At 44.0% G+C, this 57671-nt stretch carries 53 protein-coding genes, 1 tRNA gene and 1 pseudogene (1 of these 55 running past the window's edge); 39 read left to right on the top strand and 16 right to left on the bottom strand.

Going from position 1 to position 57671, the window contains the following annotated elements:
- The 9 genes from EAE89_RS12005 to EAE89_RS11965 form a co-directional block, all read left to right on the top strand.
- Positions 1 to 471 carry the 3' portion of an ATP-binding protein gene (locus EAE89_RS12005; RefSeq protein WP_214085910.1) on the top strand. The gene continues 186 nt to the left of window position 1, outside the view, so 471 of the gene's 657 nt are visible here — the last part of the coding sequence; the start codon falls outside the window, past its left edge; its stop codon occupies positions 469 to 471.
- Positions 472 to 482: 11 nt separating this feature from the next.
- Positions 483 to 1085, top strand: a complete 603-nt coding sequence (locus EAE89_RS12000; RefSeq protein WP_214085909.1) for a DUF669 domain-containing protein — start codon at positions 483 to 485, stop codon at positions 1083 to 1085.
- Positions 1086 to 1105: 20 nt separating this feature from the next.
- The gene (locus EAE89_RS11995; protein ID WP_214085908.1) at positions 1106 to 1654 is read left to right on the top strand and encodes a 3'-5' exonuclease; all 549 of its coding nucleotides are present in this window, start codon (positions 1106 to 1108) and stop codon (positions 1652 to 1654) included.
- Positions 1655 to 1929: 275 nt separating this feature from the next.
- Positions 1930 to 2253, top strand: a complete 324-nt coding sequence (locus tag EAE89_RS11990) for a phiTE_072 family protein (protein WP_214085907.1) — start codon at positions 1930 to 1932, stop codon at positions 2251 to 2253.
- Positions 2231 to 2665: a zinc-finger-containing protein gene (locus EAE89_RS11985; protein ID WP_214085906.1), complete on the top strand. Its 435-nt coding sequence runs from the start codon at positions 2231 to 2233 to the stop codon at positions 2663 to 2665. Before EAE89_RS11990 ends, EAE89_RS11985 begins: the two co-directional genes overlap by 23 nt.
- A 5-nt stretch (positions 2666 to 2670) precedes the next feature.
- Positions 2671 to 3135, top strand: coding sequence for a class I SAM-dependent methyltransferase (locus tag EAE89_RS11980; protein WP_214085905.1), 465 nt, complete (start codon positions 2671 to 2673; stop codon positions 3133 to 3135).
- Positions 3136 to 3154: 19 nt separating this feature from the next.
- Positions 3155 to 3787 (top strand): hypothetical protein, encoded by a 633-nt coding sequence (locus EAE89_RS11975; RefSeq protein WP_214085904.1) that lies wholly within the window; start codon positions 3155 to 3157, stop codon positions 3785 to 3787.
- 212 nt (positions 3788 to 3999) lie between these two features.
- Positions 4000 to 4551, top strand: coding sequence for a phage N-6-adenine-methyltransferase (locus EAE89_RS11970; RefSeq protein ID WP_214085903.1), 552 nt, complete (start codon positions 4000 to 4002; stop codon positions 4549 to 4551).
- Complete coding sequence (locus tag EAE89_RS11965; protein WP_214085902.1) at positions 4538 to 4783, top strand: hypothetical protein; 246 nt, start codon at positions 4538 to 4540, stop codon at positions 4781 to 4783. Before EAE89_RS11970 ends, EAE89_RS11965 begins: the two co-directional genes overlap by 14 nt.
- A 135-nt stretch (positions 4784 to 4918) precedes the next feature.
- Here EAE89_RS11965 and EAE89_RS11960 read toward each other — a convergent pair whose 3' ends face one another.
- On the bottom strand, positions 4919 to 5200 hold the full coding sequence (locus EAE89_RS11960) for a hypothetical protein (RefSeq protein ID WP_214085901.1): 282 nt from the start codon (positions 5198 to 5200) through the stop codon (positions 4919 to 4921).
- 57 nt (positions 5201 to 5257) lie between these two features.
- Between EAE89_RS11960 and EAE89_RS11955 the strand changes: the two genes are divergently transcribed.
- The gene (locus tag EAE89_RS11955; protein WP_214085900.1) at positions 5258 to 6415 is read left to right on the top strand and encodes a tyrosine-type recombinase/integrase; all 1158 of its coding nucleotides are present in this window, start codon (positions 5258 to 5260) and stop codon (positions 6413 to 6415) included.
- Positions 6416 to 6436: 21 nt separating this feature from the next.
- Here the strand turns inward: EAE89_RS11955 and EAE89_RS11950 are convergent.
- A tRNA-Arg gene (locus EAE89_RS11950) sits at positions 6437 to 6513 on the bottom strand.
- Positions 6514 to 6709: 196 nt separating this feature from the next.
- Between EAE89_RS11950 and folD the strand changes: the two genes are divergently transcribed.
- Both folD and ybcJ read left to right on the top strand, forming a co-directional pair.
- Positions 6710 to 7576 (top strand): bifunctional methylenetetrahydrofolate dehydrogenase/methenyltetrahydrofolate cyclohydrolase FolD, encoded by an 867-nt coding sequence (folD, locus tag EAE89_RS11945; protein ID WP_149617109.1) that lies wholly within the window; start codon positions 6710 to 6712, stop codon positions 7574 to 7576.
- Positions 7577 to 7585: 9 nt separating this feature from the next.
- Entirely contained in the window at positions 7586 to 7798 is a 213-nt protein-coding gene (gene ybcJ / locus EAE89_RS11940) for a ribosome-associated protein YbcJ (RefSeq protein WP_054477473.1), read from the top strand.
- Positions 7799 to 7859: 61 nt separating this feature from the next.
- On the opposite strand, the gene cysS is transcribed toward ybcJ, so the two are convergent.
- Positions 7860 to 9245, bottom strand: a complete 1386-nt coding sequence (gene cysS / locus EAE89_RS11935) for a cysteine--tRNA ligase (RefSeq protein ID WP_054477475.1) — start codon at positions 9243 to 9245, stop codon at positions 7860 to 7862.
- A gap of 269 nt (positions 9246 to 9514) precedes the next feature.
- On the opposite strand from cysS, the gene ppiB reads away from it, so the two are divergent.
- From ppiB to purK, 4 genes are all read left to right on the top strand, one after another.
- Positions 9515 to 10009 carry a peptidylprolyl isomerase B gene (gene ppiB, locus EAE89_RS11930; RefSeq protein ID WP_054477477.1) on the top strand — a complete coding sequence of 165 codons (495 nt, stop codon included), beginning with the start codon at positions 9515 to 9517 and terminating at the stop codon, positions 10007 to 10009.
- A 10-nt stretch (positions 10010 to 10019) separates the two neighbouring features.
- Positions 10020 to 10742: a UDP-2,3-diacylglucosamine diphosphatase gene (gene lpxH / locus EAE89_RS11925; RefSeq protein WP_054477479.1), complete on the top strand. Its 723-nt coding sequence runs from the start codon at positions 10020 to 10022 to the stop codon at positions 10740 to 10742.
- Positions 10743 to 10880: 138 nt separating this feature from the next.
- Entirely contained in the window at positions 10881 to 11411 is a 531-nt protein-coding gene (purE, locus tag EAE89_RS11920) for a 5-(carboxyamino)imidazole ribonucleotide mutase (protein WP_054477482.1), read from the top strand.
- Entirely contained in the window at positions 11408 to 12475 is a 1068-nt protein-coding gene (gene purK / locus EAE89_RS11915) for a 5-(carboxyamino)imidazole ribonucleotide synthase (RefSeq protein WP_149617111.1), read from the top strand. Before purE ends, purK begins: the two co-directional genes overlap by 4 nt.
- A gap of 279 nt (positions 12476 to 12754) precedes the next feature.
- On the opposite strand, the pseudogene EAE89_RS11910 reads toward purK, so the two are convergent.
- Both EAE89_RS11910 and EAE89_RS11905 read right to left on the bottom strand, forming a co-directional pair.
- A pseudogene (locus EAE89_RS11910) lies at positions 12755 to 12919 on the bottom strand (riboflavin synthase); the annotation flags it as partial.
- Positions 12920 to 13119: 200 nt separating this feature from the next.
- Positions 13120 to 14151 carry a fucose-binding lectin II gene (locus tag EAE89_RS11905; protein ID WP_149617112.1) on the bottom strand — a complete coding sequence of 344 codons (1032 nt, stop codon included), beginning with the start codon at positions 14149 to 14151 and terminating at the stop codon, positions 13120 to 13122.
- 938 nt (positions 14152 to 15089) lie between these two features.
- Between EAE89_RS11905 and EAE89_RS11900 the strand changes: the two genes are divergently transcribed.
- From EAE89_RS11900 to EAE89_RS11890, 3 genes are all read left to right on the top strand, one after another.
- On the top strand, positions 15090 to 15977 hold the full coding sequence (locus tag EAE89_RS11900) for an outer membrane protein OmpK (protein ID WP_235525410.1): 888 nt from the start codon (positions 15090 to 15092) through the stop codon (positions 15975 to 15977).
- A 56-nt stretch (positions 15978 to 16033) separates the two neighbouring features.
- The gene (locus tag EAE89_RS11895; protein ID WP_214085899.1) at positions 16034 to 17308 is read left to right on the top strand and encodes an MFS transporter; all 1275 of its coding nucleotides are present in this window, start codon (positions 16034 to 16036) and stop codon (positions 17306 to 17308) included.
- A gap of 129 nt (positions 17309 to 17437) precedes the next feature.
- Positions 17438 to 18502 carry an LLM class flavin-dependent oxidoreductase gene (locus EAE89_RS11890; protein ID WP_149617125.1) on the top strand — a complete coding sequence of 355 codons (1065 nt, stop codon included), beginning with the start codon at positions 17438 to 17440 and terminating at the stop codon, positions 18500 to 18502.
- A 207-nt stretch (positions 18503 to 18709) separates the two neighbouring features.
- On the opposite strand, the gene ybbP is transcribed toward EAE89_RS11890, so the two are convergent.
- Both ybbP and ybbA read right to left on the bottom strand, forming a co-directional pair.
- Positions 18710 to 21145, bottom strand: a complete 2436-nt coding sequence (ybbP, locus tag EAE89_RS11885; protein WP_214085898.1) for a putative ABC transporter permease subunit YbbP — start codon at positions 21143 to 21145, stop codon at positions 18710 to 18712.
- Positions 21142 to 21828, bottom strand: a complete 687-nt coding sequence (gene ybbA / locus EAE89_RS11880; RefSeq protein WP_054477494.1) for a putative ABC transporter ATP-binding protein YbbA — start codon at positions 21826 to 21828, stop codon at positions 21142 to 21144. The genes ybbP and ybbA overlap by 4 nt, the downstream gene beginning before the upstream one ends.
- Here ybbA and tesA point away from each other — a divergent pair.
- The 5 genes from tesA to EAE89_RS11855 all read left to right on the top strand — a co-directional run bounded on the left by tesA (position 21796) and on the right by EAE89_RS11855 (position 25592).
- Positions 21796 to 22431 carry a multifunctional acyl-CoA thioesterase I/protease I/lysophospholipase L1 gene (tesA, locus tag EAE89_RS11875; protein ID WP_054477544.1) on the top strand — a complete coding sequence of 212 codons (636 nt, stop codon included), beginning with the start codon at positions 21796 to 21798 and terminating at the stop codon, positions 22429 to 22431. The two genes, ybbA and tesA, sit on opposite strands and share 33 nt — an antisense overlap.
- A 50-nt stretch (positions 22432 to 22481) precedes the next feature.
- Entirely contained in the window at positions 22482 to 23267 is a 786-nt protein-coding gene (locus EAE89_RS11870; RefSeq protein WP_054477496.1) for an SDR family oxidoreductase, read from the top strand.
- 66 nt (positions 23268 to 23333) lie between these two features.
- Entirely contained in the window at positions 23334 to 24191 is an 858-nt protein-coding gene (locus tag EAE89_RS11865) for a co-chaperone YbbN (RefSeq protein ID WP_149617114.1), read from the top strand.
- 22 nt (positions 24192 to 24213) lie between these two features.
- Positions 24214 to 25134 carry an SPFH domain-containing protein gene (locus EAE89_RS11860; protein WP_054477501.1) on the top strand — a complete coding sequence of 307 codons (921 nt, stop codon included), beginning with the start codon at positions 24214 to 24216 and terminating at the stop codon, positions 25132 to 25134.
- Between the two features lie 2 nt (positions 25135 to 25136).
- Positions 25137 to 25592, top strand: a complete 456-nt coding sequence (locus EAE89_RS11855; RefSeq protein ID WP_054477503.1) for an NfeD family protein — start codon at positions 25137 to 25139, stop codon at positions 25590 to 25592.
- Here the strand turns inward: EAE89_RS11855 and cueR are convergent.
- The gene (gene cueR / locus EAE89_RS11850; protein ID WP_054477505.1) at positions 25586 to 25987 is read right to left on the bottom strand and encodes a Cu(I)-responsive transcriptional regulator; all 402 of its coding nucleotides are present in this window, start codon (positions 25985 to 25987) and stop codon (positions 25586 to 25588) included. The two genes, EAE89_RS11855 and cueR, sit on opposite strands and share 7 nt — an antisense overlap.
- Positions 25988 to 26130: 143 nt before the next feature.
- Here cueR and copA point away from each other — a divergent pair, with 143 nt between their 5' ends.
- Positions 26131 to 28866 (top strand): copper-exporting P-type ATPase CopA, encoded by a 2736-nt coding sequence (gene copA / locus EAE89_RS11845; protein ID WP_214085897.1) that lies wholly within the window; start codon positions 26131 to 26133, stop codon positions 28864 to 28866.
- Positions 28867 to 29081: 215 nt separating this feature from the next.
- Here the strand turns inward: copA and EAE89_RS11840 are convergent, their stop codons facing one another.
- Positions 29082 to 29219, bottom strand: a complete 138-nt coding sequence (locus EAE89_RS11840; protein WP_425312801.1) for a type II toxin-antitoxin system YhaV family toxin — start codon at positions 29217 to 29219, stop codon at positions 29082 to 29084.
- A 74-nt stretch (positions 29220 to 29293) separates the two neighbouring features.
- Between EAE89_RS11840 and EAE89_RS11835 the strand changes: the two genes are divergently transcribed.
- Complete coding sequence (locus EAE89_RS11835; RefSeq protein WP_214085896.1) at positions 29294 to 30106, top strand: TraB/GumN family protein; 813 nt, start codon at positions 29294 to 29296, stop codon at positions 30104 to 30106.
- Positions 30107 to 30407: 301 nt separating this feature from the next.
- On the opposite strand, the gene ushA is transcribed toward EAE89_RS11835, so the two are convergent.
- Complete coding sequence (ushA, locus tag EAE89_RS11830; RefSeq protein ID WP_214085895.1) at positions 30408 to 32066, bottom strand: bifunctional UDP-sugar hydrolase/5'-nucleotidase UshA; 1659 nt, start codon at positions 32064 to 32066, stop codon at positions 30408 to 30410.
- A gap of 246 nt (positions 32067 to 32312) precedes the next feature.
- Here ushA and EAE89_RS11825 point away from each other — a divergent pair, with 246 nt between their 5' ends.
- Both EAE89_RS11825 and ybaL read left to right on the top strand, forming a co-directional pair.
- Complete coding sequence (locus EAE89_RS11825; RefSeq protein WP_149617116.1) at positions 32313 to 33530, top strand: MFS transporter; 1218 nt, start codon at positions 32313 to 32315, stop codon at positions 33528 to 33530.
- Between the two features lie 242 nt (positions 33531 to 33772).
- On the top strand, positions 33773 to 35482 hold the full coding sequence (gene ybaL, locus EAE89_RS11820) for a YbaL family putative K(+) efflux transporter (RefSeq protein WP_214085894.1): 1710 nt from the start codon (positions 33773 to 33775) through the stop codon (positions 35480 to 35482).
- A gap of 259 nt (positions 35483 to 35741) precedes the next feature.
- Here ybaL and EAE89_RS11815 read toward each other — a convergent pair whose 3' ends face one another.
- Positions 35742 to 36353 (bottom strand): LysE family translocator, encoded by a 612-nt coding sequence (locus tag EAE89_RS11815; RefSeq protein ID WP_054477517.1) that lies wholly within the window; start codon positions 36351 to 36353, stop codon positions 35742 to 35744.
- A gap of 2332 nt (positions 36354 to 38685) precedes the next feature.
- Between EAE89_RS11815 and EAE89_RS11810 the strand changes: the two genes are divergently transcribed.
- The 9 genes from EAE89_RS11810 (at position 38686) to EAE89_RS11770 (ending at position 52196) form a co-directional block, all read left to right on the top strand.
- Positions 38686 to 39222 carry a fimbrial protein gene (locus EAE89_RS11810; RefSeq protein WP_054477521.1) on the top strand — a complete coding sequence of 179 codons (537 nt, stop codon included), beginning with the start codon at positions 38686 to 38688 and terminating at the stop codon, positions 39220 to 39222.
- Between the two features lie 38 nt (positions 39223 to 39260).
- Complete coding sequence (locus EAE89_RS11805; RefSeq protein WP_054477523.1) at positions 39261 to 39929, top strand: fimbrial biogenesis chaperone; 669 nt, start codon at positions 39261 to 39263, stop codon at positions 39927 to 39929.
- A 23-nt stretch (positions 39930 to 39952) separates the two neighbouring features.
- The gene (locus tag EAE89_RS11800) at positions 39953 to 42442 is read left to right on the top strand and encodes a fimbria/pilus outer membrane usher protein (RefSeq protein ID WP_214085893.1); all 2490 of its coding nucleotides are present in this window, start codon (positions 39953 to 39955) and stop codon (positions 42440 to 42442) included.
- A gap of 28 nt (positions 42443 to 42470) precedes the next feature.
- The gene (locus EAE89_RS11795) at positions 42471 to 43499 is read left to right on the top strand and encodes a fimbrial protein (RefSeq protein WP_214085892.1); all 1029 of its coding nucleotides are present in this window, start codon (positions 42471 to 42473) and stop codon (positions 43497 to 43499) included.
- A 44-nt stretch (positions 43500 to 43543) separates the two neighbouring features.
- The gene (locus tag EAE89_RS11790; protein ID WP_054477529.1) at positions 43544 to 44287 is read left to right on the top strand and encodes a 4'-phosphopantetheinyl transferase family protein; all 744 of its coding nucleotides are present in this window, start codon (positions 43544 to 43546) and stop codon (positions 44285 to 44287) included.
- A gap of 670 nt (positions 44288 to 44957) precedes the next feature.
- A complete protein-coding gene (locus EAE89_RS11785; RefSeq protein ID WP_054477532.1) occupies positions 44958 to 46853 on the top strand; it encodes a type VI secretion system Vgr family protein in 1896 nt (631 codons plus the stop codon).
- Positions 46854 to 46914: 61 nt separating this feature from the next.
- On the top strand, positions 46915 to 47334 hold the full coding sequence (locus tag EAE89_RS11780) for a DUF1795 domain-containing protein (RefSeq protein WP_054477534.1): 420 nt from the start codon (positions 46915 to 46917) through the stop codon (positions 47332 to 47334).
- 18 nt (positions 47335 to 47352) lie between these two features.
- On the top strand, positions 47353 to 51756 hold the full coding sequence (locus EAE89_RS11775; RefSeq protein ID WP_214085891.1) for an RHS repeat-associated core domain-containing protein: 4404 nt from the start codon (positions 47353 to 47355) through the stop codon (positions 51754 to 51756).
- Positions 51757 to 51764: 8 nt separating this feature from the next.
- On the top strand, positions 51765 to 52196 hold the full coding sequence (locus EAE89_RS11770; protein ID WP_214085890.1) for an Imm30 family immunity protein: 432 nt from the start codon (positions 51765 to 51767) through the stop codon (positions 52194 to 52196).
- Positions 52197 to 52259: 63 nt separating this feature from the next.
- On the opposite strand, the gene EAE89_RS11765 is transcribed toward EAE89_RS11770, so the two are convergent.
- From EAE89_RS11765 to EAE89_RS11755, 4 genes are all read right to left on the bottom strand, one after another.
- Positions 52260 to 52457 carry a DUF7706 family protein gene (locus tag EAE89_RS11765; protein ID WP_214085889.1) on the bottom strand — a complete coding sequence of 66 codons (198 nt, stop codon included), beginning with the start codon at positions 52455 to 52457 and terminating at the stop codon, positions 52260 to 52262.
- Positions 52458 to 52470: 13 nt separating this feature from the next.
- Positions 52471 to 52596, bottom strand: coding sequence for a hypothetical protein (locus EAE89_RS24380; RefSeq protein WP_422615513.1), 126 nt, complete (start codon positions 52594 to 52596; stop codon positions 52471 to 52473).
- A 5-nt stretch (positions 52597 to 52601) separates the two neighbouring features.
- The gene (locus tag EAE89_RS24375) at positions 52602 to 52733 is read right to left on the bottom strand and encodes a SymE family type I addiction module toxin (RefSeq protein ID WP_422615512.1); all 132 of its coding nucleotides are present in this window, start codon (positions 52731 to 52733) and stop codon (positions 52602 to 52604) included.
- An 85-nt stretch (positions 52734 to 52818) separates the two neighbouring features.
- Positions 52819 to 53229: a helix-turn-helix domain-containing protein gene (locus tag EAE89_RS11755; protein WP_054477780.1), complete on the bottom strand. Its 411-nt coding sequence runs from the start codon at positions 53227 to 53229 to the stop codon at positions 52819 to 52821.
- 122 nt (positions 53230 to 53351) lie between these two features.
- On the opposite strand from EAE89_RS11755, the gene EAE89_RS11750 reads away from it, so the two are divergent.
- Positions 53352 to 56078, top strand: a complete 2727-nt coding sequence (locus EAE89_RS11750) for a CHC2 zinc finger domain-containing protein (RefSeq protein WP_214085888.1) — start codon at positions 53352 to 53354, stop codon at positions 56076 to 56078.
- A gap of 248 nt (positions 56079 to 56326) precedes the next feature.
- On the top strand, positions 56327 to 57355 hold the full coding sequence (gene xerC, locus EAE89_RS11745; protein ID WP_214085887.1) for a site-specific tyrosine recombinase XerC: 1029 nt from the start codon (positions 56327 to 56329) through the stop codon (positions 57353 to 57355).
- A 108-nt stretch (positions 57356 to 57463) separates the two neighbouring features.
- Here the strand turns inward: xerC and EAE89_RS11740 are convergent, their stop codons facing one another.
- Positions 57464 to 57604 (bottom strand): hypothetical protein, encoded by a 141-nt coding sequence (locus tag EAE89_RS11740; protein ID WP_214085886.1) that lies wholly within the window; start codon positions 57602 to 57604, stop codon positions 57464 to 57466.
- Positions 57605 to 57671 lie beyond the last annotated feature (67 nt).

Below are 57671 nucleotides of genomic sequence, written 5' to 3'. Positions count from 1 at the left end.
AGTCATATCGAAGGGGCGATAATAAAAGCTCACTCATACGGAAAGAAAATCGTTATCATCGATGACTTTCAATATGTGATGGCAAATGAATTTATGCGTCGCTCTGATGAAAAGTCATTCGATAAATTTACGGAAATCGGTAGTCATGCGTGGAATATCATTGACAAGGCAATAAATGGAACGCCGGACGATTTACGAATTTATTTTCTGTCTCATACAGAAGAAACTCAAACAGGGAAAGTTAAAATAAAGACAATAGGAAAAATGCTGGATGAAAAAATAACTATTGAAGGAATGTTTACAATAGTATTAAGAACAATTGTCAAGGATGACAATTATCTTTTCTCAACAAGAAACAACGGCTACGATACAGTTAAATCCCCAATGGGCATGTTTGATAAACATGAAATAGAAAATGATTTAGCTGTTATCGATGAAACAATTTGTCATTATTACGAAATCAATAAATAAGGTTAAATGAAATGAATAATGTTATGTTTGTTTATAACGAAGAATTAGCACTGTCGGCGGGTCAAAGCGGATTCATCACAGAAAGTGGAGCTTATATTATCACGATAAGCGAAGCTAAATTTACAACAGGAAAGGGAGGGGCTTGTTTTATTGAATTGGCTGGTGAATCAAATGACGGAAGAAAAGTTAATTATTTGAGCGTTTGCTATAAAAAGAATGATGGCACTGACAATCAATACGGCATTAATATGATTAATGCAATCATCGGTTGTGCCGGAATAAAGCAACTAAGTTATATCAAGAAAGATGAGACTTTTATAGCGCCGGAGATTGCGGGAAAAAAAGTTGGCCTGGTGCTACAAAAAACATTACGAACAAAGAAATCAGACGGCAATGACACATTTGGTTTTGATATTAGAATTCCATTTATTGCAAAAACAGGACAAACTTTGCAAGAATTAAAAGAGGGTAAAGTTGCTGAAACTGTAAATAACATTGTCTCAAACTTAAAAGACAGAGACGAAAGAAAGAAATCACATAATAATAGCTATGATAATTATTATGATAGCAACATGCAGTCAAATCAATACGACGATAATTTCTCTCCATTTTAAAAAAACAGGAAATTAAGTTAATGAACAATTTAATGATTGACTTAGAAACTATGGGTAATACACCAAATTCGCCGATTATCTCAATCGGCGCTGTTTTCTTCGAACCTTCAACCGGCGATTTGGGTGCCAGTACTTCAATTAATATCTCCCTGGAATCATCGATGCAGCGCGGTGCGGCCCCAGACGCGAGCACGATTATGTGGTGGATGCAGCAAAGTGAACAAGCAAGAGCGTCTGTATCTGAAGCGACAAAGCCGCTTAATGAAGCACTACTTGAATTCCGTCAGTTCATCAATACAAATGTGAATAGCAAATATCTGCAAGTATGGGGAAATGGCGCATCTTTCGATTGCGTCATTCTTCGTAACTCATACGGGCTATGCGGCTTAACAATTCCTTGGGTGTGGTGGAATGACAGAGACGTAAGAACCATTGTTGAAATGGGTAAAGCGATTGGCTTTGACCCTAAGCGTGACATGCCATTCGACGGAATACGACACAATGCGCTAGACGATGCAATCCACCAGGCAAAATATGTTTCAGCTATTTACCAGGCTCTGACGAGATAATTTCACCCATCGTGCATTTATTCTTGGAAATCCTGAAAGATGTGAAAATTAATTAATTTAATGAGGTGATTTATGGCTGTGAAGTTAGAAATTTTTATCTCGTTTAATGAAGACTTAAATAAGCATCATGTTGAATATTCAACCGCATTTACTTCATGTAGTACGCACGAAGAAAGGCAGCTCCTCACTGAATTAAGAACTAAATTATTAAACTCAATGGACAATGAATATATTGGCAATCGTTATATTAATTAGTTACAAAGGAGAAAACTATTGTGAAAATTGAAAAATCAAATGTCGTGAAATTGTTAATTACAGACGTTACACGACATGACCCTATTCATGTTTATTTAGAGGATTATGGAGATGGCCGGGGGAGAATAACTATCTCTGAATACAGTGAGTCGTGGACTTCATTTTGGCCCGCAATGTCATGTTCATTATCTGATTTTATTCTCAAAGCTGATAACGAATATATCATCAACTATCTTGATGGCACGCTAAAAATGCGTAGTCAAAAATACAAACGGATGGACTCTCGTTTAAATGCCGTGAAAGAGGCATTAAGGAGACTACATGAACACCCCCTGGAATCCTAACAAACGCGCAATTCAGCGGGTTAAAGACCCGCTCCCAATTCCAGTTAATTGTCACTACTGTAATGGGCAAGTGACAATAGCTCATCATGAAAAGATATTCCGCAAAATTCATAGTAAGTGGCCCTGGCTATATATATGCACATCGTGCGGGGCATACGTTGGCATGCACCCGTTTACAGGTATTCCGCTCGGTACATTGGCAAATAAAGCAACTCGTTTAGCACGAATGAACGGCAAACGAGAGTTTGAAGAAATGCGGGAAAAATGGAATTTAGATCGCACGGATGCGTATCGCTGGCTAGCGGGAAAGCTAGGAATTAACAAATGCGAATGTCACTTTGGTTGGTTCGATATTGACACTTGTCATCGAGCTAAAGAAATTTGCGAAAATATGATTGTTAAAAAGATGTGATTATCATGAAACATATATTAGACATGTGTTGCGGCAGTAGAATGTTCTATTTCGATAAATCTAATCCCGATGTTTTATTCTGTGACATCCGGCGAGAAAGTCACATTTTATGTGATGGCCGGGAGCTGAATATTGAGCCAGATATTGTTTGTGATTTTCGTGCTCTGCCATTTGCTAGTAATTCATTCAATCTCGTTGTTTTTGACCCGCCGCATCTTTGCCGAGCCGGTGAAAATGGCTGGCAGCGTAAAAAATACGGTGCACTAAATAAAACTTGGAGAGATGATTTGACTCATGGATTCAGAGAAGCATTTCGAGTCCTGAAAATAAATGGATCTCTTATTTTTAAATGGAATGAAACTCAGATAAAAACATCTGAAATTTTAGCGCTGACTGATGTAAAGCCTGTTTTCGGTCACTTATCGGGCAAGCAAGCAAATACACACTGGATAGTATTTTATAAAAAATAGTAAATTAAAGGTAATTATCATGACTAAAAACACAGAAACTTTAATATCCGCATGTCACGAATTAGCAAGAATAGCAAGTCGTGACGATTATTTAATTTTGAATGAGATTGCTGGTAAATTGAAATCTCTTCGTAAAGAACGTGAAAGTTATAAAGGAATGTTTGTTGAATCATGCCTGGGGTTAGGTGCTATAGCTAATGCGGTAGGTATTAAAGCAGAAGATGATTCAGGTTCTCCGGGGCAAGTAATTGATAAGATTGAATCAATGCTTAATATTGACTGGAATTTTACAGAGCATCCAGATATTAAAGTCGGTGAAGAAATGAAGTGCTGGGCTTATGTAGAGATAAAAGACAATGAATCTGATTCATTATTAAAAAAAGTGATAATGCTCACATGGATTAATAAACCCACTCCAACATGTGAAGATATTAACGATTTTGATTTCAGAGAAAAATTGGAAGAAAAATGGGCAATCCCTTCTTGGGCAGTAGAAAATGATTATTATCTTTGGCTGAACATGGTGGGCTGGCATCATGTTCATGATCATCCTGATTATAATGGCTGGTATCAACCCATTGATGAAGAATTGAAAGTGATTGCTTGGGCACCCATTATTTATCCGGCCGCACCGGAGATAAATAATGAATGATTATCTCTGCTATCACTTTTACTTTATCTGGAAACGAATGTTCAAGCGATACATGATAAATACTCTCGTATCGAGCGAAACTAGTTTATCAAAAGCAAAAGACATTGCTGCATGTGAGATTGAAACATATTCAAAGAAACGCGGGTACTGGAAATATATTCATCCGCATGACGCAGCGAAAGAAAGTTTATCATATTGGAGTGATTAAATTTATGGCAGACTTTGGAAGAAGTAATACGCCAAAAGAACTTCGTGATAAATGGCAAACCCCGATCGAGATATTTACAGCATTAGACCTGGAATTTGGTTTTTATCTCGACGCCGCCGCCGATTATAAAAATGCTTTATGCGCTCATTATCTCACGGAACGAGATAATGCACTTGAATGCGAATGGATAAGCTACGGGGAAATTTGGTGTAACCCGCCCTACTCTGATATTGGTCCGTGGATATTAAAGGCAGCAGAACAATGCAGGAAGCAATTACAGACTGTTGTTATGTTAGTTCCAGCCGATACATCGGTCGGCTGGTTTAAATTAGCTATGGAAAGCGTTGATGAAATTAGATTGATAACAGGCGGCAGGATTCAATTTATTCCAGCAGAACTGGGTATAAAAAGTAAGAGTAATACAAAAGGGTCGATGCTTTTAATTTGGCGTCCATTTATCAAATCTCGCTGCATATTCACAACAGTTGATAAAGATGAACTAATGTCAACTAGTTCTGGCATATTAAAGGAAATAAAATCACATGAAGCTTATTAACACATTCCCGATAGAAACAAAGACTGTTGACTACTTCGGCATTCAATTAACAGTTCTAAGAATTGTTGAATGTCTTGCAACAGATGAAGATGGATTTATATACGCATATCGCGAAGCGCCGAGACTGGACGATGGGGCATGGCTTGCAAGTAATTTTGATATTTTTTGCATGCCTGTCGCTTGCGTCGATTTAGAATGCATTGATTGGAAAGAAACACTAGTTCAAGTCTGATGTCAGAACAAATATACGAAAACGGACGTCGCAAAATAGCAAGGGAATGCTTAAGCGAGCTGACAGCTCTTAACAGATACGACGATAAAGCAGTCACAGCAATACTCGATAAATATACACACAAGTTCAAGTTAATTATGAATGAGCATCAGATGAGAAAGTCAACGCCGAAAGCCTGGCTTTCTCAGTATGTTCGGGATTTACAAAAGGAATAAATATGCAATTAATCACAAGTGGTAATAGAGAGAAAGGAATATCATTATCAAGAAAAAAAGCAGCGGCATTTATAGGAATTGATGTAGATACATTATCTCTTTGGTGCAAAATTGGTAAAATAGCGTACACAAAGAAGAACCCCACTAAACCAAACTCACCATATTTATTTACACGTGCCGCATGTATTGCAGCAATCAGCAATCCGATCCAAACTGTGTTGGTGAGCACGGTAGATGCGACAGAAGAAGGAGCTAAAAAATGTCAATCTTCCGTAGAGGAAATACATGGTATGGGAACTACACGACGCCGAGCGGCAAAAGAATTAAGGAGTCTCTTGGGACAACGGACAAAAAGCAAGCTAAGGAGTTGCATGACAAGCGAAAAGCCGAATTATGGCGAATAGATCGCCTGGGGGACTTCCCTGATGTCACTTTTGAAGAAGCGTGTTTACGTTGGATTGAAGAGAAAGCAGACAAAAAATCACTGGATGATGACAAGGGGCGCTTAGAGTTTTGGCTGATACATTTTGAAGGCTTTAAGTTAAAGGACATAACCGAAACTAGGATTTATGCAGCGATTAGTAAGATGAAAAATCGTAAGACTAAAGAGCGGTGGGAAAGCAGTGTAAAAGCAGCTGAGAAAAAAGGAAAGGAAATCCCTGCATATAAAGAAGTTCCGGTATCAACAGCAACTAAAGCTAAGCATTTATCATTAATAAAATCTCTGCTAAGGGCTGCTGAGCGAGATTGGAAATTGTTAGAGAAAGCGCCGGTAATTAAAGTGCCAACAATTAGAGAGAGGCGCGTTAGATGGCTGGAACCTAATGAGGCGCAAAGATTAATTGATGAATGCCCGGAACCTCTTAAGTCAATTGTCAAGTTCGCATTAGCAACAGGCTTAAGGCGGTCAAATATCATTAATCTTGAGTGGTCGCAAATTGATATGCAAAGAAAAGTCGCATGGATACACCCAGATCAAAGCAAGTCAGCAAGGGCCATAGGGGTGGCCCTGAATGAGACATCTTGTAATGTATTACGTGATCAAATAGGAAATCACAGCAGATGGGTTTTTGTCCACACGAAAGCATCAATCAGACAGAACGGAACGGAAACCCCCGCTGTTAGAAAGATGCGCGTAGATGATAATACGGCATGGAATTCAGCATTGAAACGGGCGGGTATAGAGAATTTCAGATTCCACGACTTGCGACACACGTGGGCTAGCTGGCTTGTGCAATCAGGAGTTCCATTGTCAATTCTGCAAGAGATGGGCGGATGGGAGAGTATAGAAATGGTAAGGCGCTATGCACATTTAGCGCCTAGTCATTTAACAGAGCATGCGCGTCAAATTGATGCAGTTCTTGGCGCATGCGTCCCATATACGTCCCAGTCCGCAAAACTAAAAATCGCAAAATAGTGGTAAGTTATTGATTCTAAATGGCGCGCCCTACAGGATTCGAACCTGTGACCTACGGCTTAGAAGGCCGTTGCTCTATCCAGCTGAGCTAAGGGCGCATCTTGGGAGATGAGCTGCATCAGTAATGCTTCGATGCGGGGTGAGATTATACGGGGACAAGCCCTTGAGTCAATGGCTTTTCTTCTTATAAATCTTCATCTGGCTATTTTCTGATTATCAATAAAACTGACAGCACGTTCATGTTCTGACAAAATAGACGATATCCCAATGTTTGATTTATGGATTTATGAGTACATGCCAGCAAAAATTATTGACGGGAAAACGATTGCGCAGACAATTAGAAGTGAAGTAGCCGAACGTGTTCAACAACGTGTCGCAGCGGGGAAACGTGCTCCCGGTCTTGCCGTTGTTTTAGTCGGAGAAAACCCTGCCTCTCAGATTTATGTCGCAAGTAAACGTCGTGCCTGTGAAGAAGTCGGGTTCGTTTCCCGTTCCTATGACCTGCCAGATACCACCAGCGAAGCAGAATTGTTGAACCTTATCGATCAGCTTAATAAGGATTCAGATATTGATGGGATTCTGGTTCAACTTCCTTTACCAGCCGGAATTGATAACGTCAAAGTTCTGGAACGTATCCAACCTGATAAAGATGTTGATGGCTTCCATCCTTATAATATTGGCCGCCTGTGTCAACGCGCACCAAAGCTACGCCCCTGTACTCCACGCGGCATTGCAACTTTGCTTGAGCGTTGTGGAATCAATACTTATGGCCTGAATGCCGTCATTATCGGTGCCTCAAATATTGTTGGTCGTCCAATGAGTCTGGAATTGTTACTGGCTGGCTGTACCACTACGGTTACTCATCGTTTTACCAAAGATTTACGCCACCATGTGGAACATGCAGATCTGCTAATTGTGGCGGTCGGTAAGCCAAACTTTATCCCTGGTGAGTGGATTAAACCCGGCGCCATTGTTATTGATGTCGGTATTAATCGTCTGGAAGACGGTAAAGTCATCGGTGATGTTGATTTTGAAACCGCATCAGAACGAGCAAGTTGGATCTCTCCTGTTCCAGGTGGTGTCGGTCCAATGACAGTAGCTACGCTTATTCAGAATACTTTGCAAGCTTGCGAGGAATATCACGATGTGGAAAAAAACTGAAGGTTGTTAATGGAAATTTTTTATTTGGAAGGTCATCCCCATGTGGAACTGTGCGATCTGTTGAAGTTTCAAGGATGGAGTGAAAGCGGCGCTACCGCCAAGGCAGTGATTGCCGAAGGTCTGATTGAAGTCAATGGTCAAACAGAGATACGCAAGCGCTGTAAAATTACAGCCGGACAGGTTGTCACCTTCAATGGTGATTCTGTTTGCATCAAAGAATAGTTAAAATAGGCTCCCCCAAAAAGGGAGCCTTAATTATCAAGGCAGTTGCACTCTATTGAGCTTACTTACGACGCCAGCTCGTCCCTTGCGGACCATCTTCCAGTTCAATACCCATCTCATTTAACTGATCACGAGCAGAATCTGCTAGCGCCCAATCTTTGTTTTTACGGGCATCATTACGTTGCTTAATTAATGCTTCAATTTTAGCAATGTCTTCATCATCAACCTGAACACTACTATGCAGGAATTGCTCCGGCTCTTGTTCCAATAGACCTAAAATTCCAGCCAGTTTACGCAACGTAGCCGCCAAACCATTCGCGGCGGATAAATCGTCTGATTTCAGGCAGTTGATTTCACGTGCCATATCAAACAGTACTGAATAAGCCTCCGGGGTATTGAAATCATCATTCATTGCTTCAATGAAACGCGCTTCAAACATTTCACCGCCTGCTGGCGAGACAGAAGCATCCGTACCACGCAGAGAAGTATAAAGACGTTCAAGCGCGGTGCGTGCCTGTTTCAGATTCTCTTCCGTGTAGTTAAGTTGACTGCGATAATGGCCTGACAACAGGAAATAACGTACCGTTTCTGCATCGTAATATTTCAGTACATCACGGATAGTAAAGAAGTTGTTCAGCGATTTGGACATCTTCTCTTTATCCACCATCACCATTCCCGAATGCATCCAATAATTCACATACGGGCCATCATGAGCACAGGTAGACTGAGCAATTTCATTTTCATGATGTGGAAACATCAGATCCGCGCCACCACCATGAATATCAAAATGATTACCCAACTGTTTATTGTTCATTGCAGAGCATTCAATGTGCCACCCCGGACGCCCTTTTCCCCACGGCGATTCCCAGCTTGGCTCACCTGGCTTAGACATTTTCCACAATACGAAATCCATTGGGTTACGCTTAACATCAGCCACTTCTACTCGTGCTCCTGCCTGTAACTGACTAAGATCCTGGCGGGAAAGCGCTCCGTAATCCAAATCACTTTCGACAGAGAACATGACATCACCATTATCTGCGACATAAGCATGACCACGTTTTATCAACGATTCGGTCAGTTCAATAATTTCCGGTATATGACGAGTCGCACGTGGTTCCAGATCAGGGCGTAAAATGTTTAGCGCATCAAAATCTTTATACATTTCAGCCAACATACGGCTAGTCAGTTCATCACAACTTTCATGATTTTCGGCTGCACGTTTGATGATCTTATCATCAACATCGGTCACATTCCGCACATATGTCAAGTCATATCCCAGGTAACGCAGGTAACGAGCAACCACATCAAAGGAAACAAATGTTCTGCCGTGACCAATATGGCATAGGTCATAAATCGTGATACCACACACGTACATCCCTACTATCCCTGGATGAATTGGCTTAAATTCTTCTTTTTGACGACTGAGGGTATTGAAAATTTTTAGCATCGGGATTTTCCGTAAATTCACTGTACGCGTGATTAAAAATAACAAATTGATAATTCTGGATTTATGTCCTTATCTCATGAATAAATTCTCGATATGGCATAGTCCAACAAGATATTGAAACCTGATATTAAGCACTTTGCAAGGTTGACGATCAAGATAGCTTACTGAAATTAATAGGTACTGACTCATTATGGTAGATGTGATATAAAAGCCACCTGGTCCGAATGCCCTGAATCGGGTTAATCAAAACTATTATTAGGATTTCAATCATGGTGACTTTCCATACCAATTTTGGCGATATCGTAATTAACACTTTCGCCGATAAAGCTCCTGTAACTGTTGAGAATTTCTTAAACTACTGCCGCAATAGCTTCTACGACAATACTATTTTCCACCGTGTTATTAACGGTTTCATGATCCAAGGTGGTGGATTTGAACCTGGTATGAAACAGAAATCGACTGATGCAGCTATCAAAAATGAAGCCAACAATGGTCTGAAAAATAACCGTGGTACTCTGGCAATGGCCCGCACCAACGATCCACACTCAGCGACCGCACAATTCTTCATTAATGTTGTTGATAACGATTTCTTGAACTTCCGTTCTGAGCGCCCTGATGGTTGGGGTTACTGTGTATTTGCAGAGGTTATCGAAGGTATGGACGTTGTTGATAAAATCAAAAGCGTTTCTACTGGCCGAAGCGGTATGCATCAAGACGTACCACGTGAAGATGTCATTATCGAAAGAGTGACCATCAGCGAGTAATTTACTGCGTATGTGCACACTTTTTATCGCGGATTTACATCTAAGCGAACACGAACCGGCTATCACTGCCGGTTTTCTGCGTTTTCTGCGTAAGGATGCTCTCCAGGCAGATAGCCTTTATATCCTCGGTGATCTGTTCGATTACTGGATTGGTGATGATGATGATAACCCTCTCCACCGTGAAATCGCCAGTGCATTAAAAACACTGCATCAACAAGGTGTTACCTGTTATTTTATTCATGGCAATCGTGATTTTTTAATCGGTTCCCGCTTTGCTAAAGAAAGTGGAATAATCTTGCTGCCACAGGAAAAAGTCCTGGAATTGTATGGTAAGCGGGTGCTAATCCTGCACGGAGATACCTTATGTACTGATGATGTAGGTTATCAACAATACCGTAAGCGGGTTCATACCCCATGGATTCAACGTCTGTTTTTACTATTACCGCTGTTTATCCGTCAGAAAATTGCCGTAAAAATGCGGGCAAATAGTCAATCTGTCAACCGCCGAAAATCAGAAGCCATTATGGATGTCAATCAGCAAGCTGTTATTGATGCTTTTGAGCGGTATCAAGCTGACTGGATGATCCACGGGCATACTCATCGTCCTGCGGTACATGAAGTTGCTCGACATAATAAAATGTATCACCGCGGTGTGCTTGGTGCATGGCATCATCAAGGATCAATGTTCAAAATAACGGACAAATCAACCGACCTTATCTTTTTCCCATTCTGAATCACCCTTACCAGGTATCAAAATGCAAAGTATAAAGTAACGCAATCGTTTTCCTTAGCGTGTGAGCATGATATGATCCGCGGCCTTAAAGCGCTATATTCGTTCTGGTGGACGTTAAAATACAGGAGCATTTGATTTATGACTGCCCGGCCTGATTCAGCAGGAACAGCTCAGCACAACGCTAAAATCGCCATTGTCATGGGGTCTAAAAGCGATTGGGTAACCATGCAGCACGCAGCTGATATTCTCACTTCTCTTGATGTACCTTTCCATGTTGAAATTGTTTCTGCCCACCGCACACCAGATAAATTATTCAGTTTTGCCGAGCAAGCTGAACAAAATGGTTTCGATGTCATTATCGCTGGCGCAGGCGGTGCCGCCCATCTACCAGGAATGTTGGCCGCTAAAACCTTAGTGCCGGTTCTGGGTGTACCCGTACAAAGTGCCGCGCTTAATGGCGTAGACAGCCTTTACTCTATCGTACAGATGCCGAAAGGTATTCCTGTCGGCACACTGGCGATTGGGAAAGCAGGCGCCGCAAACGCAGCGCTGTTGGCAACACAGATTCTGGCTCGTCATGATAAAGATTTGCTGAAACGCCTTACTTATTGGCGTGAAACACAAACTCAGGATGTACTCGATAATCCCGATCCACGGGAGGAAATATGAAGCCAGTTTGTGTATTAGGTAATGGTCAGCTTGGACGGATGTTACGTCAGGCCGGTGAGCCTTTAGGTATCTCGGTTTATCCTGTTGGTCTGGATGCAGAACCCGAAGCCGTTCCTTACCAGAATAGTGTGATTACCGCCGAAATTGAACGCTGGCCGGAAACAGCCCTTACCCAAGAACTTGCTCGCCACAAAGCTTTCGCTAATCGGGATATTTTTCCTCGTCTGGCAGATCGTTTACCGCAGAAGCAATTAATAGATAGCCTGGGGCTTGCAACTGCTCCGTGGCAATTACTTGCTGATACCAGCCAGTGGCCGCAGCTGTTCACTGAACTCGGTAATCTGGTCATCGTTAAACGCCGTATTGGTGGTTATGATGGTCGAGGACAATGGCGCATTCGTCCCGGGGATGAAACAGAGTTACCGGATGATATTTATGGCGAATGTATTGCTGAGCAAGCCATTCCGTTCTCTGGCGAAGTTTCTCTGGTCGGCGCCCGCAATGAGAATGGCGATTGTGTGTTCTATCCATTAACATACAACTTGCACCAGGATGGCATTCTGCGTACCAGTATTGCTTTTCCTTCGGAAAATTGTCATCTACAGCAACAAGCTGAAAGCATGTTGTCAGCCATTATGCATGAGCTGAAATATGTCGGTGTGATGGCAATGGAATGTTTTATTGTCGGCGATAATTTACTGATTAATGAACTAGCGCCGCGGGTTCATAACAGTGGTCACTGGACTCAAAACGGCGCGTCTATCAGCCAGTTTGAACTACATCTCCGCGCTATTCTGGATTTACCCATGCCTCAGCCAGAAGTTAACGCGCCATCAGTCATGGTTAATTTGATTGGTACAGATGTCAATCCGCAATGGCTCAGCTTGCCATTGGTACATTTACATTGGTATGAGAAAGAAGTTCGCCCGGCACGTAAAGTTGGTCATCTTAATCTTTCTCACACAGATAAAAACGAGTTAAAAAATACATTGCAGAAACTTATTCCAATGCTGCCGCCTGAATACCATAGTGGCCTTGAATGGGCGCAAGAAAAATTAATTTAGTTAGCCTCAGCTTTGCACAAGCGAAGCTGAAGTTAAGTCTGATACTGACGTTGTTTGTTTATGATCTGATTATCTTGTTGATTTATAAGAGAACTGAGCAAGAAGTTCTTTTATATCGGATCGGTAGCCATGCAAAGTTATTCAAGATGTGAGACTTATCTTTAATAGCCCAACTCCCTGGGCTATTTTTTATTAAATTAGCTGAAAAAATCCCTCATAAATCAGGAGGATGTAAGGATTATTACTCTGAATTCCAACCTATTTATGTTATTTCAATTATTATATTGATCTATTCGTATTAATCGTTCTGGTTGTTTGATCTATTTCATAGTTAAGTAAATCATCAATTCTAATATTACCCAGATTAGTAGCCTTTAACGTTTCTGGAATTAAATTCAATTCTATAGTTTTATTTTCTTCATTTATGCTATTGATTGTTAAGCTACAACCATGTAGCCCATTTTGCTCAAATTATTACGCTACCGTAAAATTGAAATATTATTTTTCTGTTGATAACGGCATATGCTACCAGTAAGGCCGGTATCTCTTTACCGCAATATCCTTATTATGACACACAACAAAAAAGCGGTATAATACCGCTTTAATTCATTGATAAATTTGATCTCTTTTTAATTCCAACCTGTTTACCAATTCAATAGGACCACACTGTCGTTGTAATGGTTATTGTTGCCATTTTCGGCCCCAATAATGACAGTCCCCGGTTTTCCATCAAGTGTGTTATAAGCATAGCGGAGTTTGCATGGTTTGCCATCTCCGGCGATCTCAATACAGACTTTGCCTGCACCCGATGAATAGGATTTGGTAGCTATTAAGTTATCTATTCCCTTACCGGTTAATGTATCTACCAGAATGTCATCAACATACACTTTTACAGTTTGCTGATGAACATCAGTATTTGTGTAAGTTGTCAGCCTAAATTGGGTGTTTTTAGATAATTGGAAACAATATTTACCGGTATCATTATTACCACATGTTCCGCCATATTGTTTGCTACCTAATAAGTCAGTATCGACTGATATAGCAGCTTGAATTTTTTTGAAATCGACGCCTATCCAATTAGTTTTATTAGGGGTATATGGTCCTCTATCAATGGCATTTAATTTAAGATTAAATCGGATATTAGAATTACCTTTGAAAATGAAGATATAATGGTATCCTCGGGTTCTCCATAAAATAGCCGCATCAATATTTGCACTGAATTCTGCATATTTTCCTGTGGCTCCTAATTTTTCCGAGATAGTTTTCTGGTTAATCGTATGTGAGCTCACTGTATAATCGATACAATCGCTACCCTTAAAGAAACAAACAACATCTGTTTTGTCTGGGGCATTTATATCTATCCATTCCGTGGCTGCATCTATCCCATTTTCAAATTCGGTTCCTGCTAATCTAGGCCATCCTTCGATAATCGGCTTCGGTCCATCACTTACTTGCGCTTTCTCTATATCGAATTTAAGATATTGTGAACCTTTAAAAAAATACAAATAGCCATTTAAATTAATAATATCGTCGATATGCCTTTGAAATTCTACAGGAAGGTTAGGCCAATCATTATTGATATGTTTTGGATAACCTGCATACACTCTATTAGAAACAGAGATTTCATTGTACTTAATATTTTCTGCATTAAGAAAGAGATAACTTGATGTATTCATTATTACATATCCTTTTTGGTATTTATACTCTTCATCTTTCAAGTTGCTGCTTTGTTGGCTGCAATTTAAAATCTATTGGGTATATATAGGATGAATTATATTATTTAAATTAATACTTCTGATCGGTCATAAGCAATATTATATATTATCAACTCGTTAATAGGTTTAATGTTTTTATTTTCCTGTAACCATTTATGCTTTCATAACAATATAGTCCTTAATAATATTTAACTTAGGTTACAATTAATACCTGGTCATAAAAATAACATCTTCATGATTGGGTGGTAATTATTTCAAAGAGATTAAAGATTTCCGTTGATAATTTTCATAAGTTATAGCAATAAAATAAATCATATTTTTGTATAAACTTTAACGAACATCTTAAATAATCCCTTTAATTACGAGGAATGACATCAACTAAATTGGCTCATAAAATGATGACAAATCATGTTATAGAAATATAGAAATATAGAAATATAGAAATATAGAAATATAGAAATATAGAAATATAGAAATATAGAAATATAGAAATATAGAAATATAGAAATATAGAAATATAGAAATATAGAAATATAGAAATATAAAAACCATTTATTCCATATAATCATAAAAAAAAGAATGGCAAGTGTTTCCGCTGAATTTCTTCCTTAAATAGATTACGGGACACAGACTAAAATAAATATCCATTTATTATTTTAGTCTAAACTCGAATTAATTAACAATCATTTTTCAAATTCTCAACACAAAATTAAAAAACCATCGTTAATTAAATAATCAATATATTACTAATACTAAAAAATCACTAAGGTTAAAATAATCTTATTTTTCTATTCTCCTCACCTTTTATCAATAAAATCAAATATCCCTTTGACAAAACCATCCTATCAGATCAATGCTAACTACCATCAGCCCAATACCGCATAAGAAGGGGTACCTTCGTGTTATTTGCCTCAAAAACCCACGATACGAAAAACTGCCCGCTGCTTTTTTTCTCTTCAAGGATCTCTTTTCCACTTTATTATACCGCTTATTTGGCACTCATCCGTCGCTGGATCAACACCCGCTTAAAGAAGAGCCGATTACTTTCAATACTTTTATTGCTGCCAGCAATCAATCAAGCTCAAGCCAGTAATTTTGTTAATTTTCAATCTATTGATACCAGCCTTTATATGCAATTTGAGAATCGGGTCGATCCCAGAAAAACCCTTTCACCGATTTTAGAGGCTTTCGGCGACTATAGTGTCGGCGATATGTACGTCTATAGTATTTGGCAAAACTCGCTGCAAAATGATTATAAAGGTGATAAAAGCACCTATTATTATAAAGTTGTACCAAGAGTGAGCTTTAGTAAAGTCACGGGAAATGACATCTCTTTTGGGCCGTTAAAAGATATTTTGTTCGCTCAATGGGTTGCTAAAACTAAAGGCATAGATTACGACTATTTCCCAGGTATCAGTATTGACTGGCAGACAAATTGGACTAGTTGGTTGCGTACAACCTTTTATTTTGAGAATAACGGCAATAGTAGCTGGAATGATCAGCGAGTTCATATCGATTATGGAATTCCCTTCAACAATCGTTTAGGTGATTTCCGCATTGTTGGGACTTTTGATTATACATTAGGTTTACATGGGAAACCTGAAACTATCGATTTCAAACCAGAATTGCATTACGATTTAGGAAAACACCTCGGTAACCAACCCGGTCATTTATGGGTAGGCATTGTCCTGAATCCAATAAAAAATAAATATAAAATAAGAGATACATCTTATTATCGAACTGATCAATTTAGCTATGGAGCCTTTATTCGATATAGTTTCTTCTGATACCAAAATAAAATATCAGGAATTTTTTGATCACTTCTATCCATTATGGAGTCAAGATGCCCATTCAACATGACAGGTTCGGACGTATTTATCAGTGGCTCCTGCTGATACTGTTGGGTTTAGTTTACTTTTTGGTCACCGCAACCACATTTACTTCATTGGGCGTTGTGTTACCCAGTATGATCAAGGAATTACACTGGAGTTGGACTGATGCAGGTCTGGGATTCACTTTACTTGGTCTGTCATGTGGACTGGCCAGTTATCTCCCGGCAATGTTTATTCGCCGTACAAATGTTCGTGTCACCTTACTGATCGGTACACTCACTTTTATCACCGGCTTTTATATCCTCTATAACACTCACAGTCTCACCGCTTATTTCACCGGTACAACACTATTAGGCATCGGCTTTAGTCTTATGGCTACTGTTCCCGGAACTTATGTCATCAGCCGACTTTTTGAAAAACAATCACTCGCTTTTGGTATCTATTTCACCATTGGAGGATTAGGTGGTGTGGTGGGTCCGTGGATCTATTTCCTGGCAACGGTATTTTGGGGAAGCTGGCGTATGCACTGGGCAATTTCCGGGGTATTACTGACGTTGATCAGTCTATTGACCATTTTAATTATGCGAGAAGGTAAAAAGGAAAATGCCCATGCTGAAAGAGTCAGCCAAAATCAACAAGACCATGTCCCTTCCAGTATCTATCGCACGAGGGAAATATGGAATGTCCGGCAAGCACTGCACACCTGGCAATTTTATGCCATTGCAGCCGCTTATACTTCTTTCTTATTGTGTGGAATAACCGTCAACAGTTTTGCTGTAGCCCATATTACTGAAAATGGATTTAGCGAATCTGTCGCTGCTTCCTCGCTCAGTATTTTGGCTTTTATTAACGCATTCTCAAGATTTGCAGGAGGTGCTGTTGGTGAATGGCTCGATCCCAAGAAACTGCTTATCGGCAGTCTGTCGATAATTATCTGTGGTCTTATCGCACTCAGTGCCGCTACCTCATGGACATTTTTAATCCTATTCACTTTGTGTATTGGCATCGGTTATGGCATGACCTTTCTGGCATCCAGCATATTACTGTTCAATTATTTTGGTCGCGCGCCCTATCTGGAATTATTTTCAGTGGTGAACTTAATCTCCACTGTCGCGTGTTTCGCCCCTTTTCTGGTGGGAGCCATTAAGGATTATTCAGGTAGTTTTACACCGGCATTTCTCATTATTGCTATACCGGTGCTTATCATTCTGATTATCACATTTACGATGAAACCACCTTTACAAATAGCAAGGAAACATTCTGGCAACAGTTCCTTGCTTAACTAAATTTAAAAATAAAATAAACCTATACCCTGTGGATTTCAATTTGCAACGCGGCGGCAAGTGAAAGCAGCAACTTGAAGGATGAAGGGTATAAAAAGGCATTCCTTATAACACACAAACAAGGAATTAATGATGGCAAATAAAGAATTCGGAGTATTTCTACCTATCGCCAAAGGTGGATGGATTATTTCTAAAAATACCCCACCACTGGATGCTTCTTATCAGCAAAACCGTGAAGCAGCTATTCTGGCTGATCAAATTGGCCTAGATTTTATTATGTCCATGAGTAAATGGCGTGGCTTTGGCGGTGAAACAGAACATTGGGGCAGTTCGTTGGAATCAGTCACAATGATGGCAGGTATTGCCGAAGTCACTCATCACGCCCGACTTATCGCGACCATGCATGCCGGGCTGCATAACCCTGCCGTGACAGCCAAAATGATCGCGACATTGGATCAGATAAGTCATGGACGCGCCGGACTGAATATTGTCTCTGGCTCCTTTAAAGACGAATTTGAACAAATGGGAGAATGGGATAGCCATTTAGATCACGATCAACGTTACGCAATGACCGAAGAATGGACTCAATTGATCAAACGACTTTGGTGTGAAAAGCAGGTTGATCATCAAGGGGATTACTTTAATTTAACTAATTGCGTTTCCGAACCTAAACCTATTTCCGTTCCTCGCCCTTATTTGGTATGCGCCGGTCAGTCAGAACGTGGGCTGCGTTTTAGTGTACGCCATACCGATGTGTGTTTTATTGGTGGTAAAGATGAAGAAGAAACACGACAAATCAGTCTGATGGCTAAACGTATTGCAGCAGAATACGGTACCACCGCCAAAACCTTTTGTATGAGTACGATTATCTGCGCTGAAACAGATGAAGAAGCTGAAACGCTGGCACAGTTCTATCGTGATGGTCTGGATATAGAAGCCGTTAAAAGCATGATGCACAGTTTTGGCGTCGATGTTGGCGAAAAAAGCAATGCTATGGTTGAAAGATCCCAAAATGCCTTCATGACCCACACAGCTATTGGCAACCCGGAAACATGTCGCAAACAATTATCAGATTTACTACGTGAATGCGAATTAGATGGGGTTATGTTGATCTTCCCTGATTATGTTAAGGGCTTAACCACTTTCGGCGAAAAAATCCTGCCACAACTCAGAGCTGAATTTGCCTATACCCAATAGATTTCAATTTGCAACGCGGCGGCAAATGAACGCATCCCCAGGAGCATAGATAACGATGTGACTGGGGTAAGTGAACGCAGCCAACAAAGAGGCAACTTGAAAGATAACAGGTATAAACATCGATAAAGAGAGCTACAGATAAAACACCAACTTCTAATCAGGGAATGGGTTCACAACAAACCTACCCATTCCCTGAATGCCTGGCAATTATCCCTTTTGAACCTGCCGATGTAATCCGGTTCCTCGTAACAACCTGATCCCCAGCCAACTACCACATAAAGAAAGCAATAAGCTGCCGATGATTGGCAGTAAGAGCCACATCTGCCATTCTGGTTGCCATGGAAAATCAAAAACCTTTATTTGCAATAACCAAAGCGCAGCTTCTGCGCCTAATGCCGCAGCAAAACCCGCCATTAATCCAAGCAAAGCAAATTCACTCCAGAGGGTACGGCGCAGTAATGGCTTACTCGCTCCCAAGGTACGGTAAACCACGAGTTCAAGTTGCCGCCGGTGCATTCCTACCTGAATCTGAGCTAACAGGAGTAAGATGCCACATACCATGACCAACCCGACCATAACCTCCAGTGCTTTGCCTACCTGTTGCAAAATATCCTGAATTTGCTTAATCATGGCCCCCGTATCAAGCAAACTCAATGTCGAAAACTGACGATTAAGTTCGGTCAGAAGGCGGCCATCACCTTCATAATGGAAGCTGGTCAACCAGGTTTGCGGCTGATTTTCCAATGTTCGTTTTGGGAAAATAAATATGAAATTTGGCCGCAAGCTTTCCCAATCCACCAACCGGATACTACTGACTATGGCACTGAATTGCTGCGTATCGCCACTGAATGTCAGTTTATCGCCGATTTTGATTGCCAAACGCTCAGCAACCCCTTGTTCAATAGAAACCTCATTTTCTGTTGGCGGCCAACTACCTTCTGTCAAAGTATTAAACGGGGGTAGTTCTTCTTTCCATGTCAAGTTCAATTCCCGCCGCACAATGTTGCTTTCTGGTTCTTTGGTATCTGCCCACGCTATGGCTGATTGATCATTAATTCCCGTCAAGCGAGCCAATACCACTGGATAAAACTCCGCAGGTTTAACCTGATACTGAGCCAGTAAATGCTTTACCTGTGGAATTTGCTGCCCAGTCATATTAATCAGAAAATAGTTTGGGCTGTCTGGCGGCAATTGTTGCTGCCAGCGGTCAAGTAAATCGCCCCTGACCACCAACAACAAAGCAAGTAACATAAATGATAAAGAGAAAGCCGCCAATTGAGTCACCGTCTGAAATGGCTGCCGCAGCAATCGGCTAACCGCTAAACGAAAACTGAGATGGCGGGATTTCAGATGACGCAATAGCCACAATCCTCCCCAACCGAGTACAGCTAATAACACCGCAACAATCATTACACCAGCAAGTAACGCCCATAACATAGGACTGGTACCAACCAGAAAAACCAGCCCACTCACCACAACCAATGTCACCAATGGCAAGTAATAGCGTAATGGCCAGATGGGGGCGATAATATCATCACGCAGTACTCGTGATGGCTGAGTTGTCATTAATTGCCGATATGGACGCATTCCCACCAGCAAAGCAATCACAGATAATGCCCCCAATGCCCATACCCACGGCCAGAATCCTGCTTCTGGTAAAGCCTTCGGCAACATAGACGCCAGGATGTGTACTAGCAGATATTCAAACATCAATCCTAAAAGCGCGCCCACTAATGCCGCCGCACCCAATAACGCCAACCACTGACCAATCACCCACTTACGCAAGGCCCAGCGCCCCGCACCCAATGTTTTAAGCACAGCGATCAAGTCATGACGGCTCTGGCAATAGTGAGTCATGGATACTGCCACGGCAGCAACGGCAAGTAATAACGTGAGCAAAGCTGATAACAACAGGAATTGTTGCGCTCTAGCAATAGATTTTGCCAGCGCGCCACTATCCTGCTTCAAGGTATACCAGCGCTGATCAGCCTTAAGTTGTGGATCAATCAACTGCTGATACTGATAAACTGCTTCTTTATCACCGGAAAACATATAACGGTAAGTCAGGCGGCTACCCGGCTGAATTGCCCCTGTAGATTGCGCATCATCAAGACTGATTAAAATCCGCGGCGCAATCTGGAATGGGTTGAAGCCACTGTCTGGCTCCTGAATTAATTCTCCGCTGACTCTGAGTGTGGTGTCACCTACATCCAGATTATCGCCAATTTTGATTTTCAACAGTTCAAGTAAGCGAGGAGCAACCAGAACGGTACCTTTTTCTACTTTCAAACCAAGTGGATGAGTTTCCAGCTTGCCATATAACGGATAGAGACTGTCTGCGGCTTTCACATTTGCCAGTTGAGGCGTATCCCCGGCATAGGTCATCGTGGTGAAAGAGAGCTGGCTACTCAACTTTAACCCAAGATCTTTCGCCTGTTGTAACCATCTATTATCTACCGGATAAGAAGCCCGCAGCACCAGATCACCCGCCAGAAAATCCCGGCTCTGGTAATGAACACTTTGATCAATGCGATCACTGATCCTGCCTAATGCCAACACGCAGGCTACTGCCAGAGTGAGGGATAACCAAACAATCAATAAAGAGGGAGTGCGCCATTCGCGCCAGAACCAGCGCCAAATCATCTTTCTTCCCTCAATGTTCCATCAACCAGCCGCAAGCAACGTTGGCAACGGGCAGCAAGCTGGCTGTCATGAGTGACCAGAATTAGCGTTGTGGCATAATCACGATTTAGAGAAAACAGTAAGTCAGCAATGCGATCACCAGTTTGTCGATCCAAATTACCGGTTGGTTCATCAGCAAACAGAATTTTGGGCTGACGGCTAAATGCCCGAGCCAACGCCACCCTTTGTTGTTCACCACCAGAAAGTTGGGCTGGCATATGTTTTAAACGCTTCCCCAATCCGAGTTGTTCAAGCAATTCAATTGCCTGCTTTTTACTACTACTTTCAGACTCACCACGTAATAAAGCAGGAAGCTGGACATTTTCCAATGCATTCAAAGTCGGAATTAACATAAATGACTGAAATACAAAACCGACATTCTCAGCCCGTAGTTGCGCCCTCTGTTCTTCATTCATCTGGCTTAAATTATGTCCCAACAGCCGGACTTCACCGTCACTACCATCATCCAACCCGGCAATAATGCCAAGCAGTGTGGATTTACCCGATCCCGACTCTCCCACCAAAGCAATAGTCTGCGCAGGCTCGACAACCAGCCCGACTCCCTGCAATATAGTGATCCGGTGTTCCCCCTGACCAACGTGCTTACTGAGATGCTGAACTTCAAGAATATTTCCCGTTACCATTTACTTTTCCTATTACTAGTGGTGTTATCCAGCGCCAGAGCTATTGCGGCGGATACCCTGCTGATTCTCGGTGATAGCCTCAGTGCAGGTTACCATCTGCCTGTTGAACAATCATGGCCTGTTCTGATGGAAAAAAAATGGCAGAAATCCGGCAATAAAATCACTGTCATCAACGGCAGCATCAGCGGTAACACTGCCGCTCAGGGCCTTGAAAGGCTACCTGGATTACTTAAACAACATCAACCCCGTTGGGTGCTGATAGAATTGGGTGCCAATGATGGATTACGCGGTTTTCCCCCACAACAAACAGAACACGATCTGCAACAGATCATCACCTTAGTGAAACAAGCCAATATTCAACCTTTATTAATGCAGATCCGTCTGCCACCAAACTACGGGCGCCGTTATACTGAATCTTTTGCCAGAATTTACCCCAGACTGGCAGAACATAATCAAATTCCCCTGCTCCCGTTTTATATGGAACAAGTCGCGATTAAACCGGAGTGGGTACAACAAGACGGATTGCACCCTAATCTGGCCGCCCAACCATTTATCGCTGATTGGATGTCCGACACACTATCAGCACATCTTAATTATTCTTAAGTAGTAAACTATTAGTTTCAACAAATTGATGTATATAAATAGGTAAAGTTATGCAAAAGTCAGTTCTTATCACCGGCTGTTCCAGTGGAATCGGTCTGGTAGCGGCTAAAACACTACATCAGCGAGGCTACCGAGTATTAGCAGCCTGCCGAAAACCCGCAGATTTACAACATATGCGCGAGCTAGGACTGGAACCTATCGAATTGGATCTTGATGACAAGATGAGTGTTGAACGTGCCGCTGCCGAGGTCATCAGGCTAACCAATGGCCGCCTTTACGGACTGTTTAATAATGGCGGCTTTGGTATTTATGGCCCTTTGAACACTATCAGTCGTGAACAACTGGAACACCAATTCTCTACCAATCTGTTTGGTACACATCAACTTACCTGTTTACTACTCCCAACCATGCAACTTCATGGTGAAGGTCGTATTATCCAAACCAGTTCGGTTATGGGACTCATTTCAACCCCAGGCCGTGGTGCTTACTCTGCCAGTAAATATGCTCTGGAAGCATGGTCAGATGCGTTAAGAATGGAATTGGCAGGTACCGGCATTAAAGCCAGCTTGATTGTGCCAGGTCCGATAAAAACACGTTTTACCGAGAACGTGAATCAGACACAAAGTGATAAGCCGGTCAAAAACCCCAGCATTGCCCGCCATTTCACACTGACACCCGAAGCCGTTGTGCGTAAATTGATTCATGCTTTAGAAAGCCCGAATCCTAAATTACGTTATCCAGTGACCTGGATAACTCACGCGGTAACCATTATGCGCCGGATTTTACCGGGCAGATTAATGGATAAAATACTGACTAAACAGAGTGGTACAACTTGAAAGTTAGGAAAGTAACCTCATCTGTTCAATAATACCCTACAACATCGAATTTAAGAGACCCATTATATGCTAACAACCACTACTGGAATTGACATCAACGAAAGTAATCTGCATCAAACTATTGAACAGTCTATGACTGTGCCGGTTTTATTTTATTTCTGGTCTGAACGTAGCCCTCACTGTCAGGAATTAAGTGTAACGCTGGATAAACTAGCCGCAGAATATGCCGATCAATTGGTCCTGGCAAAAGTGGATTGTGATAAAGAACAAATGATCGCAGCACAATTTGGTTTACGAGCCATTCCTACTGTTTACATTTTGCAACAAGGCCAACCCGTAGATGGTTTTCAGGGTCCACAACCCGAAAAAGCGATTAGAGAGATACTTACTCGCGTATTGCCCAAGCCGGAGGAGTTAAAAGCTGCTCAAGCTGAGGAACTTATCGCAGAAGGAAAACATCAGGAAGCACTACCGTTATTGAAAGAAGCTTGGCAATTAGCCCCCAAAAACAGTGAAATTGCACTAATGTTGACCGAAGTGCAAATTATGCTCAATAATATACAAGAAGCCCAGGAAATTCTGAATCTTATTCCATTACAGGATCAAGACTCTCATTATCATAGTTTACTGGCTCAAATTGAGTTACAAAAGCAAGCGGCGGATACACCGGAGATCCAACAATTGCAACAAGAGTTCTCTATTCAACCGGAAAATGCAGAATTGGCTGTTAAACTCGCGCTGAAATTGCACGAAGTCAGTCGTAATGAAGAAGCTCTGGAATTACTACTGGGCTTCCTGAAAAAGGATCTTTCTGCTGCCAATGGTGCAATACGGAAAACAATGATGGATATTATGTCTGCAATGGGAACCGGTAATGCTCTGGCTTCGCAATATCGTCGCCTGGTTTATTCGCTGCTTTACTGATTTATTTGATTAAGGAATTGCTATGGATTTATTTGCTTTTGGTGCCGTACCTATTCTGATATTCATTGCAGTGGTGATTGTATTTACTTGCGTAAAAACAGTACCGCAAGGTTATCAATGGACAGTAGAACGCTTTGGCCGTTATACCCGAACTTTATTGCCGGGTCTGCATATTATTATCCCTTTTATCGACCGCATTGGCCGTAAAATTAACATGATGGAGCAAGTGCTGGATATTCCTTCACAGGAAGTTATTTCCCGCGATAACGCCAATGTGACCATTGATGCGGTCTGCTTTATTCAGGTCGTCGATCCTGTTCGGGCTGCCTATGAAGTCAGCAACCTTGAGCTGTCTATCATTAACCTGACAATGACTAACTTCCGTACAGTTCTGGGTTCGATGGAACTGGATGAAATGTTATCTCAGCGTGACTCCATCAACAGCCGTCTACTGCATATCGTCGATGAAGCCACTAACCCATGGGGAGTAAAAATTACCCGTATTGAGATCCGTGATGTTCGTCCACCGAAAGAACTGATTTCTGCCATGAACGCTCAAATGAAAGCAGAACGTACAAAACGTGCTGATATTCTGGAAGCGGAAGGTATCCGTCAGGCTGCTATTCTGAAAGCAGAAGGTGAAAAACAGTCTCAGATTCTAAAAGCAGAAGGGGAACGTCAGTCTGCATTCCTTCAGGCAGAAGCGCGTGAACGGGCCGCCGAAGCAGAAGCACGGGCAACCAAAATGGTTTCTGATGCGATTTCTGACGGTAACATGCAGGCAATTAACTACTTTGTTGCCCAGAAATATACGGACGCGCTAACCAGTATTGGTGCCTCCAATAACAGCAAAGTGATTATGATGCCTCTGGAAGCCAGCAATCTGATGGGCGCGATTGGCGGTATTACTGAACTGATTGGCGAAAGCAAAAAAGGTAAGTAAACATGATTGCACAGATTACAGATCAGATCCCCTGGCTCTGGTTCTCCTTCGGGGGCTTACTGTTAATCGCAGAGCTTCTGGGAACCGGCGGTTATCTATTATGGACGGGTACAGCCGCTATCGTTGTTGCACTTGTCACCTGGTTTCTGCCGGGAATGAGCTGGGAATGGCAAGGTATTCTGTTTGCAACTCTGACACTGCTATCTGCGATACTGTGGCGCTACTGGTTACGTCGTCACCCAGCAAAAGGTAACGATACACTGAATCAGAAAGACCACCAGCTCATCGGTATCCATGCCAAACTGACCGCCGATACCGAAAATGGTTACAGTCGGGTCAAGCTTGCTGATGGTAGTTGGCGAGTTCACTGTAACAGTGAACTACCAGCCAATACCGAAGTAGAAGTCATTGCTGTTGATGGTATTACTCTGAAAGTAAAACCCATCAATTCTCAGTGATGAAGGCAACAACCCGATAAATGATCTATGATGGGGCATACCGCCCCGTCATCTCCAGGGCACTCTTCCGCCAAAGAAAGCAATTTACTTCTGATTTTCTGTAACTCTTCAATCGTCTTTTCTATCTCAGCCACTTTATGCAGCGTTGCCGCTTTTACATCAGCACTGTGACGATTGGGATCGCGAAATAACATTAAAAACTCACGACATTCATCAAGCGTAAAACCGACCTGTTTCGCCTGCCGCAACAGCGTTAATTCATCAATATGTTTCTGCTGATAATAACGGTAGCCATTATCTCCTCTTTCAGGCGGTGTGATCAGATCCTTTTCTTCATAAAACCGAATAGCTTTACTGGTCAGGCCGGTTTTTCGAGCAATTTCACTGATGTTCATTTTTTCCCCTTGACCTTCCCCTGACGGGAAGGTTTAACCTTCGTAACAAGCCAGAGATTCACTTGGGTTGTAGTAAATATAATCAACAATTATTACACAAGTGTGAAAAATAATTACGTCACTATGTATTAGGAGGTTTTTTTATGTCACATACAACTATTTTAACCTTACAGGGACTCTCCTGTATGCACTGTGTTAACAGTGTGAAAAAAGCATTAGGAAATCGTGCAGACGTGAAACAGGCAGAAATTACTCTCGATTACGCTAAAATCACTGGCGAAGCCTCCCCTGAATCATTAATCGAAACGATTAAGGAAGCCGGTTATGATGCTGAAATTGCCAACCAGCCTGATATCGAACTGGCGCTATCTGGCCTCAGTTGCATGCATTGTGCCGGTACAACACGTAAAGCTCTGGAAGCTGTAGATGGTGTTGTTGCCGCAGACGTGAATACTAAAACAGCTAAAGTGTATGGCAAAGTCGATGCCGATATGTTGATTGCGGCAGTTGAACAGGCGGGTTATCACGCAGAACTGGCTTCTGGTCAACATTTCCCAAAATCTGAGCCGCTGACAATACCTGCTTCAAATAGACCGGAACCTTTGGCAGCGGCAATCTCTTCTGTTCCGGTCGAAAAAACTGACGAATTCATGATCAGTGATAGCGATGACAGTATCCAGTTGCTGCTGGATGGCATGACTTGTGCCAGTTGTGTGAATAAGGTTCAGAAAGCGTTACAGAGTGTCGAAGGCGTGGAAAATGCCAGAGTAAACCTTGCGGAACGCAGCGCTTTAATTACCGGTAGCGCATCACCTAACGCACTAATTCAAGCCGTGGAAAAAGCCGGATACGGAGCAGAACTGATTCAGGATGAAGCCAAGCGTCGTGAACGTCAGCAACAAGTCTCCGAAGCCAATATGCGCCGTTTTCGCTGGCAGTCAGCATTAGCATTGGTCGTCGGTATTCCCGTGATGGTGTGGGGTATGATGGGCGATAATATGATGCTCACACCAGAAAACCATACTATCTGGCTGACTATCGGGATCATTACGCTTGCTGTAATGATCTTTGCCGGTGGTCATTTCTATCGCAATGCATGGCAAAGCCTAAAAAACGGCAGTGCCACCATGGATACACTCGTGGCATTGGGAACGGGTGCAGCTTGGCTTTATTCTATCAGTGTCAACCTGTGGCCGGATATTTTTCCACCACAGGCACGCCATCTTTATTACGAAGCCAGCGCTATGATTATCGGCTTGATAAATTTGGGCCATGCTTTGGAACAACGAGCCCGCCAGCGTTCCTCAAAAGCACTGGAACGTTTACTGGATCTGACACCACCGACAGCCCGTGTAGTGACAGAAGATGGCGAAAAAGAGATACCATTGGCTAATGTTAAACCGGGCATGACATTACGTTTGGCGACCGGTGATCGTATCCCTGTTGATGGTGAAATCATTCAAGGTGAAGTTTGGATAGATGAAGCAATGTTGACCGGTGAACCGATTCCCCAGCAAAAATCCAAAGGCGATAACGTTCATGCCGGTACGACTGTACAGGATGGCACAGTACTGTTTACTGCCGCCGCAGTGGGTAATCAAACGGCATTAGCACGGATTATCAAACTGGTACGTCAGGCACAAAGCAGTAAGCCAGAGATTGGTCAGTTGGCAGATAAAATTTCCTCAGTGTTTGTTCCGGTTGTCGTCGCGATAGCTCTGATTTCAGGTGCTATTTGGTACTTCATTGGCCCAGCACCACAGATTATGTATTCGTTAGTCATTATTACCACGGTGCTGATTATTGCCTGTCCTTGTGCCCTTGGGCTGGCAACACCTATGTCGATTATTTCTGGCGTTGGTCGAGCAGCAGAATTCGGTGTTTTGGTTCGGGATGCCGATGCCTTGCAACAAGCCAGCAAATTGGACACGATTGTCTTCGATAAAACCGGAACGCTGACTGAAGGCATGCCACAAGTTACTGATATCCATACTTTCAATGGGTACAGTGAACAAGAAGTCTTGTGTTGGGCAGGCGCACTGGAAAATGGTTCGAACCATCCATTAGCCAAAGCAATACTTGCCAAAACCGCAGGATTGTTATTACCGCAAGTTGAACAATTTCGCACTATAGCTGGGCTGGGTATCAGTGGTGAAGTGCATGGCACAACCTTGTTGTTGGGTAATCAAACATTGCTGGAACAAAATCAAGTTGATACAGAGGAACTAAAACCACTGATTGCCCAACAGGCAGAGAAAGGCATCACACCGGTTCTTCTGGCCGTGGGCGGTAAAGTTGCGGCAGTGCTATCAATTCGCGACCCACTTCGTGAAGATACCATTGCTGCATTGGAACGATTACATCATCAGGGCTACCGTTTAGTGATGCTGACCGGCGATAACCCAGTGACTGCCAATGCGATTGCGCAAGAAGCAGGGATTGATGAAGTTATCGCAGGTGTATTGCCTGATGGCAAAGCGGAGGTTATCCAGAAACTTCAGGCGGCAGGTCGCAAAGTTGCTATGGTGGGGGATGGTATTAACGATGCCCCTGCACTGGCGCGGGCTGATGTCGGGATTGCAATGGGCGGTGGTAGTGATATCGCCATTGAAACCGCGTCGATGACCCTGATGCGCCACAGTTTGCATAGTGTCGCCGATGCGGTTGAATTGTCTAAAGGAACTCTGCGCAATATGAAACAGAACCTGCTAGGGGCATTTATCTACAATACACTGGGTATTCCAATCGCAGCTGGGGTGCTCTATCCGTTTACCGCAACATTGTTAGATCCCGTGATAGCGGGTGCAGCAATGGCACTTTCTTCAATTACAGTGGTGAGTAATGCTAACCGTTTGTTGAGATTTAAGCCTAAATCATAATGCATCGACTTGGTTAGATCGTAAAAGTGCGGTATCTACGATCGCACTTTACATCTCTCACCTATCTGACTGACAAATTAACAGCCAAGGCATTCTGGTTTGTTTAAGTAACAGATTGCATTACATCTTTGTTACCTTCCATTTCTGAATTACTCCGGTTATGACCACTTCTGCTGGCTGGCTGCGATCAATGTAGCCCAGTCATCGGGTGGATTTCACCGTCCCAGCATCTTCCCGAAGATCGCATAGGGGTCAGACTTACTACCTTCCGAACGCAACGTCTCCTCATCGTTGACCCAGGCATACACAATGACCTTAGCCTTGGAATCATAACAGGAGTAAAGAAACAGCAATGGAAATAAATAAAGATACAGCCGAAGTACCGCTGTAATATTAGCCTGAAAATAAATGCTGAACCGGAGTACAAATGGGACGATTGATTAAATATCTTACTAATATGCTGGGGCTGAACCCTTCCCGCCGTTATCCCTATCCAGCTTATGATATTACTCTGACAGGTGATAAACATTTGCATCTGGTGGGCAGTATTCATATGGGAACTGAAAATATGTTTCCACTTTCTGAAATATTAATGGATCAACTTAATCAATCCGATACATTAATTGTGGAAGCCGATGTTACTCAAGCAGGTTTCCCATTTCATAACGAATTTCAATCACACTCTCGTATCGAACAACGTCTATCTTCTGAGATGTATCAGGATTTTCGGCGCTATTGCAATGAAATCCGCCAACAAGAAGAACCACTCAATTTATTACCTTCATGGCAAATCGCGTTAATTTTGCAAGCAGGGCAAGCGCAAAACCTTGGATTGCATCCTCACTACGGTATTGATTATCAGCTACTGAATGCAGCCAAAGCACAAGGAAAAATGATTATCGAGCTTGAGGGGACTGACTCACAGATTCATTTACTTAATCAGCTCCCGAATAATGGTCTGTCACTACTAGAAGATACATTGTTACATTGGCACGCCAACGCCCGTGCTTTACAAACAATGATAAGCTGGTGGATGGATTATCAACCTAAACAACAAACACATTCTTTACCAACAACTTTCAGTGAAGATATCTATCAACTACTGATGATTGATCGTAACAGACAGTGGAATAAATACTTACGGGAATTGCCTGCCGGGCGGTATCTGGTTGCTGTTGGCGCTTTGCACCTGTACGGCGAAGGCAATTTACTTCAGATGTTGCTAGAAAAATCGAGATAAAAAAAGGCCAATATTTCTATTGGCCTATCAAAGAGGAATAACATGTTATTTTCGTTATTCTTATTTGTTCGGAATATTACCTGTTTATATACAGACAACAGAGCCATAATTAGAGTACCAATTTCAAGACTCCATTTCATCCATTGTCCTTAATTATAAAATTATTCTATGTAATGAAATTGTGACACTAGTGATCATTTTATAATAGAAACAGAACGTTAACTTTACCTTTCATACTTTTAATATCACCTCAAAAGGGCTGCCAGATTGCAACCCTTTTTGATTTATACTTTATCCGGGGTCATTGATAAACAATTTCACCTTTTGGCGCATAGTTAGTCGCTTTCAAGGGTGAATGCTTCTCGATATAATCTTTCAGAACTTCTGCATCAACAAAACCCGTGTTGACATAGGCTGGATGATTATCCAGACGTGGATAACCATCACCACCGATAGCATTAAAGTCAAGCATTGCCAGGCGGTAAGTTTTATTCAGATCCAATGGCTTCCCACCGATTTCGACATCTTTAACCCCCTTGCCATCAACAATCAAATCAACATTCAAGAACTGAGCATAAGCACCGGAGTCAACTTTCATGTTAGCAACCACTGCCAGATATTTTTCAACTTCACTACCTTTCAGATCAACATAAACCAATGAGTTGGCAAATGGATGCACTTTCAGTACATCTTTATAAGTGATATCGCCGGATTCAATTGAATCACGAATACCGCCGCCACTGATAATAGCGAAATCAGCATTCGCGCGTTCCATCAAAGCAGAAAGGATAACATGAGCCATATTGGTCTGAACAAAACGAACCTTGTTACGATCACCTTCCAGTTTACCTTCAACAGAACCTACTTTTACGTTTAACTGTTTATCACCTTTATTCTGGTAAGGTGTTAGCAACTTTATCATCTCCGGGTTTTGCGCAATTTCATCAGTGTAATAAACACGTTCAGTAGAACCGTCTGATTTTTTCACATTTTTATTAAGATTAATGGGAATTAACTGATAATGTGTCAGCTTAAATTCACCATTGCGGAACTCAAAATCAGCACGGCCAACATATTTACCCCACTCGTGCGCCTGAACAATCCAAATACCATTCTGACGATCAGGCGAACATGGTGTTCCCGGTACATAATCGATCTGTTTGTAGTTTTTATTTTCCGCAGACATACAAACCGGATCTTGTGAATGGCCACCTACAATCATATCCAAATAACCCGCAGGCAAACTACGCGCCATTTCAACATCACCCGGCGCGTTAGAACCATGATTACCGTTGTCATAGTGCCCCATATGGGTTGCTGCAATAATCACATCTGGTCTTTCATTTTTTTTCAGTTCCTCTACAACCGTTTTCGCTTCTATCGCGGGAACACGAAATTCAACATTAGGGAAATTAGCAGGATTACCGATTTTCGCCGTATCATCAGTCGTCAGGCCGATAACCGCAATTTTCACCCCTTGTTTATCAAAGATGGTATAAGGCTTGAACAAACGTTTACCGGTGCCGGTATCGTAAATATTGGCCGCGAGGAACGGAAATTTCGCCCATTTTTCCTGCTGACGCAATACTGACAGCGGATTATCAAACTCGTGGTTACCCAACGCCATTGCATCATAACCTACCAGATTCATTCCTTTAAAATCAGGCTCCGCATCTTGCAAATCAGACTCTGGTACGCCAGTATTAATATCTCCACCGGAAAGCAATAACACACTGCCGCCTTTCTTGGTGACTTCTTGACGGATTTCATCAACAACTGTTTTTTGAGCGGCTAAACCATATTCACCGTGGTCGTTATACCAAAAATGCCCATGATGGTCGTTAGTGTGCAAAATAGTAATGTCATAGGTTTTATCTTTTTCCCATGCATTTGCCATTGTTGGAAGTAATGTCATAGAAACAACCAAAGCACAAGCTGAGGTCTTAAACGAAAACTTCATGGTATATCTCCATGTTTTTTTAAGTGAATTGCCATGCAAAAACAGCTTCAAAAGCTAACAAGGCGGGATTAACAAATCATTTCTGAAATAGGTTACGTTATGTGATTATTAGAACATGTTTCGTTTCATTTTTTTGAGCGTATCATCAAACTATCTACGGTGTAGTAAAAAATTAACTATCAGCCTAATATATAAAATGTAACAAATAACTAACAAACTCCCCCCTAAGACAAGCTGGCAGTCAATATGAACGAACAGAGCAACACAACGACAGTCTCCTCTCATGCAAGCAAAACCAAGAACACCGTTTTTACTATTCTTGGGGCGATTAGCATCTCACACTTATTGAACGATATGATCCAATCGCTGATCCTGGCGATTTATCCTTTATTACAATCAGAATTCAACTTGAGTTTTGTGCAAATCGGTATGATCACGTTGACCTACCAAATTACCGCGTCGCTATTACAGCCACTGATAGGTTTCTATACCGATAAACATCCACAACCTTATTCATTACCCATTGGAATGAGCTTCACCTTATCAGGTCTGCTACTGCTGGCTCACGCTAACAATTTCCCGTTAATTCTATTAGCGTCCGCATTAATTGGCATTGGCTCTTCGGTATTCCACCCGGAATCATCACGCGTAGCACGTATGGCATCCGGTGGCCGTCATGGACTAGCTCAATCGCTTTTCCAGGTCGGTGGTAATTTCGGTAGTTCCCTCGGACCTTTGCTAGCCGCTATATTTATTGCACCTTATGGCAAAGGCAATGTTGGCTGGTTCTCTCTGGCCGCATTACTGGGAATTATCGTACTATTGCAGATCAGTAAATGGTATAAAGCTCAGAATTATATTAAGAATAATCAAGTCAGAACGGGTCATGTCGTTAAAGTTTTACCAAAAAAAGCCGTGATAGGCTCTCTGATTATTTTGTTAATTTTAATATTTTCCAAATTCTTTTATCTCACCAGTATCAGTAGCTATTATACTTTTTACTTAATCCACAAATTCGACATTTCCGTACAAAGCGCCCAGCTCCATCTGTTTGTTTTTTTATTCGCAGTTGCAGCCGGAACCATTATTGGGGGACCTCTTGGCGATAGAATCGGCAGGAAGTATATCATCTGGATATCTATCCTCGGAGTAGCTCCTTTTACATTAGTTCTGCCTTACGCTTCTCTGTACTGGACAAGTATTCTGTCAGTGATTATTGGTGTGATTCTGGCATCTGCGTTCTCTGCAATCCTGGTATACGCACAGGAACTTATTCCCGGTAAAACCGGGATGATATCCGGTCTATTTTTCGGACTCGCTTTTGGTATGGGAGGTATCGGCGCAGCGGTACTTGGTAACATTGCGGACAGAACAAGTATTGAACTAGTTTATCAGATTTGTGCTTTTCTACCGTTACTTGGGATATTTACCGCTTTATTACCTAATATAGAAGACAATAACTAGAAAAATCACCATAATAGCGCCACATAAAAGTCATTTTTTATGTGGAAGTAGCCTTTATATACCTCATAAATAATCAAACATATCAATACAAATCCCTGTTACGGGTAATTTAATCCTTTCAATCGATATTTTTTGATGTTTTATTCATTTTTTTAGCGAATTTACCTCGAATTATCTATAAAATACTATGACACCTACCTCTTCACTATGCTATTTAATAGCCTCAGCAAGAAGGAATCTTAATGGAGCATTCGACACCACTTATCACCACTCTCGTTGGCGGGTTTGTCCTCGCTTATTTGCTTGGCATGCTGGCACAACGCCTGAAAATCTCACCACTGGTCGGTTACCTTACCGCCGGTGTACTCGCAGGCCCTTTCACTCCTGGTTTTGTCGCTGATGCCTCACTGGCACCGGAACTGGCAGAAATTGGTGTTATCTTATTAATGTTCGGTGTCGGGCTACACTTTTCACTTAAAGATCTGCTGGCAGTAAAATCCATTGCTATCCCTGGCGCTATTGCACAAATATTGGTCGCAACACTGCTTGGTGTAGGGCTATCAGCAATACTGGGTTGGGAATTATTTAGCGGTATCGTCTTTGGCCTCTGTTTATCAACCGCCAGTACCGTTGTTCTGCTACGAGCGCTAGAAGAGCGCCAATTGATTGATAGCCAACGAGGTCAGATAGCCATCGGCTGGCTGATTGTCGAAGATCTGGCAATGGTGCTGACTCTGGTATTACTGCCTGCGGCTGCCGGTATCCTTGATAATAAGGAAGCCAATATCGGACAGTTAATTATGGAACTTGCGATTACAGTCGGAAAAGTTGTTGCCTTTATTTTACTGATGATTGTTGTTGGGCGCCGTCTGATCCCATGGATACTGGCAAAAACCGCCAGTACCGGCTCCCGAGAACTATTCACCCTCGCAGTATTAGTCATTGCTCTGGGTATCGCTTACGGCGCTGTTACGCTGTTTGACGCCTCATTCGCACTAGGTGCATTCTTCGCCGGGATGGTACTGAACGAATCAGAACTCAGCCACCGCGCCGCTCAAGATACGCTGCCGCTCAGAGATGCTTTCGCCGTCTTGTTCTTCGTGTCCGTTGGTATGCTGTTCGACCCAATGGTACTCATCCAGCAGCCACTAGCGATACTGGCAACACTAGCAATTATTATTATTGGTAAATCTGCCGCTGCCATGTTACTAGTGAAAATGTTCGGCCATTCACGCCGTACTGCACTAACAATTTCGGTCAGTCTGGCTCAAATCGGTGAATTTGCCTTTATTCTGGCAGGTCTTGGTACTGCACTTGGCCTACTTGATGGGGATGCCCGTAATCTTGTTCTGGCTGGTGCAATTGTTTCTATTATGCTGAACCCAGTTCTGTTCAGCCTGCTGGATCGCTATCTGGAAAAAACAGAAACTATTGAAGAACAATTATTAGAAGAAACTCTGGAAGAAGAAACTCAAATTCCTGTCGATATCTGTGGTCACATTATTATTGTCGGCTATGGACGTATCGGCAGTTTGCTATGCCAGCGCCTACAGGAACAAGCATTCCCGCTAGTTGTTATTGAAAATACCAGAGCCAAATTTGAAGAATTGGGTGAACAAGGTATCAGTGCCGTCATGGGCAATGCCGCCAACAAAGATATTATGTCACTGGCGCGTCTGGACTGTGCCTGTTCCCTATTACTGACAATACCGAATGGTTATGAAGCGGGCGAGATTGTCGCCAGTGCAAGAGAGGTTCGTCCAGATCTGAATATTATCGTTCGAGCTGACTATGACGACGAAGTGACCTATATCATGGAGCGTGGAGCTAGCCATGTCATTATTGGCGAGCACGAAATTGCTAAAACAATGGCAAATGTGTTGGCAAGCAGTAAAAGCCAAGACCATTTAGTTGAGCCTCCCCCTGCATCACCCTTTGTACCATTAATTTGAGGAAACGCAGAGCCGCTGATGGAATAATTCTTCATTCTCATCATAAGCTGGAACCATGACTTTACCCTGTATTCTATGACACCACATGAGCCGTTCTTACCATTTTCGTTCTTACTACTTCAAGTAACAGTGATAGGGACGGCTCAGAGAGAACAACACTTTCATTAAAAGAAATTGAGACAAAGAAACCCTACACAATCCGTCTCTCCATACCCCCAATATGAAAAGACCAATAAAAAGGTAGCACCAAACCTTTACGTCAGAGATATAAAACACCTTTTATTGACGTATAAAACATTGAGAACGAAAAAACAGATAACACTAAAGAAGCAAGACGATAAAACAGTTCGGGTTTTAAACATCCTTTTCCCTGATTGCCCAGATACAGCACTTTTCCCGCACCCACCCAAATCAAGGAAACAGGTAATAACGCACAAATAAAAGCCGCCATGGAAGGAATATATTCTGACCACACAGTAAATGCAGTAAGAGGAAATATGTATGTAGCAAACACAAAAGCCTTAGGATTAAGCAAAGTGGCAAATAATACTGTGTTAAAATGAACGTTTGCCTCCCCTTTACCTAATGAAAAATGCCAAACTTTAAAAGCCAAATAAGCAATGTATGTCGACGCGCAAAGCTTTAAGGCAACCAACAACCATATAAAAGTTTGAGAAATTGTAGATAAAAATAACCCCCACAAACTAATTGCTGTTAAATAACCAAATGCCTCAGCCAAGATCAGCCTGAGTGTACTAATAAAACCATGTGAATATCCAGATGATACCAGAAGAGTATTTGTTGGTCCCGGCATAATTAAGACCATACTCACCATACTGGCAATGATTATATAATCGTAATAGCTATTCATAGTATCCTCAATGGCTGTTATATATAATAATTAATCATTTGAAGTGTAATAGGAAACTCTCAATACAAACTTCATCATGTGCCTTTATCTCCTTAAATTAATAATCATTAAATTATTATCATTACTCTCACTTAGCAGCGACTATACCCTTCATCCTTCAAGTTGCTGCTTTGTTGGCTGCGTTCACTTACCCTAGTCACATAGTTATCTATGCTCCTAGGGATGCGTTCTCTTGCCGCCGCGCTGCAAATTGAAATCTATTGGGTATAACTGCATCTTTTATTAGAATGTTAATAATCTCAATCTCTCCGATTTAACAAAAAACCAGATAAAAAAACCTGTACAAATATCGGCAACAAAACCAAACAATTGCGACAGGCGATAAATATTTCACGGAATGATCTTTCTAAATTATCAAGCATCTCTAGAGCTGCACTATCGAAACCAGAATCGGTAAACCCTAACCTAAGTATCGATACAGCCGATGCCATCACCATTGTACTACGCCTCCCTTGCGGCGATCTCCTGGCAGGAAATAACGAACAGTATCCCTATTTAGAAAAATGCCAATCTATGAAAGGATTACTATGCAAAAAATATAAATTTCTGTATCGTCTTACGTCACATAAACATGACATTTCTAATCCATATATAACCAATGTTATTTTTATATATCACGAATAAAGTAATCTTTAATAACCGACTATCTTGATTCTAGTTAACAGAATCATAAATTGTAAAGGCCCGCTGAAAAGTTTTTTATAAATTCAGATTCTGGCTCCATCCATTCTCCAGCCAGGCTGAGATTTTCCTGACATAAATCGCAAAATCAAAGGGTTTGGTTGATGATTTTTACCTAAATCATTTTCCTTATAAATAAAGAAAATAAAATAATTCCATTCCTATACTTTGAAATAACCATAAAAATACAATAGATAAAATAACCATGTTCTTGCAAGTAAAATGCCTATACTATAACTAATTAAGTTAAGGTAATATTCACCAATGAATAATTTTCACCTCCTGTTTACTCTTTAAATTTCATCGACTATTTCCAGCACTCATTTCCATTTAATAAAAACAGCCACTAAAATTATTAATATAGCTTCCTTCTACAATACTTAATTAAATCGTTAACGTAGAGACTCCACCCATACTCACGATTTTTAATAATTATATTTTCTTCAACAACGATAAAAATCAGATTTCTATGATATATATTTTGAAGATGTTTAATAGCCGTATAATTATATCCCGCTTACTACACGAAACTGCGATAGATTACCAAGATTAATCATATAACCAACAATGAGGCTGAAAATCACACTAAACTATTTGAGTGATAGTAAAGTAAAAAATTATCTTATGCAGAAATCTAAAACCATACAAAACCAATTAAATCAAACGATTAATTTAAAGTTATAACATAATGAAATAGAAAGATAATTTGACAATTTTAAAAAAAACATCATTTTTTTTGTTTAAGCTGTTGAAAAAGATCATATTTTAGTTAATACTCCCCAGCGTCGAGTGATAATAGTCCTACAGAAAAATGAAAATTCCGAGTTATAAAAAATTTGAAGATATTAGAGAAGAGTTATTGCCATCATAATCATAACCGGGATGGCAGTTTTCCTAATTCTATTTCAAAAGAGTTTCTCACTGCATTATAGCCATCATCTTGTAAGAAATTCATTATTGGTATGACTTTTTACTGCACTTTACTGCTTGCAATATTATCATAAAAGTGAGAATCATTATCGATAACACTAAGTTATTTACAGTAAGAGATGATATTTTCGAGAACAAAAAATAGGCTTCCTTGGACTAAAATTAATATCAGAGATTATTATCAACAAACATGATGATATGCTCGGGGTAAATTCTTGCCTTGAGTAAACACCCAGAGAATAACGAAAACCATTCAAAAGTGGTGATATATGCAAGCTACAGTAAACGAGAAATAAGTATCCAAATGAGTGTAACCTATTCATCACAGAAATATTCAAGGAGATTATAAAAAAATCATTTATTAGTCATGACTTATTCACATCAATCAAAAAAGACAAGAATAGAGGTAAACTCAATTGAGTTTCACACCACTATAAAAATGTCTTCAATTATATAATCAACCATTAAATTATCACTTTGGTTAGATATATAGTTTTATTATATATACCCAATAGATTTCAAATTGCAGCGCGACGGCAAGTGAACGCATCCCCAAGAGCATAGATAACGATGTGACTGGGATAAGTGAAAGCAGCAACTTGAAGGATGAAGGGTATAGACAAAACTAAAACACATCTTTATTAAGGTAAGGAATTTTTAAATGAGAAAGAATTTTATTTGGGCTTCTTTAGTGATGATATTAGGGACTTTTAGCAGTTTCAGTGCATTATCTTATGATGGGAAAATTAAATTTACAGGTCAGATTATTGAAAATGGATGTACTGTAGACACAGGAACAGCAGGAAAAGACATTACCGTAGATTTCGGTAAGTTGTCAAAAAACGTATTCCAAAATAACCTGGGTGAGATTACAACAAATATGGTTGGAAAAAGTAAAAACTTCACTATAAATTTATCTTCTTGTAGTGTTACCGGAAGTCTGGGAATCTTATTCACGGGTACTCCAGATGATGGTAATAAACATTTTTATGCTTCAGGGGTTGATGGGGTAGGTATTAAAATACACAAACAAGGTAATGATACAGCAATAGCCCCAGGAGTAAATGTCGCTGATATCGCTACAATCAATTCAAAAAAAGCAGCTATGAATTTCGTAGCAGAATTAGTTTCAACAAAAACGACTATTGCTACTAATAACATTGATAAAACACTCAATTTCACCATCATATATCCATAATTACCCAATAAACATCTTTAATTAGTAAAGGAGTAAAAATGCTTCGCTTTATTACTCCCTTTTTACTTGTCCTTTTTATAGGACAAGTACAAGCAGGGATTACTTTAGGCGGAACTCGCCTTATCTATAATGGCTCACAAAAAGAAGCCACGATTTCTATCACTAATTCGGATACAGAAAGACCTTATCTTGTTCAATCATGGGTAGATAATATCGATAACAGTCAAAACAAAGTGCCGTTCATTATTACGCCGCCATTGTTTAAGATAGCGAAGGAAAGCGAGCATCAAATTCGAGTTTCATATGTGGGAAATTACCTACCATCGGATCGGGAATCGATATTTTTGCTCAATGTTAATGCAATTCCGGCGGTTGAAAAAAATGACAACAGCAAGATGATCATAACCATCAAAAACATTATCAAACTGATTTATCGCCCAACAGGGCTATCTGATGATGATGCGAATAATGCTATTAATCGTTTGGAAGCATCACATAACACCAATGGTGTTCAATTAACTAATCCCACGGCTTATTACGTTAATCTTAATGAGATGAAAATCGATGGAAAACTAATAGCCAGCCCAGGATTTATTCCGCCTTTGGGTCACAAGGTATTTCCAGCCCAAAGTGGTATAAAAAGCGTGACGCTGACGGCTATCAATGATTACGGTGGCACAACGGAAGAGCGCCAGTTTAATTTCTGATAATATTATCTGATGAGAGTATCGTGAAAAAAGTAATTAGCTTTGCTTTAATAACTTTTTGTTTATCATTGCCAGTACATGCAGAGCTGTACTTTGATATAAATGCATTACAATTATCAGATGAAGACAGAGAAAATATTAATCTGGACAGTTTGGCAAAAACCGATTCCCACATTCCGGGCATCTATAAAGTGAATGTTATCGTCAATCAACAGGATATTGGCATTAAAAACCTATCCTTTATTGACTGTGGTGAAAAACTTTGCCCTGAATTATCTGTCAGCTTACTGAAAGAAATCGGGGTAAAAACAGAAAGCTTCCCTGAATTAGCATCACTTTCTGAACAGGAAATCATTTCTCAACCGGAGAAATATATTAAATATGCATCAGCAGATTTAGATTTAAGCCATCTTACTCTAACGCTGAATTTCCCTCAGGCTGCAATGAAATCACAAATCAGGGGAGATATCTCTCCTGATCAGTGGGATGATGGTTTGCCTATGTTTTTTACCAATTACAATCTAACAGGCATGCAATCCTGGAATAAAAATCAAAGTGAACAAAATCAATACCTGAATTTACGTAGCGGCTTTAATTTAGGTCCGTGGCGCGTTCGCCATAATAGTTACTATAATCATACTGATACGACATCTGAATGGAAATCGCTTAAAGCCTATGCTGAACGAGATATTCGCCCATTAAGGTCCCGCTTAGTATTGGGGGAAACAACAACTGATAGCACGGTGTTTGATAGTTTCAGTTTTAATGGCATTAAACTGATGTCCGATAGCCAAATGTTACCAGATAGCCAGCAAAGTTTTGCACCTGTCGTTCGCGGTATTGCTATGACTCATGCAAGGATAGAAATCCATCAAAAAGATAATCTGATTTATCAGACTTTTGTTCCGCCAGGCGCGTTTGAAATTACCGATATTTATCCCAGCAACTTAAGTGGTGATCTGGAAGTCTCTATTTATGAAGCAAATGGCAAAGTCAGAAAATTTACTCAGCCCTTCTCTGCCTCACCATTGATGATCCGTGAGGGCCAAATAAAATATTCGGTTAATATCGGTAAATTCAGTGGTAATAAACAAGCCAACAAAAAAAGGTTTGTGCAGACAGAAGCTACTTACGGGCTATGGGACAGTACCACAATTTATGGTGGAACAATTGTTTCTTCCGACTATCAAAGTCATGCATTAGGTTTAGGGCATAATCTCGGCTCATTTGGTACTGTATCAATAGATGTCACAAAGGCAGCAACGCGTTTCCCAAATAGAGAAAAGAAAACCGGTCAGTCTTATCAGATACGCTACGATAAAGGTTTCACTGCAACGAATACCACGGTGACACTGGCTGGCTATCGTTACAATACCAATGGTTTTTTTAGTTTTAGCGACGCTAATAATAACGACCAATTTACTGATAATAGCAGAAATAGTGCGCCGAAAAATCATATGCAAATAACCCTAGGACAGAGTTTAGGACAATATGGCAATCTTTCATTATCAGCCTGGCAACAAGATTACTGGCAAGATAAAACCAGCAAAAATCAATCATACATGATGTCTTATAACACCAATATTCATGATATCTCCTTATCATTGAGCTACAATTACCATCGTAATCGTTCAAGTATTAATAACGATCAAACTTTTTCGTTAAATATTAGTGTTCCCTTGGATAAATGGTTGCCATCTGGTCATCACAGTGCAACTGTAGATTATGATACTACTTATAATACAGATGGCGACAGCCAACATACGATGACATTATCTGGCTCTTTACTGGAACAGCAGAATCTAAACTATATGATTTCTCAGAATTACAGCTACGAAAAATCAGAGAAAGAAAAAGAATCAGGTAATTCAGTCAGCTTGTATTATAGAGGATCATATGGTTCAGTAAATGCAGGTTATACCACTAATCATAGAAAAAATAAGCGTATTAATTATGGATTAGAGGGCGCAATTATTGCGCATCCTTATGGTGTTACCCTGGCGCAAAATATTAGCGAAAGCGGTGCTAGTGCCTTAATTCGCGCTCCAGGGGCAGCCAATGCAAAAGTATTAAATAATACTTCTATCAGCACAGACTGGCGAGGATATACCGTTGTTCCCTATATATCGCAATATCGGGAGAATGCTTTATCTCTTGATACCAATACATTTAGTACTGACGTAGATATTGATAACCCAACCACTAAAGTTATTCCAACAAAAGGTGCGTTGGTATTGGCGGATTATTCTATTCGCGTTGGTCATCGAGTATTTTTAACATTACAGCATAACGGTAAAAAACTTCCATTTGGAACGGTAGTCACGGGCCAAAATGGTATCAATGGTATCAATGGTATGGTGAATGAAAGAGGAGAAGTCTTTCTCAGTGGTGTTAGTGATACAGTAAAATTAAAGGCTGATTTAGGTGATCAACAAAGCTGTTACATTAACTTTGATAGTAAAAGATACCAAAAAATTAATGGTATCATCCTAGCTTCATTGAATTGTCAATAATTAAAAACAAATCTCAACCGGAATTTATATGAAACACTACTTATGGTTATTCATTACTTCTATACTACTGTTGAACAGCAACAAGTCATTCGCCGAATGTCAATTAAATCCAAACGCCGCCCCTATTTCTTTGTATTTTAATTTAAAAGAATCTGAGAAAAAAATTAACAAAGCGAATAATAAAGACATTAACATAAAAACTTTCAGTGCTGAACAGATAGCCTCAGAGATGGGTATTGATGTAAACGCTCCAATTTTTTCATGTGATGAAGAAAATATACCTCTAATGTTTGGCGACAGCGTTCTTACTGGAAAACCGGGTAATACTGAACATGGCACTGGTGGATTAAAAATAATTGAAGATAAGTTATACTTATATTTTGTTATTTCTGGAGGCAATATTGGTAAAATAGGTTATCCTAAATCAGATGGAACTAACTATTCATATAACCTTGGAACAAGAAAAAAAATCACCTGGAAAGATATAGGAAACGTTAGTATTTATCTTCACAAGAAAGGAGCAATGCATTCAGGAAAATCACTATCTTCCGGAGTCATGTTTAAATTAGCAGCATTAGGAAGCCCAGTACTAAATTTAATTTCAGTAAGGCATTCAAGTACATATAGATTTAAGACCATGGGTTGCATGACAACAACACCATCACCAAAAGTAAACTTCGGTAACGTACAAAGTTCTTTATTTAAAGGAAAAGGAACCACTGCTGGCTATGCTAATTTTGGTATCATCATTCATTGTGTAGAGAATGTTATACCTAAAATTACTTTTTCAGGGAGAGGAATTAAAAACCCTACAGACACTCCAGATAGTGTTATTAGACTCGATAACAGCAACGATGCAAATACAGCACAAGGTGTTGGTGTCCAAATCTTATATCATGGAACACCTGTTTCTCTAGGAAAACCGCTGTTTTTGGATCACACATCACAAGATTCTGGCGATATAGCCCATTTTACTGCCCGATATTACCAAACCAGAAATAAAATAACCGGCGGAACAGCTAATGCCACCGCACATTTTACAATTCAATATGAATGATATTAATATAAACTGTATAGCATTTTCTTATCTGGATAATCAACATGGAACAAACAGTTATACACACCAGTCAAGCCACACTGCCGAAAGATGGTAATGGATTTATCACTCAAATCGAGTATGGAACGGTTATTCAATATCCTCAAGTACATCTCTGGCAGGCTCGTTTTGATCTCTCTTATTATCACGATGAACTGTTCGGGCGATTAAACCTTCCCTTCCCTGCTCAATTAGCCAAAGCCGTCAATAAACGACGGGCTGAATATCTGGCAGCACGTTATTGTGCCCGTCAACTTTTAGCACAATTAGGACAACCAGAGTTTAATTTGATATCTGGCAATGATCGTGCCCCAATCTGGCCGCAGGGTATTTGTGGCTCTGTTTCTCATTCAGCGCAACATGCAATTATACTGGCAGCACCGCAAACTAATAACCGATTAATTGGTGTCGATATAGAAACCATTGTCAACCATCAAAATATGGATGAAATGATAAAAATGGTATTGAATGACAGAGAAATACCCTTCCTGAATCATTGTCATTTATCACCTGAGCAGATGTTCACACTGGCATTTTCTGTAAAAGAAAGCCTGTTTAAAGCGCTCTATCCACATGTAAAACGCTTTTTTGGTTTCGAAGCAGCCGAAATTATTACCTTATCTCTCGAAAACAACGAGATAATATTACAGTTGCAGGAAACACTCACCAATAACTATCCAGCAGGTACAATATTCCGTGGACAATTTATTATCTACCCACAGGAAATATTGACGCTCATTATTCAGTAGCCCAGACCCGTACAGAGTGGTTATTTATCTCAGATTTTTTACCTGGATAAATAGCCTTAGTCCGTGTAGATATCCATGCTCGTTACGAATCTGACCTCTCTGATTATCACCCCAAATTAATATAATATTGAAATCCAATGGATAAATTTGGCATTATTAGAGGTTAATATGAACCTATGCCATTGTACGTCATCATTTGAAACGAATTTGGTGTGATCCGTAAACAAAGAGCTAGCTTAATGTCTATCAAAGAAACACGATGACTCGATTACGTAGTATAAAAGCACGATAAACAAGAAACACGAATTAACCCTAAAAAAACCCAACTTTTCAGCTAATAGGATTAGTCTTAAGGTAAATCACCTAAAGTATTCTATGATTTAAATCACACTTTTTTAAATTAAACAGAAATCCATCTATCAAATATCCAAGACACTTTAAATTTTTTATTATATTCTCCTCGTTATATATTAATCGGATGAAAGTATTGGTGACCGCTCTTTATCCTCCCTGGGCAGCGGACCCGATAATCCGGCATCACGATATTGACGGACTTTCCCGGTCTGGCTTCTTTACCCCCTTGATGAGTTATCACTCACGTAGCAGAGCGTCGCCGGGCTGACAATGCCGTGCATGAAACCCTTCAGTAATAATCAGGAGCCCTTTATATATGTCATTCCAGAAAACATCCGCCGGGTTGCCCAGTGCGCTAAAGCAACTCGCTGACCGATTCAGTACCCAGAGCGCCGGGGGCTTACAGTTCACCCTCACTGCCGGCGGCTTACCGCCTCACACCTTTGTCGTTGCCGCTTTTTCATTAAATGAAGCCTTTTCCATCCCGTTCAGCCTTGACGTCAGCTTAGCCAGTGCCGACCCAGCGATTGATTTTACCGCCGTCCTCGATAAACGTGCCACCCTGTCCATCCTGCGCGAAGGGAAAGTCCAACGCACCGTCACCGGCATGGTCGCCAGCTTTGTTCAGGGCAATACCGGTAAGCATCAGACCCGTTACGAAATGACTATCCGTCCTGATATGTGGCGCACCACCCTGCGCCAGAATTCCCGCATCTTTCAACAGCAGGATATCAAAACTATCATTACCACCCTGCTCAAAGAAAGCGGGGTCCAGGATGTCATTTTCAGTCTGCGTTATCCGCACCCGGAGCGAGAGTTTTGTGTCCAGTACCGTGAAACCGATTTTGATTTTCTGCAACGGCTGACTGCGGAAGAGGGCATCTTTTATTTCTTCGAGTTCGACGGCAACAAAAACACCCTAGTGTTTGCTGACGATGCCGGCTCTATTGCCAAAGGGCCAGTTCTGCCTTATCACCCGGAGGACGCGGCCCAAGCCCAACAGTTGTGTATCACCGCCTTGACCCGCAGTGCTCAGGTGCGTCCGGCTGCCGTCGAACTCAAGGATTACACCTTTAAAAATCCAGCCTGGGCCGCCGAGTTTCGCCAGCAAATGCGCGAAACCGACCTCCAGTATACCGGCTATGAACACTTTGATTTTCCCGGGCGCTTCAAAGATGAGCAACATGGCGCTGATTTCACCCGCTACCGGCTGGAAGCCCTGCGCAGCAATGCTCTGATGGGGTACGGAGACAGTAACGATGCGGCCATGCAACCGGGCGTGTTGTTTACCCTGACCAACCATCCGCGTCATGACCTCAACCGGCTCTGGCAACTGGTCAGTGTGGCGCATACCGGCAGCCAACCACAGGCGCTGGAACAGGCTGGCGGTGAGTCGGGCACCGTCATGAGTAACCACTTCACCTTTATCCCTTATGACCAGCACTGGCGGCCAGCTCTCCGGCCCAAACCGGTGATGGACGGCCCGCAGATTGCCAAAGTGGTTGGCCCGGAAGGGGAAGAAATCTTCTGCGACCAGTATGGCCGTATCCGGTTACAGTTTTTGTGGGACCGTTACGGCCAGAGTAACGACCGCAGTTCCTGCTGGATACGAGTGACCCAGCCGTGGGCCGGTCAGGGCTGGGGCATGCTGGCTATCCCGCGTATCGGTCAGGAAGTGGTGGTGGATTTCCTGCATGGTGACCCGGACCAGCCAATAGTCACCGGGCGGACCTATCATGCCAGTAACATTCCTCCGGGAACCCTACCAGGCAGTAAAACCCAGATGGCCTTCCGTTCAAAAACCCATAAGGGAGAAGGCTATAACGAACTGCGCTTTGAAGATGCCAAAGGCAGTGAAGAGCTGGCGTTGCATGCCCAGCGCGATATGAATACCGTGGTGCTCAATAACCGCGAAACCCGGGTAATGAACGACCACACCGAAAGCATCGGCCATAATCAGGTGCTGTCGATTAGAAATGACCGCCATAAAGAGGTGACGGGCAATGAAGTCAGTGCCATCACCGGCCTACGTCAGGTCACGGTAGAAAAAGACAGCCTGCTGAACGTGAAAAATAACATTCAAATACATTCCCAGGCTGGTGGTATCGAAATTGCCACAGCCGGAGGCAGCATTACCATCGACAGTGCCGGCAATATCAGCATTCAGGGACTGAATATCACCATCAACGGCAAACAGGTCAATGTGAACTGACCGGTATTGACGCTCAGCAACTTAATTTAATGCATGACCTTAACTAATAACGGAAAAAAGCATGGAAAACACAGTGTATCAGATGAATGAAGGCACCCTGACTATCCCGGACAACTGGCGGGATGAGTCCATGCATGTCTTTGTACTGCCGGATGACAGCGGCATTAATCTGGTAGTCAGCCGCACACCGGTCCCCCTTGGCGTGGATAATAACACTTACTATGAACAGACTCTGGAACAGTTCCGCACCCACCTGCCCGGTTACCAAGAGCACCAGCGCAGCGAAATCCCCCTCAGCCAGCAACCAGCCCGCCGTCTGGATTACCAGTGGAAAAGCCCGGAAGGCGATATGTACCAGACCGTGGTACTGCAAATCCGGGGCACACAGCTGCTGACCTTCAACCTGACCTCTCCTGCGCCTTTTGAAGCCGGTCAGCGTGATACCCTGCTGGCAGTTATCAGCAGCTTTCAAGCAGCCTGACCCGGCAGGAGGCACAACATGTCACTTGGTGATGAAATTGTCACCCGGATTGCCCGGGTCGGTGCCCGACACGCTGCACCCGTTTCCCCTCCTCAAGGGACGCCCGGCCCGGCAGCTGCCCGTGAGGGCGACCCGATTAAACATGCCAGCTTCCTCGGCGCGCTGGCCGGTGCCATTACCGGCGCTCTGATTAGTGCTGCGGTCTTTGCCGTAGCCGCTGCGGTGGTGGTGGGTACCGGTGGCTTAGCCACCGTTGCGGTGATTGCATTGGGCACTGCCGGCACACTGGCTCTGGGGAATGTTATCAGTGCCGCCAGTTCTGCGGTCACCCGCATGGTAGACAGTATTGGCCCGCCCGACGGCAAAATAATAAACGGCTCGCCAGATGTGTCCATTGAAGGCAAACCGGCAGCCAGAGCCACAGCCGATACTGCCGCCTGTACGAAACACCCTGCTCCGCCCCTGATTGCTCAGGGCAGTGAAACGGTGTTCATCAACGGCTACCCGGCAGCCCGGGTGGATGACAAACTGGTCTGCGGCTCCACCATCAAATCCGGTGCCAAAACCGTGTTTATCGGCTCCGGTCAGGGCACCTATCTGGACATTGAGGAAGAGTTCTCCGCTTGGGAGCGGGCGATTCTGATAGCTGTGGAATTTCTGGCACCACCATCCCGGGGCGCCATTAAGGGCATCGGTAAACTGTTCACTAAAGCGGGTCGTAAAACGGTGCTGAACGGGGCAAAAGCCGGCGCCCGGCATGCCGGAAAAATCGTGTCGATGGGTACGATTTCCTGTGCCAAAACCGCCTTTAAAGAAACGCAGGGCGCGAAACGTTACTTGGAAGCAACTAAAAAATTCTTCACCGGCGACCCGATTGACGTTACCACCGGCCAGCTGTTTGACCAGCGTACCGATATCGCGCTCGGCCAGACCCTGCCGCTGGTGTTTTTACGCAGCTGGGTCCCCGGGGAACAGGGCTTACTGGGACCGGGCTGGACTGACAGCTTTTCCGAATGCATCCGGGTCACCGGCGACCGGGTGGAAATCAGCACCACCGAAGGGGCTTCACTCTATTTTGCTTTACCTGCCACCTGTACCCACAGTATCAACCCCGACCACCCGGATTTTACCCTGAGCCGGGGCCAATCTGGGTATATCCTCCGCCACCGCGATTCCCCGGTACAAAAATATTTTGCCCTGCCTGCACCGGCTTCTGACGACGACACCCAGAGCTGGCTGCTGACTGAACACCGGGACGTGTATGATAACCAGCTGCGTTTTGTCTATAACAACCGCTATCAGCTGACAGAAGTCATCCACAGTGACGGACCAGTGCTGACACTGCGTTACAACCTGAGCGGACAGCTGACGGAGATTCTCCGCACCGATGAAGGGTTGCAGGAAGTGATGGCCCGGTATCGCTACCATGATAATGGCCGGCTGGCGGAAGCGGACAGTACCCAGCAATTCCACCTGTACTATGAATACAACGCGCAGGGCCTGATAAGCCGCTGGTCTGACGGCGACCAGACTTGGGTGGATTACCGCTACGATAAACAGGGGCGCTGTACTGACAGTGTAGGGTCTGGAGGCTTCTATCCTGTCCACCTGGACTATGCTCCCGGCCTCACCCGCTCTACCACACCACAGGGGCACACCACTACTTGGCATTACAATGACCAGCATCAGGTCACTGAAGTTCACACTCCTGGCGGCGGTATCACCCGCTATGACTACGATAACTGGGGCAATCTGATACAACAGACGTTGCCGATGGGAGAAACTCTGACCCTAACCTACCTGGCCGATACCGGTCGGGTGACTTCACTTACTGATGCGACCGGGGCAGTCTGGCAATACAGCTATGATGCGGACACCCTGCAACTGACCGGTATGACTGACCCACTGCAACGCACCTGGCTACAACTGTATGATGAGCTGGGCCAGCCGAAAGGATTTATTGCCCCAGACGGTCGGAAAACCACCCTGACCCGTAATGCTTTCGGGCTGGTGACAGCGGAAGAAGACACCGACGGTAACCGCCGTACTCAGGAATATGATACCCATCAGCGGCTGGTAAGACTGTTTGATGAAGAGAACCGCACCATCAGCCTCGGCTATGACAGTCAGGACCGGCTGCGCAGCTTGACCGCCGCTGGAGCGCTGTGGCGCTGGCGTTACGACCGACATCACCGGGTGGCCGCCAGCGACCGGCCCGATAACAATCTGGAACACTTTCACCATGACCGGCACGGTAACCTGACCCGCTGGACTGATGCTCTCGGAATAGACTGGCTGGTGGAGTACGGGCCGTTTGACCTACCGATAGCACGTGTTGATGGTGAGGGGCACCGCTGGCAGTACCGCTATGATGCGGATACTCTGCAACTGACTCAGGTGATAAACCCACAGGGCGAAAACTACACGTACATTCTCGATGCGGATGGCCGGGTGGTCACTGAGCAGGATTATGCCGGCACCCGCTGGCACTACCGTTATAACTTATCGGGCAACTGCATTGAGAAACGGGACGGAGAAGAAACGGTTATCCGCTATGACTATGATGCGGCACACCGGCTGACTGCCCAGCACACCCCGGAAGGCACCACGCATTATCATTACGATATTGTGGGACGGCTGCTGACAGTTGAGTCACCGGATAACACCCTGTCTTTTGAATATGATGAACAAGACCGGATAGTCCGGGAAATCCAGCCATACGGGGAAATTCAACGCCACTACCCAGATAACCGCACGGTGGAACGACAGCTGCTGACCGGCGAAACCGACCCCGCAGAAGGACCGTCCCGGTTCACCGGACAGACTCACCCGAAACACTGGCAGAGCCGGATGCAAGTCAACCGGGCCGGGGAACTGACCGGGTTAACGCTGGAGGGGCAACTGCCTCTGACCGTGGAACGGGACGACGCCGGACGGGAAACAGGCCGTTACACCGAAAGCGGTTTCATCCTGCGCCAGCAATATAACCTGATGGGCCAATTAACGGCACAACGTGCCGGCTATAACCCACATTTTTTCCGGCAGACTGACTTGGCGGATATTCCTGACCCCACCTTTGCGGGTCTGGTGCGTCAGTATGAATATGATGCCACACTGAACCTGACAGCCGCCAATGATGACGGACAGCAGTTACGCTACCTCCTCAACGGCAACGGCCAGGTGATGTCGGTCGGTGACGGACGGAATTTACGTGAACACTATCAGTATGATGCAAGCGGTTACCCGTCACGGCGGTTCGACGGGGTGCAGGAGATTATGGGGGAAACGCTATACCAGGAAGGTCACCGCCTGAACTGGATTGACTCGCACCGGTTTGTCTACGACCGGGCTGGTCGTATGAAAGAGAAACAGCGTTTAGAAGAAGGTTACCGTCCAGCACTGACCCGATACCGCTGGAACAGCCAGAATCAGCTGACGGGCCTCATCACCCCGGACGGTATCCGGTGGGAATATCGCTATGATACCTTTGGACGGCGGATCGAAAAATGCTGTATCCAAACCGGTAAACTGACTACGTATGTGTGGGACGGCGACGTGCCGGCGGAAATCCGCGAATACCAGCATGGCCGGCTGAAAATGATCCGCCATCTGGTGTTTGACGGCTGGGAACTGGTGGCGCAGCAGACGCAACAGTTTACGCTTAATCTGGACAACCGGGTGGAACTGATGGCCGGGGAGGTGCAAACCCAGTATGCGGTCAGCGCCCCGACCGGCGAGCCACTGGCGCTGTTCGACCCGACGGGTAAACGGGTGTGGCGGCGGCCGAAGCAGTCTCTGTACGGCCTGCGGCTGGGTGGACACGGCGAGAATCCGCAACTGGACCCGGGCCTCCGATTTGCCGGGCAACTTTTTGATGAAGAAAGTGGTTTATTCTATAATCGGTTCAGGTATTATTTGCCGGAAGGCTGTTGTTACCTGAGTGCCGATCCTACGGGCCTCTGGGGTGGTGAGAATCCGTATGCATACGTCAAAAATCCCACAGGATGGATTGACCCGTTCGGATTGAATGCATTACTTCCTGGGGAAGGTGGTGTGGGGCCTTATGGAAAATTACCCGGTACTCCCGGCGATGATTTAACTGGTCATCACATGCCTTCAGCTGAATATATGAAGAAGAAGTTTGGAATTTCTAAAAGTAAATCCATTGCAATGCAAATGGAACATAAATATCCATCTAATAAAGGAAGGCATCCATTAACCAGATCTTACGCAAGAAGACCTTTCCTTCATGAAACACCAAGAGAAACATTAGCCAAAGATATCATGGATGCTAGAAAAATATATAAAGATCAAGGATTATATACTAAAGAAATTAAACAAGGTTTAAGGGAGACTATCAGGCTGAATAAAGAAACATTCCCCGATGTATTTAAAAAACCATCTAAGTGTCCAAGAAAATAGAGGATAAAATGAATTTAATCGAAGATCTTGAAAAATCATCAAGCATGGACTCCCCTGAAAGTATTCGTATATTTTCTAATACGTTACAAAAAATGGCCGAGTCAAAAGATAAGAAATATTTACCAATAATTTTAAATTATTTGGATGACGAAAGTGAATATACTGACATGATGAAAGAAATTATGGGAATGGCGGAGTCTTTTGAAGCTATAGATTATGTTTCTACTATTATCGGATTCAATGAAATATTACAAAAAAAGGCTTTAGATTGGCTTGATATAATTCACTATAGGATAACAAATTCTGAAAAGCATATAGATATATATAAGAATATATTAACTAATTCTCCAAATAAAGAAGAAGTTAAAGAATATCTTTATCGCTTTTTAGATAATAATCCAGAAAAGCAAAAGGCAATATCATTTATACTCAGTTGTTAGATAGGCAAGTTGTATTAATAAAGCCGGAAAGATCCTTTGAGATCTTCCGGCTTTCTTATTGATCTACCGTGGCGCATACCCACTGTACGCTAGAGCAGATTGGAGCTTAGAGATCGCATCTTTGATCTGATACGCTTCCTCGTCATTCACGGCACAGGCGCGTATCTCAGACCAGCACAGCCGCTTGACCAGTTGGGCCAAGGCCAGCGCTTCAAGGTGAGTTAACTGAATGTCCTGCAAATGTTCAATCACCACTTTCATTTTATCCTCTCCCTTAACCCGCAAAACCGGTTATCAGCGCCCGCATCTGCTGCTTTATCTCCCGTAGTTGAGCCTGTTGCCGCTGGTACTGTTGTTGCGTGGCCTCACTGTCAGGAATGAGCACCAGACAACCGTCCATCACCTTCACCGTAATCTGGCCGCCGGGGTGGCGTTGTTGACCTTATTCCCGTTCGGCACATAGCCCACCGTGTAATAACGTTCTGTTTTCACAGCTTTATTTATCGCCGCTTCTGCTTTAGAATGCGCCTTAGCCATCATTCAACTCCTTCTTAGTTGCTTGTGGTGAGCGGCGTTGTTGTGTTGCTGCACTTCAACGCCGTGCTAAAAAATCACTTTAGACTTAGTTATTCTTCTCCTGATCAACAGGGCGTATTGCCGACTCAACCCGGTGCTTAACAATCACCGCATCAATCAGTTTAATCACGGTCTCCTGTTCTTCCGGCTGGCATTGGGCCAGTGCTTTAAATCGCTCCATTAATCGCGTGTTGCTAATTGGTCTCTGTTCGTTAGGCGAGCCAAGCAATAAGTAATCAATAGTTGTCGTGAACAACTCAGCCAGTTGGATCAACTTATCAGCCGGAGGGATGTGCATCCCGGACTCATACTTGTTGTACTGCGAAAGTTGCAAGCCAATCAGGGCAGCAACTTCCTTCTGTGTTCGTCGCTGTTGGTTACGTAACTCTTTGAGTCGTTTACCGAATGCCCGGCGCTGTTCTTCGGTCTGCATAATCTCATCTATCACATCAGCCATAAAATGCTCCAAGTATAAGGTGAGTTCCAAAAACGACTTGCTTTAATATCGTAATACGAATATATAATATATCGCATATCGAAGCAAAATAAATCTTGACATATTTTGGGGGGATCTTTGTTATGGCACGCATCCCGGAAGCCGAATTACAGCACCTGAAAACCGCCGTCTCCTTAGTGGCCGTGGCGGAACAACAGGGCCGCAAGCTGATTAAACGCGGTAAAGATTACGTGCTGCTGTGCCCGTTCCATGAGGAAAAAACCCCGTCAATGGTCCTCAGCCCGGAAAAAAACCTCTATCACTGTTTTGGCTGCAACACCGGCGGTTCAGTGCTGGACTGGGTGATGAAAACCGAACGCCTGAGCCTGCGACGGGCGGCAGAGCACCTGCGCGGCACGCTGGGGAATAATCCGGCTGTTGCGCCGCTGGTTCAGCCGAATGAACCCACCGTGCTGGCCGAAGACGAAGCCGGACGGCAGGCGCTGCTCAGCCGGGTGGTGGAGTTTTACCATCATACGCTGCTGAACGCCCCCGAAGCCGTGGCCTATCTGGAAAAACGCCGGTTACATCATCCCGAATTAGTCGCCGGTTTTAAGCTCGGCTTTGCCAACCGAACCCTGGCTTACCGCCTGCCGGAGAAACAACTGAAAGCCGGCGCAGCTATCCGGGCCCGGTTGCAAGCGGTGGGCCTGATGCGGGAGTCAGGTCATGAACACTTTAGCGGCTCGCTCGTGATACCGGTACTCGACAACCACGGGCAGGTACAGGAAATCTATGGCCGGAAAATCATCCAGCGCCTGCGGGCGGGTACCCCGAAACATCTCTACCTGCCCGGCGAGCACCGCGGCGTGTGGAATGAAGCCGCCATGATAGCGGCCAAATCGCTTATCCTGTGTGAGTCATTAATCGATGCCATGTCGTTCTGGGTGGCGGGATACCGTAACGTGACCACCGCCTACGGCGTCAATGGCTTTACCCCCGACCACTGGCAGGCACTGCAACAGCATCAGGTCAGGCAGGTGCTGATTGCCTTCGATAATGACCCCGCCGGCAATGAGGCGGCGGTGAAACTGGCCGCAGACCTGACCGCCGCCGGCATGACCGTGTTCCGGGTAGTGTTCCCCGAGGGCATGGATGCCAACGGCTATCTGTGTCAGGTCGCCGAGCCCGAACCGGCATTCGGGTTATTGCTGGATGGCGCGGTGCCAATGTATGAGCCGGTGCAGAAAACCGACACCGAAGCACCGGGCGCACCGGCAGCGCCGCCGTCCCCGGCAACGGAACCCCCTGTTGCTTTAGCCGCTGAGCGGGCAACAAGACCGCTGTCTTTGCCCGGAGTCGTGTGGGAGACCGGGCCAAACGGCGAAATCATCGTCTCACTGGGTCCGCTGCGCTGGTGTGTTCGCGGGCTGGCTCAGGTCAGAGCCGGGGCCGCCGTCATGAAAGTCAATGCGCAGGTGATTGATACCGACAGCGGCGTGATGTTCGCCGACAGCGTGGACATGATGAACGCCCGCAGCCGGGGCGGGTATGCGCGGCTGGCCGCCACCGAACTGGGGCTGGCCGAAGGTGACCTGCGCCGGGCGCTGGGGCAGGTGTTGCTGGTACTGGAACAGTGTCAACAGGCCGGTGTCAGTGAACAAACCGAAACCCCACCGGTTCCCGAACTGAGTGAGGACCAGCGGATAGCAGCACTGGCCCTGCTGCAAGACCCGAAACTGAGCGAGCGCATCACCGCTGATTTAGCCGCCTGTGGCGTGGTAGGCGAATCCACTAACCTGCTGGCCGGTTACTTAGCCGCCGTCAGTCGCAAGCTGGACCGTCCGCTGGCCGTGCTGATACAAAGCAGCAGTGCCGCCGGGAAAAGCTCACTGATGGATGCGGTCCTCAATCTGATACCGGCAGAGGAACGGCTGCAATACAGCGCCATGACCGGCCAGAGTCTGTTCTATCTGGGGGAAACCAATCTCCAGCATAAAATCTTAGCCATTGCCGAAGAGGAAGGCGTCAGGCAGGCCGCCTATGCGCTTAAGCTGTTGCAAAGCGACGGCGAACTGACCATTGCCAGCACCGGTAAAGACGATGCCAGCGGGAATCTGGTCACCAAACAGTACACGGTGAAAGGACCGGTGATGCTGATGCTCACCACCACCGCGATAGATGTCGATGAAGAGCTGTTAAACCGCTGTCTGGTGCTGACCGTGAACGAATCGCGGGAACAGACCGAAGCTATCCACGCCTTGCAGCGCCATAAGCAAACCCTCGAAGGCTTACTGGCCGAGAATGAAAAGGCGTATATCACCGAACTGCATCAAAACGCCCAGCGGCTGTTGCGCCCGCTCAATGTGGTTAACCCTTATGCCTCACAGTTAACGTTCATGAGCGATAAAACCCGCACCCGGCGCGACCACATGAAATATCTCACCCTGATACAAAGTATCGCCCTGCTGCATCAGCACCAGCGCGAGGTGAAGACCGCGGAACACCGGGGCAAACGGCTTGAATATATCGAGGTGACCAAAGACGATATTAGCTTAGCAAACCGGCTGGCCCACGAGATATTAGGCCGCACACTGGATGAGATGCCGCCGCAGACGCGCAGGCTGTTGCTGCTGATACAAAACTGGGTCAGGGAAAGCGGGCAGCCGCGTCATGAGTGGCTGTTCACCCGCAAACTGTTACGCGACGCCATCCAGTGGGGCGATACCCAGCTAAAAATCCATCTGTCACGGCTGGTCGAAATGGAATACCTGCTGTTGCACCGGCGCGGACTGACGTTCGTCTATGAACTGCTGTTCGACGGTGAAGATAACGACACGGCGCACCTGTGCGGGCTGATAGCCCCCTGAAAACCGGCGTATGATTCAGTCCGGTCGGGGTTATCACGCAGACGGTCGCCCACCTGTCGGAGGCAGGTCGGGGACCGGTCGGACAGCCTCCATCCCCCCAGAGGCAAGCCATACAAGGCCCCGGCGCTAAACCGGTCGGGGAAAAGGAAAAAGCACTGTTCCGGCAGACAATAAAGAAAAACATCATCGTATCGTAGTCACGCATTACCCCATAACAACAATCCATGTACCTTACAGGAAACCCCGTCATGACTCAGACTATCGCCGCTACACGCCCCGCTCATCTCACCACATTACGCCAGCAGCTTGAAGCCTATCTGGACTGCCTGACCGCCAGACACTACAGCGTCTGGACGCTGACCGGCTATCAGGAACGGTTGCTGCCGTTCGTTAACTGGTGTGAAGCCCGGGGAGTCATGTCCGCCCCGCAAGTCAGCCCGCCGTTACTGGAAAGTTATCAGTCCTGGCTGAGAGCCTATCGTAAAGCCGACGGCAACACGCTGGCCGTCAGCACACAGTCAAAACGGCTGAGTGACCTCCGGGTCTGGTTCCGCTGGCTGCGACAACGCCAGTACATCCTGTACAACCCGGCTGAGGAACTGGTGTTGCCCCGAAGAGACAAACGCCTGCCCGCGCAGGTGCTGAGCGAGGACGAAACACAGACGGTATTACAGGCCATTGATATCAACAGGCCGACCGGCTTAAGAAACCGGGCCATCCTTGAAGTGCTGTGGAGCAGCGGTATCCGGCGGATGGAACTGTCCAACCTGCGGTTAAGCGACATCGACTTCGGGCGCGGCGTGCTGCTGGTGAGGCAGGGCAAAGGCCGTAAAGACCGGGTAGTGCCCATCGGGGAACAGGCCCTGCACTGGTTACAACGCTACCTTGACAGCGTGCGGCCCCGACTGGCCCACCGCCATGACAGCGGCCACCTGTTTATCACCCTCAATGGCCGACAGATGTCACGCGACAGACTCACCCATCTGACGGGGGCCAGCATTCGCCAAAAAGCGCAACTGGAGAAAGCCGGAGCCTGTCACCTGTTCCGGCATTCAATGGCCACGCAAATGCTGGACAACGGGGCCGATACCCGGCACATCCAGGCGATATTAGGGCATGCGAGTCTGGAAACCACCCAAATCTATACCCGGGTGGCCATCGGTCACTTAAAGAAAGTGCATGAGCAGACCCACCCGGCAGAACGGCAGTCAAAGCAGGCCACACCAGACGATAAACAGGCCGATAGTAATAAGCCGGACAGCCCGAAGCCGGCCTGAAACCACAGTGCGGTTGGACAGTTCGAAGGTTAGCCGGTTCCCGGTGAACCTGTGGGGTGCAGTGAAAGGCAGACTGCGCGCGTCCCTGCGCGCAGACTGCCTCCCTACCTACGGCGTGCCCGGCAGTAAATGCCGGCCACCCGGCGCTAAACTGCGGCGTTCTCTGTAACAATCGTTGCCGGTCAGCCGCCATTCAACATAATGTGGCATTAAGCGCAATGGGCCTGAACGGCCCGCCGCGCTTAACAAACATTATGTCGGCGCCGCCCACCCAAGGGCGCTGCGCGGTTACCTCAGCCCCGGTGCGCGGCTGGCC

Source organism: Photorhabdus heterorhabditis (assembly GCF_018448905.1).
GTDB lineage: Bacteria > Pseudomonadota > Gammaproteobacteria > Enterobacterales > Enterobacteriaceae > Photorhabdus > Photorhabdus heterorhabditis.
Note: the sequence above shows the minus strand (reverse complement) of the source record. Positions and strands in the feature narration are given on the sequence as shown.

Bases quoted from the DNA above. Each gene is read 5' to 3' on its own strand.
- EAE89_RS12000 (WP_214085909.1), top strand. From the start codon at position 483: ATGAATAATGTTATGTTTGTTTATAACGAAGAATTAGCACTGTCGGCG.
- EAE89_RS11995 (WP_214085908.1), top strand. From the start codon at position 1,106: ATGAACAATTTAATGATTGACTTAGAAACTATGGGTAATACACCAAAT.
- EAE89_RS11985 (WP_214085906.1), top strand. From the start codon at position 2,231: ATGAACACCCCCTGGAATCCTAACAAACGCGCAATTCAGCGGGTTAAA.
- EAE89_RS11980 (WP_214085905.1), top strand. From the start codon at position 2,671: ATGAAACATATATTAGACATGTGTTGCGGCAGTAGAATGTTCTATTTC.
- EAE89_RS11975 (WP_214085904.1), top strand. From the start codon at position 3,155: ATGACTAAAAACACAGAAACTTTAATATCCGCATGTCACGAATTAGCA.
- EAE89_RS11970 (WP_214085903.1), top strand. From the start codon at position 4,000: ATGGCAGACTTTGGAAGAAGTAATACGCCAAAAGAACTTCGTGATAAA.
- EAE89_RS11965 (WP_214085902.1), top strand. From the start codon at position 4,538: ATGAAGCTTATTAACACATTCCCGATAGAAACAAAGACTGTTGACTAC.
- EAE89_RS11955 (WP_214085900.1), top strand. From the start codon at position 5,258: ATGTCAATCTTCCGTAGAGGAAATACATGGTATGGGAACTACACGACG.
- folD (WP_149617109.1), top strand. From the start codon at position 6,710: ATGCCAGCAAAAATTATTGACGGGAAAACGATTGCGCAGACAATTAGA.
- ybcJ (WP_054477473.1), top strand. From the start codon at position 7,586: ATGGAAATTTTTTATTTGGAAGGTCATCCCCATGTGGAACTGTGCGAT.
- cysS (WP_054477475.1), bottom strand. From the start codon at position 9,245: ATGCTAAAAATTTTCAATACCCTCAGTCGTCAAAAAGAAGAATTTAAG.
- ppiB (WP_054477477.1), top strand. From the start codon at position 9,515: ATGGTGACTTTCCATACCAATTTTGGCGATATCGTAATTAACACTTTC.
- lpxH (WP_054477479.1), top strand. From the start codon at position 10,020: ATGTGCACACTTTTTATCGCGGATTTACATCTAAGCGAACACGAACCG.
- purE (WP_054477482.1), top strand. From the start codon at position 10,881: ATGACTGCCCGGCCTGATTCAGCAGGAACAGCTCAGCACAACGCTAAA.
- purK (WP_149617111.1), top strand. From the start codon at position 11,408: ATGAAGCCAGTTTGTGTATTAGGTAATGGTCAGCTTGGACGGATGTTA.
- EAE89_RS11905 (WP_149617112.1), bottom strand. From the start codon at position 14,151: ATGAATACATCAAGTTATCTCTTTCTTAATGCAGAAAATATTAAGTAC.
- EAE89_RS11895 (WP_214085899.1), top strand. From the start codon at position 16,034: ATGCCCATTCAACATGACAGGTTCGGACGTATTTATCAGTGGCTCCTG.
- EAE89_RS11890 (WP_149617125.1), top strand. From the start codon at position 17,438: ATGGCAAATAAAGAATTCGGAGTATTTCTACCTATCGCCAAAGGTGGA.
- ybbP (WP_214085898.1), bottom strand. From the start codon at position 21,145: ATGATTTGGCGCTGGTTCTGGCGCGAATGGCGCACTCCCTCTTTATTG.
- tesA (WP_054477544.1), top strand. From the start codon at position 21,796: ATGCTGAACTTCAAGAATATTTCCCGTTACCATTTACTTTTCCTATTA.
- ybbA (WP_054477494.1), bottom strand. From the start codon at position 21,828: ATGGTAACGGGAAATATTCTTGAAGTTCAGCATCTCAGTAAGCACGTT.
- EAE89_RS11870 (WP_054477496.1), top strand. From the start codon at position 22,482: ATGCAAAAGTCAGTTCTTATCACCGGCTGTTCCAGTGGAATCGGTCTG.
- EAE89_RS11865 (WP_149617114.1), top strand. From the start codon at position 23,334: ATGCTAACAACCACTACTGGAATTGACATCAACGAAAGTAATCTGCAT.
- EAE89_RS11860 (WP_054477501.1), top strand. From the start codon at position 24,214: ATGGATTTATTTGCTTTTGGTGCCGTACCTATTCTGATATTCATTGCA.
- EAE89_RS11855 (WP_054477503.1), top strand. From the start codon at position 25,137: ATGATTGCACAGATTACAGATCAGATCCCCTGGCTCTGGTTCTCCTTC.
- cueR (WP_054477505.1), bottom strand. From the start codon at position 25,987: ATGAACATCAGTGAAATTGCTCGAAAAACCGGCCTGACCAGTAAAGCT.
- copA (WP_214085897.1), top strand. From the start codon at position 26,131: ATGTCACATACAACTATTTTAACCTTACAGGGACTCTCCTGTATGCAC.
- EAE89_RS11835 (WP_214085896.1), top strand. From the start codon at position 29,294: ATGGGACGATTGATTAAATATCTTACTAATATGCTGGGGCTGAACCCT.
- ushA (WP_214085895.1), bottom strand. From the start codon at position 32,066: ATGAAGTTTTCGTTTAAGACCTCAGCTTGTGCTTTGGTTGTTTCTATG.
- EAE89_RS11825 (WP_149617116.1), top strand. From the start codon at position 32,313: ATGAACGAACAGAGCAACACAACGACAGTCTCCTCTCATGCAAGCAAA.
- ybaL (WP_214085894.1), top strand. From the start codon at position 33,773: ATGGAGCATTCGACACCACTTATCACCACTCTCGTTGGCGGGTTTGTC.
- EAE89_RS11815 (WP_054477517.1), bottom strand. From the start codon at position 36,353: ATGAATAGCTATTACGATTATATAATCATTGCCAGTATGGTGAGTATG.
- EAE89_RS11810 (WP_054477521.1), top strand. From the start codon at position 38,686: ATGAGAAAGAATTTTATTTGGGCTTCTTTAGTGATGATATTAGGGACT.
- EAE89_RS11805 (WP_054477523.1), top strand. From the start codon at position 39,261: ATGCTTCGCTTTATTACTCCCTTTTTACTTGTCCTTTTTATAGGACAA.
- EAE89_RS11795 (WP_214085892.1), top strand. From the start codon at position 42,471: ATGAAACACTACTTATGGTTATTCATTACTTCTATACTACTGTTGAAC.
- EAE89_RS11790 (WP_054477529.1), top strand. From the start codon at position 43,544: ATGGAACAAACAGTTATACACACCAGTCAAGCCACACTGCCGAAAGAT.
- EAE89_RS11785 (WP_054477532.1), top strand. From the start codon at position 44,958: ATGTCATTCCAGAAAACATCCGCCGGGTTGCCCAGTGCGCTAAAGCAA.
- EAE89_RS11780 (WP_054477534.1), top strand. From the start codon at position 46,915: ATGGAAAACACAGTGTATCAGATGAATGAAGGCACCCTGACTATCCCG.
- EAE89_RS11775 (WP_214085891.1), top strand. From the start codon at position 47,353: ATGTCACTTGGTGATGAAATTGTCACCCGGATTGCCCGGGTCGGTGCC.
- EAE89_RS11770 (WP_214085890.1), top strand. From the start codon at position 51,765: ATGAATTTAATCGAAGATCTTGAAAAATCATCAAGCATGGACTCCCCT.
- EAE89_RS11765 (WP_214085889.1), bottom strand. From the start codon at position 52,457: ATGAAAGTGGTGATTGAACATTTGCAGGACATTCAGTTAACTCACCTT.
- EAE89_RS24380 (WP_422615513.1), bottom strand. From the start codon at position 52,596: ATGGACGGTTGTCTGGTGCTCATTCCTGACAGTGAGGCCACGCAACAA.
- EAE89_RS24375 (WP_422615512.1), bottom strand. From the start codon at position 52,733: ATGGCTAAGGCGCATTCTAAAGCAGAAGCGGCGATAAATAAAGCTGTG.
- EAE89_RS11755 (WP_054477780.1), bottom strand. From the start codon at position 53,229: ATGGCTGATGTGATAGATGAGATTATGCAGACCGAAGAACAGCGCCGG.
- EAE89_RS11750 (WP_214085888.1), top strand. From the start codon at position 53,352: ATGGCACGCATCCCGGAAGCCGAATTACAGCACCTGAAAACCGCCGTC.
- xerC (WP_214085887.1), top strand. From the start codon at position 56,327: ATGACTCAGACTATCGCCGCTACACGCCCCGCTCATCTCACCACATTA.